The sequence below is a fragment of the Paenibacillus sp. Y660 genome (assembly GCF_057221575.1).
Window position 1 is genome coordinate 57,672 of record NZ_JBXBBJ010000012.1, and the last position, 57,671, is coordinate 115,342.

Sequence of the window (57,671 nt, forward strand, 5' to 3'; positions counted from 1 at the left end):
GGAACATCGTCCAGACGTCCCGCTCATTAAAATCAAAGGCAAGCCGATTGTTCGTTAATAGCCTTACCACATTCCGATGGGTGATCATAACGCCCTTCGGCTGTCCAGTCGTTCCGGACGTATAGATGATATAGGCTAAGTCCTGCGGCTCATTGACCGCCTCCAAATTACCTTCGTCTCCTGAGAAGGTTGAGCCGTTCTGGAGATCGAAGACCATGCAGGCTTCATCGTTAGCCCGATGGAGATAGGGAGTTTGCGTAAGCAGCGCCTTCGGCTTGCTGTCTTTCAGGATGAACTGAACCCGTTCCTCAGGATAAGCGGGATCTATCGGCACATACGCGCCTCCCGCCTTCAGAACCGCGAGCATAGCAACGATAATGTCGGCAGAGCGGTCCATAAGAATCGCTACTAGATTATCGCGCACAACACCCGCTTCGTCTCGAAGCCGCCTTGCCAGCATGTTCGCTCGAGCGTTCAGCTCACGATAGGTTAGCTGCCGCTCATCGTCCGAGACAGCAATTAGCTCGCCATGAATAGCTGCCTGTTGTTCAAATAACGAGATAATCGTAGCCTCACGCGGGTAGCTTGCCGAAGTATCGTTAAACCCGTACAGCAATTGCTCGATTTCGCAGCTGTTTAGTATATCCAGATCAGCTAATGATTTCTCTGGATGAGCGGCAATAGCATGCAGCAGCTCGATAAAATGGTTTCCAAGCCGCTCCGCTGTCTCTGGGCGGTATAAAGCTGTTGCATATTCAATGCTGAACTGCAGCGAATCGTCCTGCTCGATCACGCCAAAGGTCAGATCGAACTTGGCGATATCGTTGGATTGCGGGTAGGATGTCAGCTTCAAGCCTTCAAGCTGCAGATCAGCCGAATCCATGTTTTGCATAAGAAACATCGTATCGAACATCGGATTGCGGCTCATGCTGCGCGGAATGCCCAATTTTTGCAGCAGCTCCTCAAAGGGATAATCCTGATGCTCGAACGCTTCAAGGCAATGCCGCTTAACCTCGGCAACATAATTTTGGAAAGAAAGCTCTGGCCTCGGGCTTGTACGGAGCGCAAGCGTACCTACGAACAGCCCGGTCATTTCACGCAGCTCATCATGAGCCCGGCCGGCTGTCGGCGTTCCAACGACAAAATCCTCCTGGCCTGTATACTTGCTGAGCAGCACGTTATAGGCTGCGAACAGCACCATAAAGAGCGTTGCGCCTTGAGCTGCTGCCAATTCACGCAGCGAAGCAGCCAGCTCCTTATTGGCCATGAATTCGTATCGCTTTCCTGCAAAATCACGAACGAGCGGACGCGAGTAGTCAGTAGGGAAATCGAACGCAGGCACGCCGCCGGAGAATTGCTCCAGCCAGAAAGCCTCCTGCTTTTTCAACCGATCCGCGTTTGCATCACCCAATTGCCAGACTGCATAATCCTTATACTGAATGCTAAGCGCTGGCAGCTGTCCACCCCGATACAAAGCGGCCATATCCTGAATCAGATGTCCAACTGTAATCCCATCGGCAATAATGTGGTGCATATCGAGCAGCAGCAGATGGCGTTCTTCCTCCAAACGAACGAGACGAGCCCGCATAAGCGGGGCATGTGTCAAATCGAAGGGCCGCACGAAATCGCGCATGATTTGTTCAGCGGGCAGTGTATCGGATGCTTCGAAAACCTCAAGCTCAAGCACAGCCGTAGCATGAATGCGCTGAACGGGCTCCTCCAACTGCAGCTCGAACGTGGTCCGCAGCGGTTCATGCTGCTCGATCAGGCGCTGTAGGGCATCTGTAAGCCTTTCCTTATCTATACCCCCTTCCATAAGCAAAGCATCGGGCATATTGTAAGCCGTTCCGACGTTTTCAAACTGATTGATTACAAACATTCTTCTCTGCGCCGATGTTAACGGATAGACTTCCCTTGGCTCTGCCGGAGCAATGGCGACAAAACTGCCTTCCTCCTGATTCTCACCTTCAATGAAACGGGCAATGCCGCGTATCGTTGGACGATCAAACAGCTCTTTCAAAGGAATGTCTGTCTGCAGCTCCTTCTGAAGCCTGGCCGCTAACAGCATCGCTTTGAGCGAGTGCCCGCCAAGTTCAAAAAAATCTTCCGTTACGCCGATCTTCTCCACTTGCAAAATTTGTTCCCAAATCGGCTGAAGCTGCGCCTCAAGCAATGTATCAGGCGCTATGTATTCACGGTTCCTTGCCAAGCTTGCATCCGGAATCGGAAGCGCCTTGCGGTCGAGCTTGCCGTTCGCTGTGTATGGCAAGCGCTCAAGCCGAATGAAGGCTGCCGGATTCATGTAGGATGGCAGCTGAGTTCCAAGCACCCGTCTTAATGACGCTTCATCCCACTCGGCCCCTTCTTCGAGCGTTACATAGGCGCAAAGCTGCTTCGAACCTGATTCCTCCTGCACAGCAAGCACAGCTGCGTCTTTAATGGCCGCCTGCTTGCGAAGCGCGGCTTCGATCTCTCCCAACTCGATCCGATAGCCGCGAATTTTCACTTGATGATCGATCCGCTCTACGAATTCAATCTGGCCGTCCTCCGTCCACCTTGCTAGATCACCCGTAAGGTAAAGCAAGCCAGCGCCTTCATCGAATGGATGCGGCACAAAAAGCTCCTTCGTCAGCTCAGGCTGATTCAAATATCCACGAGCCAGCCCTTCGCCAGCAACACATAGCTCGCCGACTGCGCCGACTGGCTGTAGCTGCCTATCGCTGCCTACGATCCAAACCTGTGTATTGGCAATCGGAGTGCCAATCGTTATCCGCCTTCCGTCCTCGGCATGACGCAAGCAGGTCGTTATAACGCTGTTTTCGGTCGGTCCGTATTCATTAACCAATTCAAGCGCCGGATTTACGCTCCTTGCACGGTTAACGGTATCCTCCGTAACCTTATCTCCCCCGAGTGTCACCGCTTTGAGCGATAGAGCTTCCTCATGCGTTATAACATCAAGAATCGCCAGGAACATGGCTGGCACTGTGCTGAAATGCGTAATTTGTCCTGCCGCAATAAGCTTCTTCAACGCGAACGGGTCCTTGCTCTCCGCTGCTTTCGCCAAGTGAACGGACGAGCCTGCAATGAGCGGCGCGAAGAACGTACTAACGAAAGCGTCGAATGCAAACGACAAGAAGACTAGCGTGCGATCCTCCGTGCTGAATTGGTACTCTTCTTTCCGCCAAAGCAGCGTATTCACTATGCTGCGATGCTCGATCATAACCCCTTTAGGCATACCTGTCGTGCCGGATGTGTAAATGATATAAGCCAGATCATTCGGCTGAACCCGGACATCCAAATTGGTTGTATCCTCCGCATAGCCGCTTATATCGCTAATATCAATTACATTTGTGCCAAAGCTTTCAGCAAACTGGGCATAGTGTGGATCGGATAGGACACAGCAGGCTTCGCTGTCCTCAAGCATGTAGCGAATGCGATCTGCTGGAAGCGCGGGATCGATCGGCAAGTAAGCGGCCCCCGCTTTAAGGACAGCGAGCAGCGCAACAGCCATATCCGGCGACGGCTCAGCCATAACAGCTATGACGCGGCCTGAAGAGCCGTTATTATATAGCGTCCGGGCAAGGCGATTTGCTTCGACGTTCAATTCCCGGTAGGTCAGTTCTACACCGGCTCCGAGCACAGCGGTTTGCTCCGGCGTGCGCGCTGCCTGGTTCTCAAACAAAGCATGAACGAGCTTCGGTCCCTCATACACCCTCTTCGTATCGTTAAAATGGTCGGACAATTGCCGCTTTTCTTCAGCTGAAACCACTTCTAGGGCGCTCAGCTCGACTGACGGGTTATCCAATATTTGCGTTATGATGCTTCGCAGATGACTTTCTGCACGATGAATAACCAGGCTTTCAAACCTGTTCTGGTTGTAGCTGAATTTGATAGAAAGCTCCTCGGAAGGAGATACAACGACATTCAAATCATAATTCGTTTGTTCAAACACGCGGTCAACCTGTGTCTGGAAGCCGATCGCCTCCTCGGCCTTCCCGCCTTCAACATCCTTGCCTAGCGGATAATTCTCGAATATCAAAATATGATCGAGGAGAGCCTGCTTCAGCTCCGATTGATTTTGCACCTCGTAAAGCGGCAGGTAGCTGTGCGCTTCCATCTCAACCGCTTCTGCTTGGATATTCGCTAGCAGCTGCGCAAAAGTAAGGCCGTCAAAGCTGCGAACGCGCACCGGCACCGTATTTATAAATAATCCGACCATCTGCTCGATTCCCGGCACATCCGAAGGGCGCCCTGATACGACCGAGCCGAACACGACATCGCGCGTCCTATTATATTTGCTGAGAAGCACCGCCCAAACGGCTTGAAAAAAGCTGTTAAGCGTCGCTCCGCAGCCTCTTGCCATTCGAGTAAGGAGCATAGTAGTTTCGGCGTTAATTACAAATTCATGCTGACCCTGACGATATTCTTCCGAAGGGCCTCCAAGCTGTTTTTGAGGCAAAGACGTTTGTTCTTCAAAGCCTTCGAGCGCTTTTTTCCAATAGACTAGAGATTGCTCTTTGCTTCTATTTTCAAGCCATTTGATGTAATCACCGTATGGATAAATGATGCTTTGAGGAATCGCGCTGCCTGTTCGCATAGCAGCATAGATTTGAAACAGCCGCTGGATAACAACGCCAAAGCCCCAGCCGTCCATCAAAATATGATGATGGCTCCACATTAACCGATAGGTATGTTCTGTAGTGCGGAACAAAGCGACTCGAAGCAGCACATCCTTCGATAGCTGAAAACCGCGGCTTCGGTTTGCCTCGTTATAGCTCTCGATATACTTGCCTTGCTCCGTCTCACCTAGGTGGCGAAGATCCTCATAATGCAGCTTCGTGCTCCGTTCGTGGAAAACAACTTGCCGGGGGCGCGGCAAATTTTGATGAACAAACACTGTACGCAGGATGTCGAATTCCTTCATGATGCTGTTTAAACATTGCTCGAACAGCTCCGGGTCCACGCTGCCTATCAGTGAAGCTTCCATTAAAGTGAAATAAGCGCTTGACTTGCTGTTTATGATCGAGTGGAACAGCATCCCTTCCTGCATAGGAGTAAGGGGGTACACCTTCTGAATCGCATTTGCTTTCGTCATTATTCACCTCGTGTGAAGTTGGCTTATTCGCTTTAACCGTCTTTTCCATTCCGGAAGACAGCCGTTTTCCTCCAGCAAATCGATGTTTGCTGGAGGATTTGCGGCTTCAGATTACCATTCAATAGATTCCAAAATACTGTCAAGATCCTCAAGCGTCAGCTCATCATCGCCCAGGTCGCTAGGCGTGAGCTCCTGCGTTTCTCTGCGGACACAATGTTCAACAATTTCGAGCAAACGACTCATGAGCAGATCAATCAATTCAGCAGCTGTTCCTGGTTCGTACTCCCCAGCGCTGTAATGAAGCTCCAGCTTCAGCTTGCCTTCATATACAAGTCCCGTCACATCGAGCGAGACTGTACGCTCTGACTCCACACTGAACGGCAAGCCGGTATCATATGGGGATGTCTTCATACTGCTGCCGCCTTCGGCATTCACATCGAACTGTCCCAAATAATTGAAGGAAATGTCCGGCTTCAGCTCAACGATCTGCGATTGATCAGACATATACTTCAGAATGCCGTATCCCAGTCCTTTGTTTGGTACTTTACGAAGCGTTTCTTTCGTCAGCTTAATCAGATAGCCCATATCATCTTCATGCTTCGCATCGAGGATGACCGGATACTGCGATGTAAACCAGCCCACCGTACGGGTAATGTCCAGCTTCTCGGTAAACGCTTCGCGTCCATGCCCTTCCAAATTGACCGCAAACGTATCGCCCTTGCTCCAATCCTTCAATGCCAAAGCGAGTGCTGCCATTAAGAGATCATTGATCTCCGTCCTATATGCTTCATGCGCGCCCTTCAATAGCTTTTCGGTCGCCTCCTGTGTCAGCTCCCTGCCGACGCTGCGCATATGCTTCACGCGATTGTCGGCAGATTGCTTATCCTTAGGCAGCTCTGCAATTGCCGTTTGTCCTAGCTTGCTCCAATAAGAAACCTCGCTTCGAAGTTGTTCGCTGCCAGCGTAAATTTCAAGCTGTTCAGCCCAATAACGGTAGGAGTCTGTTTTGTCCGGGAATACGATGTCCTGTCCTTGCTCGGCTTGCCTGTAGGCTTCCTCTAAGTCCTCGAACAAAATACGCCAGGAAACGCCGTCAACGGCTAAATGATGAATAGCGATCAGCAGATGGTCACCGTCATCGGTAAGGAACAGGCCGAGCTTTACGAGCGGTCCGTCCGTCAGGCTTATGCTGCTCTGAATTCTGGTCGCAGCGTGCAATAGCGCTAATTGAATTTGCTCTTTCGTCCGGCCCCGAAGATCGAATGTCTCCAGCGTAAAATGCTCGCCTTCCATGCCTGCGTTATGCTGCTTCACTACTCCGCTGCTGCCCGCCACAAATCGCAATCGCAAAGCGTCGTGATGCTGCGTCAGCCTTAGGAACACTTGATGAAGTGTATCAGCATCGAATCCTTCAGGCCTATAAATGAGCTCTGCTTGATTCCAGTAATGCTGATCGGTAAAGCTGTTTTCGAAAAACCAATGCTGAATTGGTGTTAAAGGAACCTCGCCCTCAATTGCAGCCTGCGAGATCACTCGATCTGTCAGCATCAGACGTTGACTCAGCTCCGCAATGGTCGGATAGCGGAACAGGTCGCGCACCTCGAAACGCAAACCGTACTTATTCAATCTTGCCGCTGCCTGAATCGCTTTAATGGAATCTCCGCCTAGCTGGAAGAAGTGATCCTTCGTACCGATGCGGTGGACGCCAAGCACCTCTTGCCAAATCTCGGCCAAAATTTGCTCTCTCTCACCGTCTGGCGCCTGATAATCGTTAACTGCACTTCCTGTACGATCCGGATCAGGCAATGCACGGCGATCTACCTTGCCGTTCGGAGTAACAGGTAGACGATCTAGCTGAACGATAAAGGATGGCAGCATATAATCAGGAAGCAACTGGGACAGCTCTTCTCGTATTGCGGCTTGCCCCACTTCCGAATCTGCCGTTACATAGGCGATTAGATACTTGCTGCCGCCATGATCGTCCTTTGCTACCACTACCGCTTCCTTCAAATGGCTCAGTTGCAGCAGCGCTCCCTCGATTTCACCAAGCTCTATTCTGTAGCCTCGAACCTTAACCTGATCATCTATTCTTCCGATATAGTCAATTCTGCCGTCAGGGAGCCAGCGAGCCGCATCTCCTGTACGGTACAAGCGTGAATGAGGCTGATAGTCATCAGTCGTAAAACGTTCTTCTGTCATTTCCGGCAAACGAACGTATCCGCGTGCCAGACCCTCCCCGGCAATGCACAGCTCGCCAACCACACCAATCGGAGCTATTTGGCCATCTGCACCGAGGATGCGGATGCGTGTGCCGGAGATTGGCCGACCTATAGTAATTAGGCTGCCATGCTGCAAATCACGTTCGATGGTGGCGACGACGCTGCTTTCCGTAGGACCGTATTCATTGATCAGCTCGATCCGGTCGTTAACGGATTTGCTAAGCGAAATGACCTTGTCAGTTACTCGCTCTCCAGCCAGCGTAACCATGCGAAGTGTCGCTGCTTCCTCTGAACTTAAGCACTCCAGAACGGCTGCGTACAAGCTCGGAACGCTGATGAAATGGGTGACGCCGTGATCCACAATCTTGTTCTTGATCGCCACAGGGTCTTTCGCTTCATCCTCGTTTAGCAATACGACAGTTGAACCTGATACAATCGGCGTAAAAAAGCTCGTAATAAAACCATCAAAGGCAAAGGAAAACAGCTGAAGTACACGATCCGATTCCGTTAAGCCGTACGCCATGCTGCGCCACCAAATATTCCCGGTAATGCTTCGGTGCTCAATCATTACACCCTTCGGCCTGCCTGTCGTTCCTGATGTATAGATGATGTAAGCAAGATCGTCTGCGCGGCTGCCGGAAACCAGATTAGACCCGTCCTCCGCGTAAAGTGTCTCATCGTTTAGATCCAGCCACACGGCTGACGTATCATTAACTAATGCCGGAATGAGATCAGCTTGCGAGAGCGCGAATGCGGCATCGCTGTTCTCCAGCATGAAGGCGATACGCTCCGATGGATAAACCGGATCTATCGGCATATATGCGCCGCCCGCTTTCAACACCGCAAGTATGCCGACAATCATCTCGAATGAACGATCGACCATAATGCCGACAACCGATTCCGGCATAATTCCGCGGTCACGCAGCGTCCGGGCTAATCGGTTTGCTCGCTTGTTCAGCTCCCCGTAGGTCATCCGTTCCGATCCGAGAGACAGCGCAATTTGGCTTGGCACCGACTCTGCTTGAAGCTCGAACAGCCCATGAAGCGTATCTGCCGGAGAATGCATCGATTCGGCAGCGTTAAATTCGACAAGTATCCGCTCTTTCTCAGCGTCGCCTTGCATATCCATCTGCGCAAGCGTGCAGCTCGGATTCCGCGTTATTTCGCGAAGCGTCTGAACGAAATGGTTAGCCATCCTCGCTATCGTTTCTTTGCGGAACAACGAAGTGCTATACTCCCAGCTTAACGAAAGGCCTTCTTTTTCCTCCACGGCGGCAAGCGTCAGATCAAACTTCGAGATTTTATTCTCATACGCATACGGCTCGATCGTTATTTGCTCGATTTCCAGCACTTCACGATCCATGTTTTGCAAAATAAAGACCGTGTCGAATAGCGGATTTCGGCTAAGATCGCGATAAGGCTGCAATTTCTCGACCATCGATTCGAACGGGTAATCCTGGTTCTCGTATGCTTCATAGGCATTCTGCTTCACTTCGTTTAAGAACTGAAGGAACGTCTTCCCGATTTCCGGCCGATTGCGCATCGGGAGCGTGCTTACGAACATCCCGATCAAGCCTTCCGTATCGCCATGCGTTCTGCCCGCAACCGGAGTACCTACGACAATGTCGTTTTGATTCGTATACTTCGCCAAAAATACGTTATATGCGGCCAACAGGACCATAAACAGCGTCGTTCCCGTAGCTGACGCCAGCTCCTTCAGCCCGTTCAGCAATGTTTCATCCGTCTCAAAATCGAAATAGTCGCCTTCCAGATTGCGTACTGCCGGTCTCGTAAAATCAGTAGACAGCTCCAACACCGGAATCTCATCGCCGAAACGGTCAAGCCAATAGGCTTCCTGCTTGTTCATCACACCAGCTTCGAACAGACCGTGCTGCCAGACCGCAAAATCTTTATACTGGACCTTTAGCTCAGGTAACTCATTACCGCGATAAAGCAGAGTAAACTCATGAATAAGCACATTCATCGAAATGCCGTCGGATATAATATGATGCGTATCGAACAGCAGCAAATGCTCATCTTTTTGAAGCTTAATAAGACCCACCCGCAGAAGCGGTGCCTTGCTGAGATCAAACGGTCTGACAAAAGACTCAATGAGCTTTATCGCTTCCGCTTCCCCGGCTTCCATCCATTCCATCTGCAGCTCCGCGTTCAAATGAACGATCTGTACCGGATCGGACTCTATGGTATGGAACGTCGTACGAAGCGATTCATGACGCTTCACAAGCTGCTGGAACGAGGCTTCCAGTCTGCTGCCGTCAAGCGGCCCATGCAGACGAAGCACTCCCGGCATGTTATAGCCTGTTCCTGGTCCCTCCAATTGATCCAACACATACAACCGTTTCTGCGCAGACGATAGCGGGTAATTCGCTCTCGGCTGTACAGGTTGAAGCGTTAGTTCCTCTGACGAAGTTGACTTCCGTACAAAATCGGCTATATCTCTAATCGCAACGCTCTCGAAAATAATGCGCAGCGGCACCTCTGCCTTGAATTCCCGGTGCAGCTGGGCAACGAGCTGCATCGCTTTCAACGATTGCCCGCCAAGCATGAAGAAATGATCAGACATTCCGACCTTTTCAAGCTGCAGCAGCTCTTGAATGATCGCTGCCAGCTTCTCCTCCAGCTCATCAGCCGGAGCCACATAGTCAAGACGGCCTAACAGCTCAGGATCAGGAGCAGGCAGCGCCTTCGTATCAAGCTTGCCGTTCGGAGTAAGCGGAAGCTGCGACAGCTGAATGAAATAAGAAGGAATCATATAGCTCGGCAATTCCTGCGCCATATACGACCGGACGTCTAGAACAGCCAGCACATCGTCCGATACGATGTACGCGCATAAATATTTTTGCCCTCCGTCGTCATCTCGGGCGATGACGACTGCTTCTTTAATCATGTTCAGCTTCAGCAGATTCGCTTCTATCTCACCGAGCTCAATCCGGTAACCGCGAATTTTAACCTGATGATCCATCCTTCCGGCAAAGTCAATCGTTCCGTCCTCAAGCCAACGCGCCATGTCTCCTGTTCGGTAGATTCTTTCACCAAGGATAACGGGACTCGTCACAAACTTTGCAGCAGTCATTTCCGGCTGATTCAAGTAGCCCCTCGCAAGCCCGGTGCCGCCGATACATAGTTCGCCAAAAACGCCAATCGGCTGCAATTGCATATGAGCGTCTACGATATAGACACGGGTGTTTGCGATCGGACGGCCAATCGTGACCCGCTTGCTCGGATGAAGTCCGCTCTCAATCGTCGTGATGACACTGCTTTCCGTAGGTCCGTACTCATTAAACAGATTCAGCCGATCATTCAATGCGATGCTTTTTTCGATCAGGCTGATCGGAACATTCTCTCCTCCAAGCGTGACCGCCTTAAGGAGCGCGGCTTCCTTAACGCTGAGCAGATCGAGCAGCGCCGCGTACAAGCTTGGCACGGTACTGAAATGAGAGATTCTATGACTCGTTATGCAGCCTTTCAATGCAAGCGGGTCCTTCGCTTCCTCGTCTCTTGCAATGACGGAGGTGCCGCCAGCTGCCATAGGAGCAAAGAAGCTGGCTGCAAAAGCATCGAATGCATATGAAAGCAGCTGTAAAACACGGTCTCCCGCACTGAAACGGTATTCTTCTGTCCGCCAAACGATCGTATTCACGATGCTGCGATGCTCGATCATAACTCCTTTTGGACGTCCAGTTGTTCCGGAAGTATAAATTACATAGGCCAAATCCTGCGGTCTGTTCACTGGCTTAAGATTCGTATCATCATCACTATAGGAGTTGGAGTCAAGCAAATCGATCGTTATACCCTCGTATGGGATGCCGCTCGGAAGCTCTCCTAATGTCAGAAGTATGCTTGCGCCGCTGTCTTCCAGCATGTAGCGAATTCGGTCCAGCGGATAGTCCGGATCAATCGGTACATAGGCCGATCCTGACTTCAGCACAGCAAGTAAAGCAACAGTCATTTCAACAGATCGATTTGCTAAGATAGCAACCGTACGATCTGGCCCGGCTCCTCTAGTGCGAAGCGACCGTGCAAGTTGGTTCGCCTTCCCGTTCCATTCTTGGTAGGTCAAGCATTCATTGCCGACAATGATGGCAGGAAGCTCCGAAGACCTTATCACTTGCGCTTCCACTAGCTCATGCAAAAGCTTTGCATCTGCATCATAAGCGGTCGCCGTATCATTGAATTCATGGATCAAACGATGCTCTTCATCCTCGGAAAGCAATTTCAGCTCGCTTACCTTAACATCCGGTTGTACCATTGCCGATCGAATCAGCTCAATCAGATGATTCGACATCCGCTCTATCGTGCTCGAACTAAACAGCTTCGAGCTGTATTCAAGCACGAAAGCAACATCATCCTGCGTCTCCGTCGCCTCCAGCGTCAGATCGAACTTCGTCATCGTTTCCTTCGCTTCGAAAGGCAGAACCCTAACATCTTCCAGCTGAAAACGCTGTTCATCCGTGTTCTGCAAAATAAACATCGTATTAAAGACTGGATTTTGGCTTAAATCCCGCTTCACCTCAAGCTTCTCAACCAACTGGTCAAACGGATAATCCTGATGCTCATAAGCCTGCAGCATACGGGCTTTAACGTTCATGAGTAAATCACGGAACGTAAGCTCCGAATTAATTTCAGTCCGCAGAGCGAGAGTACCGACAAACATGCCTACCATTCCATCCAGATCCGCATGCGAGCGGCCAGCTGTCGCCGTGCCCACAATCAGGTCGGATTGTCCGCTGTATTTGGCAAGAAGCACATTATATGCCGTAAATAGCACCATATACAGCGTAGTTCCCGTTTGCGCTGCGAGGCGGCTCATCTCGTCCCGAAGCTGCATGCCTGTGCCGAAAGCGACGCGCGATCCTTCGAAGCTCTGCTTTGCAGGGCGAGGATAATCCGTTGGAAGCTCCAATACTGGCAGCTCGCCTGACAACGACTCCAGCCAATAAGATTCCTGCTGACTTAAAAATTCAGCTGTAAATTGACGATTTTGCCAAGCGGCGAAATCCTTATACTGCAGCTTCAGCTCCGGCAGTTCTTCACCGCCGTACAAAGCTGCAAACTCGCTTAAAATGATTCCCATCGACACGCCGTCAGACACAATATGATGCACATCGAAGAGGAATAGATAGCGATTCTCGGTTAGCTTCACTAGGCCAACACGCATCAGAGGTGCATGGCCGAGATCGAACGGCCGTACGAATTCAGCCGTTAACCGCTCCAGCTCATCGTCGGATGCAAGCAGCGCTTCCGAAAACTCAACGTGGAAATCGACATTTTGATGCACCTTTTGGATCGCTTTGCCGCTCTGCATATGGAAAGATGTTCGCAGCGATTCATGACGGCGAATGAGCTTCCTAAGCGCTTCTTCTACTTGGGCTGGATCGAGACTGCCTTCCATAATCATCGCATCCGGCATATTGTAGCTGGTGCCTGTTCCTTCGATTTGGTTCAGGATGAACATACGCTTCTGAACCGACGATAGCTCATACTCTTCTTGAAGCTCAATCGGCTCGATAGCGGTAAAGCCTGGGCCGGTGCTCTCTTTAGCAGCTTCGATGTATCTGCTCATCATTGCTGTCGTCGGCGCTTCAAATACGATTCGTAGCGGCACGGCAATACCGAATGTTTTATGAATATGCGAGACTAACGTCATCGCTTTAAGAGAATGTCCGCCGATTTGGAAGAAATCATCGTTCACACCGATATCAGCCGTGCCAAGAACGAGCTCCATTACCTCGATAAGCCGCTTCTCAGTAGCTGTGGATGGCGCTGCGTATTCCGTCGATTTTAGCTGGTTCCCGGCTCCACCCGGCAACGCCTTGCGATCGATTTTACCGTTTGGAGTGAGCGGCATTCTCTCAAGCAGAACAACTTGTGACGGCACCATGTATACCGGCAGCTCAGCGATTAAATGGGCTTGAAGCTCATTTAGCGTTGGCTCATTCGAACTCACGATATATGCACATAGATACTTTTGTTTATAAGTGTCCTCATGAGCGATAACGACTGCCTCGCGAATATCGGGATGCTTCAGCAAGCAAGCTTCTATTTCACCCAGCTCGATCCTGTATCCGCGCACCTTGACCTGATGGTCATCACGGCCAAGAAACATCAGATTGCCGTCAGGCATCCAGTTAGCTAAGTCACCTGTTCGATACAGCCTGTCTCCCGGTACATACGGATTATCTACAAATTTCTCCGCAGTCAGGTCGTCGCGTCCAAAATACCCGCGCGCTACACCAGCGCCGCCGATGTAAAGTTCTCCTGCCACGCCGACCGGAAGCAGCTTCAAAGCAGAATCAAGCACGTAGTAAGACATGTTCGGCAGCGGCTTGCCGATTGGCGTGTTTCCGGCTGTCGGAAGCTTGTGAAGCGGCTCCTCGTAATAGCTTGAATCAATAGCCGCTTCCGTCACGCCATAGCTGTTGATAATGCGCATCTGGCTGCCGAAACGGGTTAGCAGCTTATCGAATTCGATGATTGGGCAGCTATCCGCCCCTAGAATAAGCAGCTTGAGAAAGCTGACATCCAAGCCATGCTCATAGATATGCTGCATCAATGGAGCAATTAAGGCCGGCGTCGATTCAAAAATATTGACCTCATGCCCGCGTATCAGCTCATATAGGGAGACTGGGTCAAGCTTAATATCGTTCGGACAAATGATAAGCTGACCGCCGCTCAGCAAGGCGCGAGCCATATCTCCTGCGAACACGTCAAACGAGAAACTCGCCATTTGCAAAAGCCTTACCGGGAACTGCTCGAGCTCATACTTTTCCTTCCAGGCTAACGCGACGTTCATATATTGGCGATGCTCGATCATGACACCTTTCGGCTTGCCCGTCGTTCCGGAAGTGTAGATGATATAAGCCAAGTGCTCCGGAGCAGCTGCATGGATCAAATCCGAATCGTCCCCGCTGGCTTCCTCTATTTCCTCCATGATTAGAATATGTCCCGTCAACTGGGCAGACTCTCTTAAGCCAAGCTGAGTGATTACGATCGCAGCTTTGCTGTCCTGAAGAAGATAGTCGATACGATCCTTCGGATACTCCGGATCGATAGGAAGATAAGCTCCTCCCGCCTTCATGACGCCTAGCGCCGCAACGATCATATCAACAGAACGGTCAACCATAACGGCTACGATGCTTTCAGGTCCAACGCCTCTGTCGCGCAGCATATGCGCAACACGGTTAGCGCGCGCATTCAGCTCCAAGTACGTTAGCGAGATGCCGTCTGCCGTAACAGCCGTATGCTGCGGCGTCAGCTTCGCCTGCACCGCAAATTGCTCATGGAAAGTCAGGTTAGTCGGATAATTCCGCTGCGTATCATTAAAGTCCAGCAGCAATTGCTGTTTTTCCTCCAATGACAAGTAATCCATGTCATCTATACGGACTTGTGGATTTGCAGCTGCTGCCTGCACAAGCGCCACATAATGTCTAGCTGCGCGTTCTATTGTTTCCCTCTTAAACAGCTTGGTGCTGTATTCCCACTCCAAGTGAAGCGTATCTGACTTCTCGACCGCATCCAGCGATAAATCGAATTTGGATGTAGGGTTATCCATTTCATAAGGAACGAAGGTCAGCTCATTAACCGCGAGAGCTTCTGTATCGCTTATTTGATGGCTGAACATCGTGTCGAACAAAGGATTGCGGCTGAAATCACGCTGCAGCTGCAGCTTGTCAACAAGCTCCTCAAACGGATATTCCTGATGCTCGAACGCTTCGAGGCTAACGCCTCTTACTTGCTCAAGCAGCTCCAAAAACGTCATGCCCGGCGTATGTTTGGAGCGAATTGCCAAAGTATTGACGAACATCCCGGCTAAATTCAGCACATCGACATGAGTTCGGCCGGCAACCGGCGTGCCGATCACGATATCCGTCTGACCGGAATATTTGCTTAACAGGACGTGATATGCCGCAAGCAAAATCATATACATCGTTGCTCCGGTGTCCTTCGCTAGCTGCTGCAGCGCGCCTAGAAGCTCCCCTCCAGCATCAAAAGCGAATCGGTCACCTTCAAAGCTTTGGACAGCCGGCCTTGCATAATCAACCGGAAGCTGAACAACAGGTATTTCGCCATCGGCAAATTGGTTTAACCAATAAGCTTCTTGCCGCTCCAATATATCGGAAGCGTACCTCTCCTGCTGCCAAACTGCGAAATCCTTGTATTGCACCTTCAGCTCCGAAAGCTCAGCTCCGCTGTACAGCTTCATGAATTCATCGACTAAGAGACGAATCGTCTCCCCATCTGAGACGATATGATGCATGTCAATCAGCATAATATGCTGTGAATCGGACAGCTGCAGCAGCTCAGCCCGCAATAGCGGCGCTTGATTAAGCTCGAACGGCCGCACAAATTGTTGAACGATTCCGTCTACCTCATGCTCATTAACTTTCCTTATTGGCAGCTCCAGCTCAATGTGGTCATGAACCATTTGGAACGGTTCACCATCGATTGTATGGAATGAGGTTCGCAAAATTTCATGTCTTCGAACGATACTGCGGAACGCCTCCAGCCATTTCGTCTGATCTAGCGGCCCTTCAATCCGCAAAGCATCGGACATATGATAGCTCGTACTGCCGCCATCCTCGAATTGACTAAGAATATATAAACGCTTCTGCTCAGACGAAAGCGGATATAGTGACTGCTTGCTCGCAACAGGAATGGCAGCTTGGTTTACCATCACTGCGCCTTGCGATTCCAATGCAAGAGCCAGCCCTTCAATCGTCGGAGAAGCAAATAGCTCGCGCAGCGGAACCTCCGCTCCAAACCTGCTAGATACATGTGACAGCATGACCATCGCTTTCAGAGAATGACCGCCAAGCTCGAAGAAATGGTCCTTCACTCCAATCTGATCGACGCCAAGCACGTTCTGCCAAATCTCGGCAAGCGTCCGCTCCGTTTCATTGCGCGGAGCTGTATATTCAGCCAAGAGCTGATCGCCATCCGGCGCAGGCAAAGCTTTGCGGTCTATTTTCCCATTCGGCGTAAGCGGGAATTGCTCCATTTGGACAAAGAAGGAAGGAACCATATAGCCTGGCAAAGCCGATGCAGCATGTGCCTTTAGGTCAGCCGGCTCCAGCATCCGATCCGCGGTGAAATAAGCGCATAAATATTTCTGATTGCGATTATCGCTCCGGTCCATAACGAGAACCTGCTTGACGGCTTCGTGCATGAGCAGTTGGGCTTCAACATCACCGCACTCGATCCGGTGACCGCGAATTTTGACCTGATGGTCAATCCGCCCCATATATTCCAGACTTCCATCCGGAAGCCATCTTGCCAAGTCGCCCGTTCGATATAATCTGCTCTTCGCTTCATGGAATGGATCTTCCATAAAAGCCTTTTCTGTTCGGATTGGATCATTCAAATAGCCGCGCCCTACTCCGATACCCGCAACACATAGCTCTCCCACCACTCCAATTGGCAGCAAGTTCAAATCCGGATCCGTTACGTACACCTTCATATTGCGTACCGGCTTGCCGATCGGCATCATGTCGGTTTCAGGAGCCATGTCCAAAATATGCAGCGTAACGTCATCAGCCGCTTCGGTCGGACCATATGCGTTGACCAGCTTTATATGCGGATACCGTTCGAACCATTGTCTGGCTGTTTGCGCTTTAGCTGCTTCACCCGTTATGATCAAATGCTCCAAAGCAGGCAGCTTTTCATCGATTTCCATCTCAAGCAAAGCTGACATAAAGGAGACGACCACTTCCAGTACGGTTACGCCATCTTGCGCAACGGCCGATATAAACGCTTTGGGCGTGGAAATCAGCTCATCCGGATAAATAACCGTTGTTCCACCTATTGTAAGCGCCGTGACGAACTGCCATACCGAGATATCGAAGCAATGCGGTGCATTTTGAGCAATGATACAGGATTCCGTCATATTCAGCTCTTCGATCATCGCTTCTATATGGTTAAGCATGCCTCCATGCTCAAGCATGGCGCCTTTCGGCTTGCCTGTTGAACCGGAAGTATATAAGACATATGCCAGCTGCTCCGGTTTAACTTCGAGGTTAACATTGCCTCTCTCAAACGATTCAAGTGAGTCATCGACAGCATCCAGGCATACAAACGCCGGTCCCGGCAAAACTGCTGTAAGCTCATCGCTGCAAAATACCTTCTCTGTCAAGACAACCTTAGCTTGAGAGTCTCCAATCATATCTGTGATCCGCTGCAGCGGATATGCAGGATCTACTGGCACATACGCGCCGCCAGCCTTCCAAATCGCTAATATACACACGACCATCAATGGCTTTCGATCCATAAAGATCGCTACGCGGTCGTCGCAGCCTACACCTTTCTCCACCAACAGCCGAGCGAGCTGGTTTGCGCGCTGATTCAATTCGGAATAGGTAAGCTTTGCTTCGCCGAAGCGAACAGCAGCCCGATCTGGAACGAGCAGCGCTTGCTCTTCGAACATCGATATAGCCGTTGCCCCTTGGCGAGTCGGCATCCCTGTAAAATTAAAAACATTTATTATTTGCTTTTGTTCGGCATCGGTCAATAAGGGAACATGACCAAGCTGAATATCAGGATGAATAGCTATTGCTTTAACAATTTGAGAAAAATGACCCGCAAATCGTTTCGCCGTTTCTTTACGGAACAGCCGGGTGCAATATTCTACCGTAAACTCAATTTTTCCATTACTTTCCAAGGCTTCCATCGAAATGTCGAACTTGGAAATCTTCTCGTCGACGGTCAAGCTCTCGATAGAAATACCGTCCATCGCAAGCTTCACGGTTTCCACGTTATTTAGACTGAACATCGTATCAAAAATCGGATTGCGACTTAAATCCCTGCGAATCGCAAGCTTATCGAGCAGCTCCTCAAACGGATAATTTTGATGCTCGAAAGCCTCTAACGCACTTTCCTTCACTTGCTGCAAATAATGATTGAATGTCTGTTCCGCGCTTGGATAGCTGCGGATGGCAAGCGTATTAACGAACATGCCAATCATATTGTAGACATCGGCATGCGTCCGGTTCGCTACCGGGGTTCCGACAATGACATCTTCCGATCCGCTGTATTTGAACAAAAGCACCTTATAGGCGGCCAGCAGCAGCATATACATGGTCGTTCCGCTCTCAGCAGCCAATTGATTCAGTCTCGCAGTCAACTCAGCATCCATCTCGAAGGAGAAGCTTTCTCCTTCGAAGCTTTGCACAGGCGGCCTCATAAAATCGCAAGGCAATTCCAACACAGGCAACTCGCCCGACAGCGCATCAAGCCAGTATCGTTCCTGATTGCTGTACTCCTCAGAATCAATCCAGCCTTGCTGCCAGATGGCGTAATCTTTGTATTGCAGGCGTGGTACCTGCAGCTCTTCTCCGGCATATCCCCGAATCAGCTCATCGATGATGACCGAGACCGAAATACCGTCTGAAACGATATGATGCATATCAACGAGCAGCAAATGCTTATCCTCTGACAATGCGGTCAGACATACCCGCAAGAGCGAGGGCTGAGTCAAATCGAATGGTCGAATGAAGCTTTCTAAAGCTTGCGGAATATCCGCTTCTTCCACAGTGATATAATGGATTGCGAAATTCACGTTCTCATGGACTTGTTGTACCGGATTTCCGTTTACAAGCTGGAACGAGGTGCGCAGCGATTCATGCCTCCGGACGATTTCGGCAAAAGCATGCTCTAGACGCACATGATTTAACGCACCGGCAAGCAGCATGGCTGCAGGCAAATTATAAGCGGTTCCTGCCTGAGCCCCTTCCAGCCGATCCAAAACGAACAACCGTTTTTGTGCAGAGGAGAGCGGGTATACATCTTGCAAAGGCGCTGACTTTATTGCGCTGAAGGCAAGAAGCTCGTCTGCTTGCATCGACTCTTGATACTTTGCTTCTTCATCAATTACAGCTGAAATTTCCGCGATGGTAGGCTGCTTAAAGATCGTGCGCAGAGGTACTTTTACATTAAACTCTGCCAAAATACGTGCTGCCAGCATTGCAGCACTAAGAGAATGGCCGCCGCTATGGAAGAAATCGTCCTGAACGCCTATGGATTCAGCACCAAGCAGCTCTTTCCAAATTTCGAGAAGCTTCCCTTCCGTCGGCGTGCGCGGACCAACCCGTTCCTCCCCTGCAGCAGCAGTTCTTTGCGGCGCGGGAAGCGCCGCGCGATCCAGCTTGCCATTGCTCGTAAGAGGCATCCGATCAAGCTGTATAAAAAACGACGGAATCATATAGGAAGGCAAATGCTCGGAAAGAAGCGAACGAAGCTGAGTATCGCTCGTCTGGCTGTCTGTTATATAGTAAGCGACTAATATTTTCTGGTTGTGCGCATCGTTTGCAACCAGCACAGCCGCTTCCCTAACATCCGGCACCTGCAATAGAACAGATTCAATTTCTCCCAGCTCAATGCGATAGCCGCGAATTTTCACCTGATGATCGATCCGTCCAAGATATTCCATCTCACCGCTTGGCATCATGCGAGCCAAATCGCCTGAACGGTAGATTCTCTCGCCAGGCACATGCGGATTCATCATAAACCGCTCAGCGGTCAGCTCATCACGGTTCAAATATCCGAGCGCTACGCCATCGCCGCCAATGTACAGCTCCCCGACCACGCCGATCGGTGCTAATTGCTTGTTCTTATCAAAAATATAAGCGGTCAGCGTAGGAATCGGCTTACCAATATTGCTTATATTTGCAGCTATTTCTACATCTCCAATTTCCTTGTAAGTGACATGGACAGTCGTTTCAGTAATGCCATACATATTGATCAGTTTCGTATTCGGATATTTCTCGCGCCATGGACGCAGCATCGCGGGGCTTAACGCTTCGCCGCCAAAGATGACATACCGCACACAAAGATCTTGGTCCGCTCGCTTTATTTCATCATGGATAAGCGCATAGAAAGCAGTTGGCGTCTGATTCAAAACGGTGACCCGCTCCTCACGAAGCAGCTCGGCGAACTCCGCCGAATTTTGCGCCACATGCTTAGGCACGATTACCGTTTTGCCTCCGAATAATAGCGCGCCATACATTTCCCATACCGAGAAGTCGAAGCAGTACGAGTGGAACATCGTCCACACATCCGACGCGCCAAACTCGAATTGCAGTTGATCATGCACCAGTAGACGCACGACGTTGCGATGCGTGATCATTACACCTTTAGGCAGCCCTGTCGTACCCGACGTATAAATAATATAGAGAAGATCCTCTGGCTCGTTCACTTGCTGCAGGTTGCTCATTTCGTCCGCATAGCAGGCATCATCAAGCAAATCGATAATCATTCCGTCATATTCCGCTGCTAGGCTGATATGGGTTGCTTCCGTTAGGAGTACTCTTGCTCCGCTGTCCTGAAGCGTGAATTTTATGCGGTCAGCAGGGTAAGCAGGATCAATCGGCACATAAGCGCCTCCTGCTTTAATAATAGCTAGGATGCCTACGATCATTTTCTCCGACCGTTCTACTAAGATCGCAACCAGGCTGTTCCGTGTCACTCCGCTTTCACGCAGCGTGCGCGCAAGACGATTAGCCTGTTCGTTCAGCTCGCGGTAGGTGAGTGCCTGTCCATCGTATGCGACCGCAATATGGTCAGGCGTTCTTGCAGCCTGTTCCTCAAATAAGGCAATGACAGTAGCCGTTTGCGGATAAACCGCTTCTGTAGGATGTAGATCATAGAGCAGCAGCTGCCTCTCCTCATGACTCATCATATGGATGCTGCCGAGCGGGATTTCAGGCGCAGACGTTACGGCTTTAAGCAGGTTCAAATAATGAACGGAAAACCTGTCGATCGTTTCCTTCTTAAACAATTCAGTGCCATATTGCATCTTGAAGCGAATATGGTCGGTCTGCTCGGATGCCTCCAATAACAAATCGAATTTGGCGACATCCTCATCCAGCTCATTCACCTTTAACCGTAATCCATCAATATCCATGTCAACGATATCGTTATTCATATGAACAAACATCGTATCAAACAGAGGATTGCGGCTGCTGTCGCGCCCGAGCTCAAGCTTCTCAATAAGAGCATCAAACGGATAATCCTGATGCTCGTAAGCTTGAAACAGCGTTTCCTTCACCTCCTGCAAAAATTGCAGGAACGATTTATTTTCCTCTGTAAACGAGCGTATACTTAGCGTATTGACGAACATGCCGAATACATTATCTACCTCGGCAAGCGAGCGTCCCGCGATCGGGGTGCCTACAATAAGATCCTCTTGCCATGTGTATTTGAACAACAGCGCTTGATAGGCAGCAAGCATAACCATAAAGGTTGTCGTTCCCGTATCGGATGCAAGCTTGCGAATGGCGCCTGTCAAAGTCGTCTCGGCATAAAACCAAATTCGAGCCCCGGCGAAGCTTTGTATGGAAGGTCTTGGATAATCGGTAGGAATAGCAAGAACCGGCAATTCTCCCGATAGCTGCTGCAGCCAGTATGTCTCATGGCTCTTAATGGCATCGCTGCTCAGCATACGATTTTGCCAAGCTGAGAAATCCTTGTACTGAATTTCAAGCGCCGGCAAGCGGGCTCCGCGATAGTACGCTCCAAATTGCTGCAGAAACAGCTGAACGGATACGCCATCTGAAATAATGTGATGCATATCAACCAATAATGCATGCTCCTCTTCGCCAAGCTTTACCAGCAGGACACGCAAAAGCGGTGCCTCATTTAAATCGAAGGGACGAATAAACTCCCGCGAAATCCGAGGCAATTGTTCAATGGAAGCTTCTATCATCGGCACTTGCAATTCCAGTTGCTTATGCACCTTCTGGAAAGGAACTCCATCCTTTGCTGCAAAGGAGGTGCGCAGCGCTTCATGCCTTTGAACTAGCAATTTAAGAGATTCCTGTACTCGCTCAGCATTCAGAGGCCCTTCGATTGAGAGCATGCCCGGCAAGTTATAGGCTGTACTTCCTTCCTGCAATAAATGAAGCAAATACATACGTTTTTGCGCGGAGGAAACATCATACAGCTGTTGCTCCTGAACGGGTTCAATCGTTTGCTCGCGAATAGTGCCTGGCTGCTGCAAATAACGAGAAAGTCTGATCGCAAGTCCCTCAACAGTCGGTGCTTCAAACAATTCGCGCAGGGGCAGCTCCACATGATACTGCTTATAAAGATTAGCCATAATAACCATGGCCTTCAACGAATCTCCGCCAAGCTCAAAAAAGTTGTCTCGGGCGCCTATACGGTCAATACCAAGCACATTTTGCCAAATCGTAGAGAGCAGCAGCTCTGCATCGTTCCTTGGAGCGACATATTCGACCGCTGTCCCGACAAGCTCAGCTGCTGGCTCCGGCAGCGCTCTACGGTCAATCTTGCCATTTGCAGTAAGTGGGAAAGCATCCAACTGCACGAAATAGGAAGGAACCATATAACTCGGCAGCTCCGCCGAAATGAATTCCCTTAGCTCAGCAGAGGTAATCGGCCACATTCCGGTAAAATACGCACATAAATATTTATTGCCATTCGAGTCGCTGCGATCCAGAACAAGCACTTCTTTAATCGCTTCATGCTGCATGAGACGGACCTCGATGTCGCCGCATTCGATCCGATGACCGCGAATTTTGACTTGATGGTCAATTCTCCCCATGTACTCCAAATTTCCGTCTGGAAGCCACTTCGCCAAATCACCTGTCCGATACAGTCTTACGCCAGAAGCTGTTCGAAAAGGATCCTCCAAAAACACCTTTGCTGTTCTCTCCGCATCGTTCAAATAGCCTCGTCCAACGCCTATGCCTGAAACACAAAGCTCACCGATAACACCGATGGGAAGCAAATTCATATATCCATCAACGACATACACTTTCAGATTGCGGACAGGCTTTCCGATCGGCATAACATCTCCTGTTGGCGCACTATCCATGATGTGTAAGGTAATATCATCACATGCCTCTGTTGGTCCATAGGCATTTATCAGCTTCACATGCGAATACCGTTCAAACCATCGTCTGGCAAGGTCTGACTTCGCCGCTTCACCCGTAACGAGCAGATTTTCCAGTGCTGCCAGCCGAACCTCAAGCTCCATCTCTAAAAGCGCTGACAGGAACGAAACAACAACTTCAAGTACAGTTACGCCATCCTGCTCTACCTGCGCAATGAAAGCTCTTAGATTCAAAATCAGCTCGTTCGGATAAATGACCGTCGTTCCGCCGAGCGTAAGTGCCGTTACAAACTGCCATACCGATATATCGAAGCAATGCGGAGCATTCTGAGCCATGATGCATTTTTCATCCATGCCAAGCTCTTCTACCATCGCTTCAATGTGGTTAAGCATGCCGGCATGCTCCAGCATAGCTCCTTTGGGTTTTCCAGTAGATCCTGACGTATAAATGACATAAGCCAGCTGTTCTGGTATGATTTCAACCTCTGGATTTGAAATACCGAATGTTGCAAGCTCCGAAGAAGCTTTATCCAGCAATAAAAATGCATGTTCTGAAAGCAGCTTTTGCAGTTCATCACTCGCAAATGCAGACTCCGTCAAAACGCAGCTCGCACCCGAATCCGCGATCATGTCTATAATTCGTTGATTCGGATATGCAGGATCGACGGGTACATAAGCGCCGCCAGCTTTCCAGATTGCCAAAATACTTTCCACCATAAGCGGCTTGCGATCCATCAGGATGGCTACTCGATCATCACGTGTGATGCCTTTTTCAATTAGCATCCAGGCCAACCGATTAGCTCGTTCGTTCAATTCACGGTAAGTCAGCTCGAATTCTCCGAACTTGACTGCCACTTGATTTGGAAGGCGTTCAGCTTGCTTCTCAAATAAAGCGATCGCTGTTAATCCTGGAGTCGATATTGCATCGGTGTTGTTAAACTGCTCTAATATAAGCCGCTCATCTTCTGGCGGACAAATTTCTAATTTTCCGAGCGGTTTACTTGGATTTGATACGGCATCTTTAAGTAAACAAAGCATGTGCTGGCTTATATTCTGAATTTCTTCAGGAGTGAACATTTCTGTGCGATAATCGAATACCATCTGCAGCTCGCCTGTATCCCATCGGTCCTTTACAGATACGAACAAATCATTTAGCTCATGTCCGCAAAATAGCTGTTCGGCCACATAGCTGATGCCGTCCTTTTCCTGCCAGCCCATTACGATGTATTCCAGCGTTAGGCCAAACAATGAGCTTACATCGGGCTTACGGGATTTAATATCGCTCAAGATCATGTTATAAGGATATTTCTGATGCCGGAGCACTCCCGTCTGTTCCTTCAGAACGCTGCGCGCGAAGGTTAGAAAGTCGATCTCTGGCGAGAGCTGAACACGCACCGGAGTCGTACTGACAAACATGCCGGGAAGCGCCTTTTCCTTTGCACTCGTACGGTTTGCGAAGAAGGTTCCTAGAACCAAATCCTCATGCCCCGTAATGCGATAGCAATATGTATAGAGTACGGATAAAAATAACGTTAATATACTTAAGTTGTTTGACTGGCAAAATGCTCGAACTTGACTCTCCAGCGAAGGAGGTATAACTAAGATTTCCCGCTCTGCCTCTGTCCGAATGCTATAGCTGTCCGTAGGCTTCAAGGAAACAAATTCTGGCAAGGTGGAGAACTTGTCATTCCAAAATTGTTTGTCTTTATTCCAGCGATCCGATTGCTTATACTCAAGCTCGTTTGGAATATACGACAGATAGGAAGGACGTGACTCTTCACTTATTGCCCTTCCGTTAACGAGATCGAGATAAATGTCGATAATTTCGCTTATTGTAATGACCATGCCGTTTCCATCTGACAAAATATGATTCATCTTTATGACGAAGCTTCCCTCATACTCGCCCGTTATCGCTATTGCAAAAAAATAAAGCTCTGATTCAAAAAAAGGCATTGGCAATCGCATGAGATTACTGGCCCATTGCTCCACTTCAGCTTTAGCTTTTTGCGAAAAATCAACGATCTCCACTTCAAAGGGTGCATAGTCTGCTACGTACTGCGTCGGTTCACTGCCGGGATCATTAATCATTCGAAGTCTCATCGTGTCATGAAGACGGACATAATGATTGATTGCCCGTTCCATGAGCTCAGCATCATAAGGAAGCTTTGTTTTGAAGCTAATATTTCCTCCGATGTTTGAGATGCTCGTTCCTGGATAAAACCTTTCCGTGTACCAAATTCTTTTCTGAGCCTCGGTTAACGGATATGCATTTTCTGTATACATCTTATACCCCTCCATATCATACCTATCTCACTGGTACGCTAATAAAGCTGCTCTCTAAGGATTTGGCAGTCTGAAGAATGCTGCTGTTCAGGCTTTGCGCCAAATTGTCTTGCTCATTATGTAAAAAGAAATGATCGCCTTCGAACATTTTCAAATCAGCATGGTGACTGGTATGCTCGCTCCAAGCAGCCAGCGATTCTAAACTGACAGCTAGATCATCCTTTCCGCCATATGCAGTAATCGGGCAATTGATTGGCTTATCTGCCGTGTACATATACGTTTCACAAACCTCAAAGTCTGCCCTCAAACGAGGCAGTATGAGGTCCATCAACTCTTTATTTTGCAGCACGGCATCCGGGGTGCCATTTAGAAGTTTTAATTCATTTTTGAGTTCATCATCTGGTAGTAGGTGAATCTTCCTATATCGGTGTGTGAGATGAGGAGCAGATCGGCCTGAAACGAATAGGTGGTCGGGGGTTCTTTTATTTTTTCTGCTTAAATGGCGTGCTGTTTCGAAAGCGATCAGCGCTCCCATGCTATGACCGAAAAAAACATACGGCATATTAAGCAAAGGCTGGATTTCATCAGTTATCGAATGTACAAGCTGGTCTAGTGAATGGATAGGCGCTTCTAAGCCTCTGCTTTCTCTTCCTGGGAGCTGAACAGCACAAACCTCGATTTCCTTAGGAAAAAGCTTATGCCACTCGCGGTAAACACTTGCTCCGCCTCCTGCATAAGGAAAGCAAAATAATCGCAATTTCGCATGTGTATGGATATTCGCGGGAACAAACCAAGAATAAAGCTTGCTTGTCATTATTCCACCTCATTATTTTTTTAAATTAGGACAATAATTAATCAAACACATCTATGTAAGTCATTATTTTAGAGGTTGAAATTATAAAAATTTAATAAATTATTACATCACCATCCTGATTCAAATCTTTAATAATTAACTTCATACTTATAAATTACTCCAAATTTGTCATCTGAATATTAGCGTCAAGATAACTTTTCGATAAGAAACTTAATAATTAAAAGAAAAAAATATTTTTTTACACATAAAGTTAAAATACGGAAATCAAAACGAAGAAAGCCCCATGATAGTAATGCTCTCAGGGAATTCATCTCTCATCCTGCAAACGGCCAGCTTATAAGCAGGATCGATATCGTACTGCTTGAGATAATAGCCGCTTACTTCCTCTTCGGTAATGAGCGCAGAGGCAGTGCCTTCCTTTTGTATAGTAAAAGAATTTAAGGCGATCGAAAGCCCTCTGCCATCTGCTTTAATATAGCTTTCCTTCATCGTCCATAATTCAAAAAAATAGGATAGACGCTGCTCTGATGGCAGCGACATAAGCTGTACGCACTCCTGCTCTGAAAAAAACTGGTGGGCGATTTGCAAATCGATTGGTTTAATCTGTTCCACATCAATGCCTACCGGCCAAACGTCAATGGCGCAAACGATCCATTCCTCGGAATGTGAAACATTAAAATAAATGGCTTCTCTCATATCCCTAACATGAGGTTTGCCATATTTATTGTCCTCAAATCGAATGTCAAAGATGGACATACCGGTATGCTTTGCAATAACCTCTCTAGCCAGCCTATCTCCGATTAAGCTTCGAGCTGCATCTTCGTATTTTACGAAACGCCGCACTTTTGCTTGCCTTTCTAGGGATGATTCATTCAACAAGCGATTAAACATTGCTTTGCCCATCCTCTCCTTCATTGGGACAGCAAAGATTTGAAGCATGCATTCAAGCCTCCATCTGTACATTTTTAACCGGCTCGTCATTCATGATGGCTTGCGTCCAGCAGTCAATGTGATAGTCTGACATCAGCTTTCGATTGAATCGATCATCGTACGGTTTTCGAGTAATCCGCAGCGATGCTTTGGAACGATGCAGCGACATTCTGACAGAACCAACTGAACACTGCAGCTCCTCAGCAATATTTTGATACGAATAATTAAAAACTTCCGAAAGCAGAAGCATGACAACCTCACGTTCGGCCAAATGTTCAGATATCCATTCCACAAGCCCTCTAACCGCAGCATAATTGAGATCGGTATACGGCAGCTTGGCTGCTGCTTCTATAGATACAATTGTTTTGCGGCGTCTACGGAGCTGATCAATCCATAGGTTGCGGGCAATCTTGTTGAGAAGCGTCAACGGGTGCTGAAAGGCACCGACCTTCCGATAATATTGATAAGCTTTAATCAGCACATCCTGCACCAGATCATCGGCATCCCATTTGCAGCAGGCCAAATAAAGACAATGATTATGAACCTTCTTCATATGCGGCTCAATAAATCGGGCAAATTCCTCCGAATGATCCATCCGGCATTCCTCCCACGGCCTTTCTACATTCGATTGTTCAAATAGGTTATTCGTATCTTAGCGCTTCAATCGGCTGCAGCTTGGCAGCCTTATTCGCCGGATAATAGCCAAAGAAAATGCCGACGGTTGCAGAAAAGCCAAATGCGATCACGATGGCCCATATGGAAATTACGCTAGGCAAAGCCATAAAGAAAGAAACACCCGCTCCTACTAGTAACCCTAGCAGTGCGCCTGTCATTCCGCCTAGAAAGGAAAGGATGACCGACTCGATTAAAAACTGCAGCTTAATTGCGCTTGGAGTAGCCCCGATTGCTTTGCGTATTCCGATCTCGCGGGTTCGCTCCGTTACGGATACGAGCATAATGTTCATAATTCCGATTCCGCCCACTAGAAGCGATATTGCGGCGATTGAGCCGATTACAACCTGAAGGATGCCAAAAATGCTGGAGACCATATCCTGTGCATCTTTGCCCGATTGGGAGGTGAAATTCTCCGGCTCAGCATTATGTCTAAGAGCGAGCCATTCCTTCATCTCCTTCATCAGATCATCCATTTGTTCTGGATTTTCCGAAACGATGTCTAGCGAGCTAAGATAACGTCCTCCACTTGAGTTCGGCATCGACTCTAACGGTGCATAAGCATTATACTGCGTTCCGCCCATATCGCCTAAAATACTTTTTTGCGGCTTATATACACCTACGATTTGGAAGGTTCCTCCCGAAAGCTTCACTTTGCGATTCAATGCACGTCCAGAGGACCCGTAAACTTTCTCGGCATATTTGTTTTCTACGACTAGCACTTTCTGCTTCGTGCGCTGCTCTTGAGCAGTAAAGAAACGTCCGGTCAGCAGATCAACTTTTTGCATTTTTGTCATGTCAGATGTCGTACCCAGCAGGTTAAATAGCAGCTTCTCCGTTTCGCGCATCTCCGACATTTGAAAGCTGCTGCTGGTAGAAACGAATTTGACGCCATCGAGCTTACGAGCCTCGTTCAAATCTCTTAATGTAATGCTAGCATTGGAATTTCCTTCTCCTGCCGTTTTGAAAACAACGAAATAACCGTCACTATAATTGGATAGTTCATTTAGGACAGAGGCTTGCCCCGCCTGGCCGATCGATACAACCGTTACTACCGCCATAACGCCAAAGACAATCCCGATCATCGTAAGCAGCGAACGCATTTTGTTGACTCTCAAATTGTCCAGCGCCACCAGGATGCTTTCCCACATACTCATGTAGAGGCACTCCCTTTACGCGTTTCTCTCAGCAGCTTGCCATCTCCGAACCAAAGGACACGCTCCGCATGCTCAGCAATTTCCGGCTCATGCGTGACAAGTATGATCGTCGTTCCTTCTTGATGGATATTTTTGAAAAGCTCCATGACTTCCTCTGACGATTTGGAATCTAGATTTCCGGTAGGCTCATCGGCTAGCAGAATCGGCGCGTTCATGGTCAATGCGCGGGCAATAGCAACCCGCTGCCGCTGACCGCCAGACAGCTCAGTAGGCTTATGCTTTACTCGTCCGCCGAGTCCTACCTTTTCGAGCAGTTCAAGTGCCCTGTCGCTGCGTTTGGCCCGACTTAATCCTCCGTACATCATCGGAAGCTCAACGTTATGTAGAACGGTTTGTCTGCCCAGCAAATTAAAACTTTGAAATACGAAGCCAATTTTGCGATTGCGAACGGAGGAGAGACGAACCTCATCAAGTGCTTGCACTTCCTCGCCGTCCAGTATGTATTTGCCTGATGTGGGTACATCCAGGCAGCCGATAATATTCATTAAGGTTGATTTGCCTGATCCAGACGATCCCATAATAGCGACGAATTCACCGCGTTCGATCGTCAAATTAACAGAAGCTAGAGCCTCAACCTCAAGCGGCCCGTTACGATATACTTTTCGAATGTCTTGGAGAGTAATCATTGGACAACCACCTTGCTGCCGTCAGCAAGCAACTCCACATCTTTGATGACGATCTTATCTCCCAATGCAACGCCAGAAACAACCTCGTAGTACTCATCATTCTCTTTCCCTGTTTGGATCTCGACTTTCACTGCTTTTTCCTGTTCAACCTTGTATATGTATGATTTCCCTTCGCTTTGTACGACAGCTTCCAAAGGAACGACTACCCTTTCCTTATCGGGAATTTTCAATTCCACGTTGACATTGTACCCTGGGCGAAGCTCGTCACTAACTTTCTGCAGTGCTATGGTTGTCGCGACATAAGCATCCTTATAAGCAGGGTCCGTAACAACAGCTGTAGATGCCATCTTGGACACCTTGCCCTCGTAAACATCTGCGAATGACTCGCCGCTAATGGATACTGGCATGCCGAGCTTTACTTTTCCAGCCTCAATTTCGTTGATATCAGCAACTACATGGTATGCTGAGAAATCTGAAACTTTCAAAATAAGCAAGCCCTCGCTAATCAGCTGCCCGCTGTTCACAGATAATTCCGTGACGGTTCCATCCGCATTTGCCTTGATCTCATCCTTCACTAGCTTTTTCTCCATAGCGTTGATTTTAATATTGTGGGTTTTGATTCGAAGGTCGAATTGCTCTAAATTCAAGGGGTCGTTGATCGCATCTTGATTTTCAATCTGCTGCTGTTGGAATTTCTTGAAGTGGTCTTGTTTCGCTGACAATCTCTCCGCTTGCGTGATTTCCAAACTTACACGCTCTTCTGCCAAAGCCTGCGTAACGCTGTCCATATTCAGCGTAATTAAAACCTGTCCCTTCTTGATTTTGTCTCCTTCCTTCACCTTCAGCTCTTTGATTAGCCCATTCGTATCCGAATACAGTGAAGTGGTTTCTTTTGTTTCCAGTTTTCCGCTAACATATATCGCTTCCGCCATTGATTGTTGAGTGACTTCCCCTAACACAACCGTAAGAGGCTGATTCATTGCGATGATAGAAAAGCTGCTAATAACACCAATAATTAGAACGATAACAATGATCCAAATCCACTTCTTCATGGCATCCACCTTTTCTTTGTGTAAGTAAACCTGTCTTAAAATAGGTGTCCTTTCTCCCTTCCACAAACCATCCGATTCCAGTTATGTATGCATTTACTCAAAATAATAACACAGAAAATGCATTGGTCAACTGGTTTTATTGTAAATATTTCTATTTATGGAGCATGAGTCCTAAGTCCTATTTCCAAAGTCCTTATCCAGGTTTGTGCAATACAATGTAACAGAGGAGTAAAGACCTTATATGCGTTTCAGGACTTTTAGGACTTTATTTTTAACACTTTTTATTATTTGTCAAATGCAGCAGAGGAATTGAACGAAGTGCCGCCTCACTTGATTAGAACCTTAATAAGACGGCAATTTTTATCGAATACCCGCCTAAAAAGGAATCGTTGCTGCGCACATCTGTTAGCACATTAAAACCGAAACACGGTATTTTTACTAGCTTTTGAAATACTCAAGCTCTGTTCCACCACACCCAGCTTTTTGTTCTTTTTAAATGACGAAACGACAAATAGAGCTAAATGGATTCCCGAAAACCGATGCTCTTTGTAACCCTTTACATTTTAAGATTTCATCTGAATATCTAAAGATAAATGAAAATAATAATATAATCCAAAAGAACTATATATATATGTGTATTCGAATCTAAATTTTTACAAAAAATAAAACAAAAGCCGAGGTAGGTCCAAAACCAACTTCAGCTTTCCATTATGTTAGCACTTCGGCCTATGTCAGCCTATGTCAGCCTTTGACGGAGCCGATCATGATTCTATTGAAAATCAAATCGAAGGAAAAAATGATGGAAGAGGGAGCCTGTTGGAAGGTTGGCGAGAATCATAGGGGATCATCTTTCAAGGGTCTGACTTAAAAGGCTACTAATAAGACTGCTGTAAGAACACATTTGCTCTTACAGCCAACATATGATGTGTTTTGGTGAGCTTTAAGCGCATATATGCCCTTAATGCATCGATTAGGCATATCAGAAGCGTCGAAAGGCTGCTGTAAGAACATATTTGCTCTTACAGCCAACATATGATGTGTTTTGGTGAGCTTTAAGCGCATATATGCGCTTAATGCATCGATTAGGCGTATCAGAAGCGTCGAAAGGCTGCTGTAAGAACATATTTGCTCTTACAGCCAACATATGATGTGTTTTGGGGAGCTGTAAGCGCATATATGCGCTTAATGTATCGATTAGGCGTATCAGAAGCGTCAAAAGGCTGCAGTAAGAACACATTTGTTCTTACAGCCAACATATAATGTGTTTTGGTGAGCTTTAAGCGCATATATGCGCTTAATGCATCGATTAGGCGTATCAGAAGCGTCGAAAGGCTGCAGTAAGAACACATTTGCTCTTACAGCCAACATATGATGTGTTTTGGTGAGCTTTAAGCGCATATATGCGCTTAAAGCATCGATTAGGCATATCAGAAGCGTCGAAAGGCTGCTGTAAGAACATATTTGCTCTTACAGCCAACATATGATGTGTTTTGGTGAGCTTTAAGCGCATATATGCGCTTAAAGCATCGATTAGGCGTATCAGAAGCGTCGAAATTTCCTTTGAATCTTATTCAATGTTGTAAATGTAGAAATGGTTTTGAAACAGTAAAATATTAGAGTCAGCGTTCAAAAATCACTTAACCCCGGATAGTACGGCTAAATCTGCCCATACATCAAGCTGAAAGCGGATCGGAACGTTTTGTTTAAACTCAATAAAGACCTTGTCCGGATTACGTGCCAATATGTCCGTTTGTTGCGTTGCTGAGCAAAACCTGTTCCTCGTATCGGACCATATAGATGGAATCGATAAGTGGGTAATACGAAATCATATCGTTCATTTTTTTGACGGCGCTGATGTTGATATAAGGATCGCGGCCCTCTTTGCTGTTGAAAAAATCGATAAGCGATTTATTATTAATGTATTCCTTCATCATCATCATCCAAAGACCAAAGGATAGCGCAGCTCTGATCGATCAACTGCATTAAATCATTGAATTGTTTAGTGAAACAACTTACTTCCATCTTAGTCGGACGCGTTACGCTAGGTCAATAAACCGTTTTCACCCGCCTTGATCATTTTCACCTGTCCAAAATAATCATGATTTCCAAACAGATACCGCTATGTACTCAGGTCTATCTAACTAGCTGCCTAGCAAGGAAACCTCTCCTCTCAGAGGCTTCCTCTGCCTATCATTCATTAAATCATATAGAAAAACTTTTTGGCTTCACTAGCCTCTACTCCAAACTCGAATGTATCCTGGCGAAGCCCGCGTCTCATCGTCTCCAGAGAAAGAACCTCTCCTGGCGGAATATTGCCCAAATGCACATTGGGACCAAACTCGCGCAGCAGATGCACCTGTTGCTGCTTAAGCGGAGTCTCCCACATCAATCGCTGCGTATCCGGAATAAATTGAAGGATCATATTTATAACATGATCCCGGCATTCTCCCTTCTCATCGAATAGGCCGACACCGATACCCGACTCACGGGCTTCAACCGTCACAAGCTTTGCGCCTGCTTCCAAATCAGTCTCCAGCGTTTGGGCAAGATGTTTCGCATCTATAAGCGATCCTGACAGTTTTTTACCATATTCCGTAAAAACTTGAAGGCCTCTTTTTCCACCTTCCTTTATCAATTCTGTACGTTTGCGGCGTGCAAGCTCGATCGTGCCGTCGGACACTTCAATTCCATTGAACCCAAGCTTGCAAACGGCATCAAAAAAGGCCGGGACAACCTCTTGCTGCACCGCCGTCTCTAAAAGAGTACCGCCTGGCATAACCGTAATACCGTGCTGTTTAGCAAGATTGATCTTAAAAATCAACAGCTCTTTATCATAAAGAGGGGCTGTGCCAAAGCCAAATTTGATGCAATCCAAATAATCGGAGGCCGTTTCGATTAAATCTATAAATGCGTTTCTGCCGAGGCCTTTATCGATGACCATCGTTTGACCGCGGCCAACAACCTGACGCGCATGGGGATCATCGGATTTAAGCTCGCACTCTTTACGACGTCCGCTCGGGTCGCATAACTCTTGGGGCCAAACTGTGCATAGAGAACCTTTCATCGGGTATCTCCTCAATTCCTTATGAATTTGGGCATCGATTGATAAGGTATCCTATGCGTTTTTCCTTTGGCTGGTGCCTATTGACTATTGCGATCAAACATAGCCCTTCCGTTATTCAGTCAATTTGGCGGGGGGTTTAATCAGAAAGAACACTAATCCGAGCGTAATAAATGATAATGCAGAAACCGAAATAAAAATAATGCGATCCGATTTATCCATCATCCATCCGAATAGAGGTGGACCAGCTGCTACACCTAAAAAACGCAAACTATTATACAAAGAGGTGATCATGCCTCGCTCGCTTTTCTCAACGGCACCAGTGATAATCGTATTTAAACAGGGCAGGAGCAGGCCTGTACCGATGCTGCTGACCGTTAATAGGCCAATAAATACATAAATGTTTTTAAAAAAGAAGATCGTCGCGGCAAGCGAAACGGTCATGGCAATTAATCCGATATTCATGAGCCAGCGCATCAAAACGCCATTTTTCTTGATCAAGCTCCCTGTCGTATAAGACGTGATGGCCATGCCGAGCAGCGGTATGGCTAAAATCAACCCTTTTCTGACACCTTCGATGCTGTAGGGTACTTCTTCAAGCGTGTTGGACAAATAAAATAGAACGCCGAACAAAATGAAAAGCCCTAATGAGCCTGCAAAAAATGAAGTAATTAGCCATCGACCCTTTTCGCTGAATATTTGTCCGATTTTATGAATATACGCCTTTAATTTTTGCTTTTGGTTATGCTTCGGCTCTTTAATTAAAAAAATGACAGCCAGCAGCGACAGCGCGCAAAACACGGGAAAAGCGAAAAAGGAAGCATACCAGACGATTAAAACCAGCAAGGAGCCGATAATCGGACTGAGCACCTTTCCTACCCCATTGGAAGCCTCGATCAAGCCCAGCGCCTTGCTCTCTGTACCGCCGTTATATAAATCGCCCACAAGTGCCATCGCTATAGGCGCCGTTCCTGCAGCCGCAAAGCCTTGAATCGCCCTGGCGACAATAATTACCGAATAGGAGTCCCAAATAGCGCCAAAGCCTGCCAAGACTCCGCTTCCCCCGTAAACGATCAATGCTGGGATTATAATCATTTTCCGGCCAAATCGATCGGATAAATAGCCAATGACCGGAATGAAAATACCGGCTGCCAGGGAGAAAATGGATATAATTAAGCTGCTTTGAAATTTGCTGATATCAAGCTCTCTCTGCATGACAGGCAGCACCGGCACCAGCATGGAGTTCCCAAATACGAGCACGATTGGGATCGTGGCTAGTGCAATAAACTCCCAAATGCGGCCTTTTGAACCGCTGTCTGATTTCGAATCCTTCCCTCTAGACTCCTTTTCATCTGTCAGGCTTATGTCGCTCTGGAATGTAATGTTCAGCTTCAGCGATTTAGTCTTATTCATAGGTAGAAGCTCCTCTTTTATGGAGATGTTCTGTTTATCTGCACGCTCGCCGGCTAATGGCAATATGCAACGCGCAGAACTAAAAAAGACATTCCAGATCATGGAACGTCTCTACTTCCTCGTTAAACAAGAGCGCCTTCGGCTTGAACGATAGCCATCGCTTTGTCAAAATCCTCTTCCTCAACGACAATGGTCAGCAGGATATCGCGTCCTGTTACTTCATTTTCCTTGCCGCCTGAGCTCATCCCACTCGCGCTTACACTTGCGGCAGCAAGGATGCCAGCTTCCGGACCAGATAAACCGCCGCCAAGTGTTACGCTTCCAAGACTGGGAAAGTCGCTAGTCAGCGGATTTTCGATACGCTCAATGCCACTGCCGGGATAGGCGTCAAATCTATCGATCGCACTATCCACGATTTTTAAAGGCTTCATTTGCTGTAGCGCTTTTTCCGCATGCTCCGGACTTTTGAAATAAGCCAGAATATTTCTCTCAGCCATTCATTTCTCCTCATTTCTCCGCTGCAATATACTGTATTTATTCAATTAACATAAATTATGATTTACGATTAAATTGAAAAATATGCATGAAAGCCCGCCCTGCGGCACTTCGCAAGGCAGGAGACCAATAATATCAAAATGAAGGGGACTGCACTCAACTTTTTTTGCGCCAGGCAATCGTGTATACGTGTTTTTTGGGGTAGGAAGCGTTATGGGACCAACTTACTATTCTCGTTGATATCCATTGACAAATAATGGCTTGTATGATGATTACCCAATCAATAACATAAGAGGTTATAAGGATAATAATACCGTTCATCCAAAACAAAATGATTGCTGGATCAATATTTTTATATTTCGAGATGGCTAAAGCGGCAAACCCGATTCCGCCATTTGAAACCCTTTGACTGAGAAGAATGGAAACACCGCAGCCAAGAATTATGGAGCCAACCAGGAGATCGATCCATACATTCGAAAAAGGAGAAGCCCCATATACTTGGAAAATATTCACTGAAATCGACGTAGCTGTAATGGTGAATATCGTGCCGAAAGCACTGACTTTTCCGAGGTAGTGAACCGAAGAGATTAAGAAAAAAAAGTTCGAGAGCCACAAACCGATACTTATTGGCGTATGAAGCCAGTAATTTAGCAATACCGCTATTCCAGCGCCACCGCCTGATGGGATGGAATGCGGGAATAGAAATACGCCCATGGCAAATCCTTGAATGACAGCACCTGTAAGGATAAGGGTACTCCTCTTGAACAAACGGCGTAAGAATAGTTCGTTAAATAATTTCGTTCTGCTTTTTCTCACAGGTTATCATCCTTAGTTGAAATGGTGTAGAGCCCGTCCTAATTACTTTTTAAATGTATGCTCTCCGGCACCGGGGAATGCCACCACTGAAGAAAACGGTGCCGCTCACGAACATTCGTCGGAATTGAAGGAGATCATAGAAAAATAAGATTTATCTGGTTTGTATAGCAAATAAGCCCGCTGAAAGATCAGCGGGCTTATTTGTCATTTTATTATTGGAATTGCTGCTGCATACCATTCATATTTGCTATATTCGATTGATTCGTTGCAGTCTTATAGGTGTTCAGAACCGTGTTCGTAGTCTCTTCTTTCATCGTCGGGACCTGGTAGTAACCCATATGGTTCATATATTGCCATACTTCATAGGCCTGCTCCGCGCAATTAATCGCTCCTTGCTGCATCATTCTGCGAAGCTGAGGATCCGCGCATTCCAAGGCAGCTAATATTTTCTTGGATGCCGAAGCCTTATGACAGGAGAGCATGCTGCTCGCTACATCCCGGTCATCAAATTGGCTCATAGCCAGATTCGGGCTTTGCATTTCCGGGTTGTCCAGCCCATAGATCGGTGCTCCAAGGTTTTTGGCTTGGTATGGCACTGCATTGTTATTCCCTTGATTATTCAAGGTTTGAACCATTTGATTGTACTCATTTGTCATAAATTGCAATTGACTGTTAAGAATCTGAAGGAGCCGTTGGTCTTTCGCTAAGGAACCATAAAGCATAAAGTGATTGATCCCATTGATTGCCCCTGTCAAGATTTCATGTACTTCCATCGTTTCATGTGCTCCCAAATGAGCTGCCATTGTAGTTCCTCCTTAGTTTTCAATTCGTTTTATATTAACCAAGCATAGGAAAATTATGCACACCATTATTTGAACACTCCTTTGTTTCAGCTGTTCTCAGTATTAAAAATTACCGACGCGTTAGAATCCAAGCCTGCGGCAGAGCCAGCCAGAAGCCCGAAACGGGCATGGCGATTGCGCCGATTAGACTCAGAATAAGCAGCAGCCATCCGAAAGCAGCGGGCGGGGATATGTCCTTCTTTATCATCAGCCAATTAACCAAATAACCGAGCAATAATAGCAGAAATCCGAACATCATAAACCAAAATGCGGTTTCACGTTCCCATTGCCCCTCCTTAACGGTGTTCCATAGTCCCTCAGCAGCGATGGGAAGAAGCTGCTTCGTGAATACAAGCAGGCCGACTACTGTATGAAGCAATCCGGTCAACATAAGCAGCAGCCCGACCTGACGTTTGATCCCGCTCACCATATCGTCTATCTCCTCTCTTTTCCTTTGACCGAATCCTCGCACGTATCTGAGATTTTTATTTTCCGTGCAAGCGGCGTCTCCGGTTCGTCTTCCAAAGCATCGATGATGCTGTCGACTATAGACCGGGAAGCGAGCAGCCATTCCTTGATGCCGTTTCGCATATGCCGCTTTGCTTGGTGTTGTTCCAGATGTCCAAACAATCGTTCTACTTTCAAAAGATGTTCAAGTACTTGCTCCATTCCAAGCCCGCTGCTTCTCATTGCTCCTCAACCCATTTCTTGTATATTCTTTCCGCCGAAACGGATGACAAGCCGATCATCTGCATACTTCGCACCAGTGACTTGCCGGCCCATCAACGGCCTTGGCAAAATGACTTTGCGTTTGTAGTCACCTGCATCTACTGTCAATTCGTCGCCCGTCTGCGTTAAATCCAGATCCATCTTATCGACAAATGGAATCGTTAGCTCCAAAAGCATTTCGCCTTCCTCTTCCCGAATCGTTTCTGTTCTTCCGGAATAAAGCATCGCTGATGGGTCCGTATTTCCATATACGATTTCCGCCAGCTCCTCGAGAATTTCCAGTCCGATCACTTCTTTTTGCATCATGGGCGCTTTCATTATCGGCAGAGGCTGGAAGTTTACCTTGATTTCTTCCTCATACTTCTTTTGAAGGCTTCTCCAATGTGCAAAATATCCCTCTCCCGCCTCATCCGGCAGCACCCGATTTACGATAACGGCATCCGTATTGAATCCAAACAAATTCAAATACGTAAAAGAGCGCTTCGCTTCAGCAAGGACCATCTTCTCGGGGTTCAGCACGATCCTAACCGATGTCATTTCCTGATCCAGCACGATCCGCTGCATATCCTCCAAGCTGCGTGCTAATCGCTCGATGCTGTCTAACACGCCATCCGAAGGAAGCTCGATGTTGTTTACGAGCTTCGCCACAGGCCTTACGAACTTAATCAACCTGCGTTCATGCGGGAATATTTTCTCCAGCCACCAATTCAATACGTTCGGATAGCTGAGCAGCCGCAGCGTCTCTCCAGTTGGAGCACAATCCACCACCAGTACGTCGAACTGTCCGCTTTGCGCGTGTTTCTTAATCTGCAGCAAGCTGAACAGCTCCTCCATGCCCGGAAACACCAACATTTCTTCGGTCGTAATATCTTTAAGCTGTGCTTTGTCGAGCATGGTTGTCAGCCAGTCTTGGACTGCCCCCCAGTTGTTCTCCGTCTCCCGCAGACTGTTCACTTCCTGCCCCCACAAGTTTTCAGTTACCGGGACAGGATCCGGACCAATCGGCATAGCTAGCGAATCCGCCAAGCTATGTGCAGCGTCCGTGCTGAGAATTAACGTCCGTTTCCCCTCTTTTGCGAGCTTTACTGCAGTTGCTGCCGCTATGCTCGTCTTGCCAACGCCGCCCTTGCCCGTGAAAATGATGATTCTCATGTCAACCACTCCTTTTAGTACGATTTCGTAGTAATTATCGAAAAAAGAGACCGGTTCAAACCGGTCATTCCTCGATTTTGATTTTTACAGCTGTGATCTTAGTCTCAGCAAGCCTTACTGGTCCCTCACTTTGGAATACCTTAGCCGCCTTGAGCATAAGTGTCGTGAATTGCTCTAATTCTTCCTGCGTGAAAGCCGCTTCCAGCCTTCCTAGCATGATCAGCATAATATGCTCTGATTCTTTTGCTAGCTGCAATCCTTCCTGCGTCAGTGTGACCAGCTTAACTCTTTGGTCTTGCGCTGATGCAGCTCGGGCGATAAAGCCTTTGCGTTCAAGCCGTTTAGCAATGCTCGTCATGGAACTTAAAGGTGCCCCCATCTCGGCAGCCAGCTCCGACATCGTCAGATCTCCGCGGATGAGCAGAATAAGCAGCGCAGATAGATCAGAACGCGTCACTTTTTGTTCCAAATGCAGCGTATCGGTCATGAAAGCGAATGGACGCAGACCGGTCTTGAGGAAGAGATCGTAAAGTTGCTGCATGCCGGCGACTCCTTTTAGTACGATTTCGTAGCTTATATGGTATTAATTTAATACGATTTCGTAGTAATGTCAATTGTATTTACAAAATATTCAAGGAAAATGTTAAATCACTCGAATCGTCCTTTCAGAAAGATCGGATTTGCGTTTCCTAGCATTACCCTTTAATCGCCCCGATTAGAGCGCCCTTCACAAAATACTTTTGCAAAAATGGGTAAACGCACAAAATAGGAATGGTCGCTACAATGATCGTCGCATACTTCAAGGTGGCGGACAGAGCGGCCGCATCCATATCAGAGGCGCCAGTAGCCATGCCGCTGGCCTCGCCCTGCAGCAAAATTTCACGAAGGATCAATTGAAGCGGAAACAGCGCTCTTTCCTGCAAAAAGATCAGCGCATAGAACCAAGAATTCCAGTGGCTTACGCCGTAATAGAGCAGCATAACCGCAACAATGGTAGGCAGAATTCCCGGAACAGTCACATGGATGAGCTGCTTCCACCTCCCGGCTCCATCCATTCGCGCCGCTTCATATTGCTCGTTATCGATGCCTGTCAGCGCTGCCAAATAGATAATCGTCCCCCAGCCTATATTTTGCCAAATGCCGGATGACACATAGATTGAACGGAACATGTCCGGCACAAGCAGAAAGGTAACGCGCTCTCCTCCTATCCACGCGATGAAGTCGTTAATGACCCCTTCGCTTCAAATTCATTCTATGGTACTAGCTTTCAAAGCACTTATTCTCTTGGACAAACACATGCACAAATCGCAGTACTCAAGCAAAACCTGAAAAACTGGCGGGCCTTCGGCTCCAATGAAAGCTTCTTTACCGGTGTTGCGAACATTACTAGCACCGATGGCTTTTTCGATCAAGCGACCAAAGATAATTTGAAGGTCTTCCAAACGGTAAAAGGCTTGACGTCTGACGGCATTTATGGCGCTGCCAGCCGTAATGCGCTTCATGGCGCATTTGGCGGCATTTCACCTAAAGGATATGTTCGAATTGCCAATACGGCTACTTATATTAACTACAACGATACGGTTAACGGTCTTGCAGGTGATTCCACTTATAAATTGGATCATAGCTGGGTCACTTCGGGTGCCAAAGCCACGTTGGATCAACTAGCTGCAAGCTTCTATGCTGCTTACAGCAAAAAACTTGAAATCAACGACGGCAGCTTAATAGACGGTGTGGACACGCCGGAACACGATACCCATATAGATGGCAAGGACCTTAATGTTCGAAATAATTTTGGAACGACCGCTATGACGGCTGTGGAAGAAAAGAAATTTCTTGAAATTTGTATTGCAAATAGTAATGTAGAGCAAGTATTGTTCTACAAAAATCACGGTTTAACAAGCTCAAAAATCGTTGTAAGAGCCGATCATAGCGATCATTTCCATGTTGACTTTAAATAAGTAAACAAAACAAAGAGAACAGATAGGTGCTTACCTATACTGTTCTCTTTGTTTATTATAGCCGTATGTTACGGCGCAATCACCGCAAATTCATAAAGTGAATAACCGTATGCCGTTCCTCTTGCTGTGCCGTACATTCTAACATATTTGGCATTCGTTGTGGAGAACGTAATCTCATCGAGGCCGCCATTCCCGCTTGTCGTCGAATAAACGTCAGTCCAATTAACAGGTGAGCCGCTGTCCGTGGATACCTGGATCTTATAGCTTTTCCCGTAGGCAGCTTCCCAGTTTAATTTAACCTTATTAATGCTTTGAATGGAGCCAAGGTTGACATAGATCCACTGAGGATCTACGCCTTCTATGCTGGACCATCTTGTAGTGGCATTTCCGTCAAAAGCCTTAGCGGCTTCAAATCCAGCGCCTTCGAATGAACTGGCCGTGCCAGTCTTGCCTTGAGCAAGATTGGTTCCAGTTGGAGGCGTTGTACCGTACGTATCTCCACCCTCTCCGGTCCAAGTCATCTCGACAAAACTTGATGGACTTGTTAAAGTCGCTGTATTGGAGCCGGATGCGTATAATCCTCCTGCAACACTCGTCATCGTATAATCCGTAAATAATTTATTTGACGAATAGTTTGTATGGATCATCGAGCCTGCAATATTGCTCGCCGATACATTTTTCAACTCCAAATTGCTTCCGTAAGAGACGCCGTTATCAGCCGTAATTTTGCTTGTACGGTAAGCTTGACCGGTGCCTGCGTTATTTTTAACGATCGTATTAATGATTTGTACGTTATTGGCGCGCATAAACACGCCGTGATTCCCTACTGTTGACTCAGGAACCGTGTTCTGGAAGTCTATATTCCCGCCAATAACCTTGATATGGTGCGTGCCTTCTTTAAAATCGAAACCGTCATTTTTTGTTTGAACGGTGCTGCAGTTGAGGAACGTAATATAGCCGCTTTGATCGGGATTAGGGGCTGTCGTCCAGTTTTGATCCGCATCGCCTACATAGAAGCCTTCTCCGAATGCGCCGCTTTGACCCGCATATTGTGCAGAACAATTCGTCAGCAGCCAGTACTGGCTGTTCTTTCTTATTTTGAATGCTTCAGACAGCGAATTTTTAACGGTTACATTCGTCAAATAGCCGTGAGACGCTTCGATCAGTATACCTTTGTTCGATTTGGAGTTGGCGTTGATCGTTATATTTTCCAGCTTATAATAATTGTTCTTGATATAGAAGACAGAATTACCTCCAGAAGCCGTAAAATTAAATGTAGCGCCGCTTCCTGTCCCCCGAATGGTAATGTAATTTCCTGCAGTTCCGCTTTTCGAGGTGACAATGGTGCTGTCAGATACGGTGTACGTTCCCGATACTTCAATAATATCTCCGGGCAGAGCGCTGGATAAGTAGCTGCGCAGTGTCGCCACATCGCCGGCAGGAACCGTTTTGGTAGCCGCAAAAGCTGTTGAGCCGGGATAAACCGCAGGGAAAATTGAAAAACAAAGCAGAAATGCAAAAGTTAATTTCATGAGATTCATTGTTTTTTTAAGCATCATATTACCTCCTATTGTTATGAAAATCGCTAAACATAGATAAATCTGAAATACGTCCTGCAGTATTGCGGCTTTTCTCAATATGAAGCCTTCCGAATAATTCCCTCCCAATTTGTTGAAAATATAGTTAAGCACGTCTTTTGCCTAAGGTGTATTAGAACGACTGCCCTATATGCAGAGGCTCCACATGTTGTCCGTGCAAAATCTTCCCTCATTCGTCACAGGCTTTCGCGGTATTTGCCGGGCGTGATGCCTTCGTTTTTTTTTAAGAAAACGATTTGAATCCCTTTCACTTTCCCCTAATTGTTTAACCGCTTTAATTTATGAATTCAAGTGGAGTATACATTAAATTAATTGAAATGAACAGAATTTTTCTGCAATTCATTTTTTTGTAATATAATACTTTTATGTATATTGATAGATGAATATCCAATAATATTTTACGTAATATTGCGAATTTTCCTTGAACTTGTTTCCTTATATCAGCCAAGTACACAAATGAGGGTGGATTCACCGAGCTTTCTTCAAAATAGCAGGCTGGTTTGGATAATATAAGCGCAGAATAAGCTGTATCGTAAACGAAATCGGGTAGGAGGCTACCCACTAGTTGAGTAGCCGATCTCCAGAACACCGTACGTACCGTTTCGGTATACGGCGGTTCCTTAGCGTAATGGCATGAACCTCAAGCGACTCCTGCAACGGCATATTCCCATCAAGCTGCCCCTTCAACAGCCCTTGAAGAAAATGGGAGCGAATCGAATTTCGATGCCGCTCAAAACGTTCCCCAATCTTTTCTTTCTCTGCAAAAGTATCATCGAGCAGCGTTTTTAAATAACCGAACTCATTCGAGCGTGCCTCGAAGGAAATGCCCGAACGCGTGACTAGACTTCGAATCAGCGTATTGATCGGGTTGTAATTCCGCTTTAAAAATAAATAAGTAAAAACTCCACCTATGAAGAGGCTGAGAATGAGGCTGATATAGATTAAATTTTTTACGAGCTTCATTTTCTCGTAAATAGGTTGGCCTGAATGATCGATATATATTTCCAACCCGTTTCCCCAGAAACCGTATAGGAAACGGCTATTTTTTGTTTTCCTGTGCCTTGATAGAACATCCCGCTTGCGCTTTTTAATCTCTCATGCGTAAAATCATCTAAGCCGTATGCATTGCCGGTAGAAGCGATCAACCGGTTTTCCTTATCGAGTATAACGATCAAAGCTTTGTTGCTGGATGAAATATTCGTAAGTAAACTGGAATCCTTAATAATAAACAATAAGACGGCGCCATCCTGCTCCGAATTATCGAGAGTAAGCGAGCGGGCGTACATGACGGCCTTCGATGCTTGTCCATCTTCCCTGTAAGTGATCGGCACATATTCATTCGTATACCGTTTGCCGAAAATCGCTGTCCATCTATTTTTGTCCATCCCATCCGTATACGTCATTTCAAACAGCCTTTGACTGTCCAGATGCTTCCGCGAGGAAATGACCGTATCGCTGTTTTTATAATAAACATGGATCTCTTCGATGTAGTCGTTAGCCATTTTATAAATGCGCAAGTCCTTTGCAATTCCGGTCAGTGTGTAATAATCAGGATCTTTGATAGGGGCATCAACATCAAGAAAACCGGCAAGCCGATTGCTTAACGTCATTTCCGTGCTTAGCCGTTCAATATCCAGAAGATTGCTGTCAATCGCTTGCTCCATCTGATTAAGAAGAGATTCATTGGCCCGGTTAACCTCCGACGCCACTACATGCCAGGTCGCCGTATATATAATTCCGCTAATAATAATCGGGACTAACAGGACAGATATGTATGAAATCAGCCAGGTAATGATGATGCTGCGCGTACGGAACTTGATCATACCCATAACGATCCTTGAACCCCCCGACTAATACTGAAGCTTAAGTAACATTTTTTAGTATTCGACGCAATTCCTGTTTTTACCTGCCGTTTGCAGCACCTTGTCTTGGACCATAAAAACCACAGCGCTCTAGCGTGACGGCATAAAGAAAACCTGCTCGCAGGAGCAGGTTCGTATAAGCAGGTTCGTATAAGTCAGTACATGTCGTTACAACTTCTTGTTATGCATTAACCAGAGCAGAGGTTGTCGGAGCGCCATGTTCCGACGGATTTCCAGAACTGGGGAATCAGGGGCCAAGGTTAGCCATAAATCCAAATAACGCTCATCTTGAAATGCAAGTCCCGCATAGAGCATAAAGGACATCCGTACCGGCCAACTGTCGAAATGCTCGATGTCTGGCGGGAACGCCCAACTCGGCTTATTCGCAAGATAAGGATACAAATAATCGAGCCCGAGCCGAATTCCCCTCCCATCCGGAAGATGGAAACGCCATAAATCATCATGCGGCGTGGACAGCAATTGACAAAGCGTTGCCATATTGTCGAGTACAAAGATCGAATAGCCGTAGGGCTTCGTGCGTGCAAGCTCGAGCGGGAAGCTGCCGTCTGCTGCCATTTGCGAGGGCAGCAAAATATGTTTGTAACGCTCCCTGCACATGGCCATCACGGCAGCATTGCCCGTATACGATGCGAATGCGGCCGCTTGCACGGTCCAGCATACCGCATGGTTGTTCGATGAATCTCGTTCTTCCAGACCGTAGGGATGCGTCAGCATCCATTCGAGATAATCCGCAAACCAGCTTCTCAGCAATGAGCCTTCACGTTCTGAGAGCGCCCCTGCCGCTTCAATCACTTCCGCCGCAGCAGGGATATCGATTAAATGAAGCGTATCAATGATGCCGAAGCCACGCCCGGAGCAAACGCCTGGAATCGCCTGGGCATATCGGAGATGCGGATTCATGCGGGTCGATGCATTCAGGAAAAAATGGCGAAGAAGCGCAGCAGCCTTGTCCGCGTAAATACGACGGCCAGAAACCGCGTAACCCGCCGCTAGATTGGCCGTATGCGTCCGCATTTCGCGGAGCGCTTTCCGATGCGCGGTGAATGCCTCTGGATACGATTCGCCATCCCTTCGGACGTATGGCAATCTGCTTGACGTATCCGGATTTGGCCACCAATAATCGCCATTGGAATAATAATCGTGCTTGCCGCCTGGGCTTAGCACTGATCGGCATTCCGCAATGCCGATCAATGGCGCTTCCAGAGAGCGGTCAGCCTTCGCCATTACTTCTTGCGGATCCGTTCGCCAATCACAAAGCATATCCATCGTCAGCACCTTGTTCAAGCTCCTTTCGCTAGTAATCGGCAGTCCAGATTGGGATTCCGTACAGCCTCCACGGCTTGAAGCCTCCGAAGTACCCGCATAAATGCGGCTCTGCCGCTACAGGGCGAATCTTCGGCAAACTGCCTCCGTTTTCCAAACTCGGATTGCCCACGCCGTCCTCTCCAGACATTAGAATCTCTTCTCCTTCGGCCAGCACCAGTTCAAATCGCCCGTCTCCTAGCGGAATCGCCTTCGCTCCACCGCTTGCCGTTACAGTTACACTGTCAGCCATATCAGTCACTAGACGACAAGGCATTCCGGCCAAGCTTTTAACGCGAATCCACGACGTCTCTCCGCGCGAACGTACTGCGCTGACAAGGAAAGCCCCCTCCGCACGCAGGTCATGGAAGGCTGCTTCCTTCCAAGCGCCAGGCAGCGCGGGAAAAACACGAATCCATTCCCCCCAGCTCTGCAGCAGCATATCATGTACAGCCTCCGCTCCCGCAAGCGGCGACTCGATAACCGGACCTGCCTCCTTGTACATCGTGTTTGGTTTCAATATATGGAGCAGCGACTTCAGGTAAGCGTGCGCTTCGTCGCCAAGACCGATTGTTGCCGCAATGGAAGACGCTCCCGTGAACGTAAAGCCGCGCAAGTCTCCTTCCCTCGAAAACCAGTGGCGAAGCGAACGCTGAATTAGCTCCCTCTCTTCCTCCGACTCCATATTCGCAGTATGCAATGGAAAAGCGGCCATCAAATGGCTGAAATGCCGATGCCCGAAATCTAGAGGCTGTCCCCGGCCGATCATGTAACCGGTCTCGTCCACGGGAAGAGGAGCAAGACGCTCAAGCGTTTCCGTCCATTCCCGCCGCTCAGCGTCGAGCTCCGCTGTTGCTTCAATCCCGTCATGCTCCGTCGGTTCGCTGACGCGCAGCAGCGTGCGGATTCCCCATTCGAGCAGTGCAAGATCATAATGAGCGTCCGGCACCGTCAACTGCAGGAATGATCCGTATTCCGGCGAAATAGTCGGCGGCAAATGCAACAGTCCGTCTTCTCCTTCCGCCAGCAATTGCATATGGAAGCGTGCAGCCCGCCGCAGCAGCGGATACAACAATTCCTTCAGCAACTCCGAATCCATGGAATATCGGTATTGGCGCCACAGATTATGGCATACCCACAGCAGATTCCCCTTCTCGTCATCGACGGGGCTAACCAGATCGTAGCTGCAGCTCCGTCCGAGACCCGCCGAATCCTGTCGGTACTCCTCAGGTACATTCGAGATCAATTGATCGAATTGCGCTCGGAGCGCATTCACCAGCGACAAGCCAAGCTCCAGCCGATTAGAAGCATACACGGGAGAGTAAGACATCTGCACGTTCATGTTGAACCAAACGCCAGGCCAAGGCGATGAAGTAAGCCAAGGCCCCTGATTGTCGATAATCATGCCGTCTGACCTTGTCGCCGATGCGAGCTTATACATTTGAATCCAATAGAAGCCTTCCAGCTGCGTGTCGGGAATCGAGAGGAAGCTTTGCGGATAATACGCATGCCACCAGCTGCGATGCAGCTCAGTCCATGCATCCCATGGCTGCCGACTTGCCCCAATTACCGCTTCCGCTGCTTGCTCCGCCGAGGCTTCATCCGAGCCGTTCATGACCGACAAATAAAGGATGCGCCGTCTATCAAATCCCGTGGAAGCTCCCTCCAACTCATTCTCGGCCCAGGCTGTCGCGCAGCCTCCTGTTTCGCCAGGCTTGAACGCGGTAAGGGCTATTTCGATTCCATTCCTGACTGACCTTGTAACTTCCTCTTCGGGAATATATTGATTCAGATTGCGGCCGTCCGCATTGTGCAGAATCGGATCAACCTCCGAATAGGGATACCACCGGAAAGCTGCGCTGTCTTCACCTGCCGAAGTCTCCAACTCCACCGCCATGACCATTTCGCAGCTATGCGCGAATGCTCTTAGCTTGACCGTTCCAGCAGTCGTCGTTATTTCCGCCTTGAGCTCCGCATCCCATAAATGGAGCCGCATACTGGTCGGCTGATAGATCCAGCCTGCCAGCTCCAAATGCAATTCGCCAATCGGCACACGGGGAGAAAATCCTCCATCGGGACGTCTTGCCGTCACATCGGTTCGCCCTAGCACAAATCGCAGAACATTACGCTTCAAACGATGTTCCTCGCCGTAAACCATAGCGCCAAGCCAGCCGTTGCCGATAAAGGCGCCTTGATCCCAGGAAACGGGCTTAACCGACCAAGTCAGGTCGTGCCTGCCTAAGAAGGATGACCAATCCAGCCTCGTATCGATCATATATTCCACTCCTTTTCTACGTTCGGGCGACGCTTGCCAGGGCAACTTACATTACTAGGCCCGCGCCTATTAATCCTTCCGATACGGCGCATACAGACGTAATGCCGCCTTCCGGATATTCCACCTGAATGGAAGCCCTTCCATTTGCCAGCTGGACGAACCGGCTGCCGCGGGCCGTTCCGAGATTATCGATCAGCCTGCCTTCACCGGCCAGCGAGAACCGGATAAAGTTAGCAGCGTCGGGACAAAACCGACCTTCACTGTCGATTGCTTCGACCTCTAGGAGTACTGTTCCTTGCGGCAGCTTCTTTGCTGTCAACCGCAAGCAAGATGGCTCCGACCAAGACTCCGTCACGTAATCGAATTGCAATTGATCCGAGACCGTAACGCCGTCCTTTTCGGCTATGACATGCAGTGTATTGACGCCTTTTTGGAACGCAATGTCCCAGCTTAAACCCGCGCAAGGAAAGCTTTGAGAATGTCGATTTTTCCTGCCGCAGCTCTCGCCATTTACAAAAAGCTCTGCTGCTTGGCAATTAGAGTAGATACGAACCTTCTTATTCTCACCCACTCCTCCCCATCTGGTTGACCACGAATGACCGTAAATACGTACCATCGGCTTTTCGCTCCAGTAGGATTGGAACACATAGTACGCCTCTTTCTTCGTCAAATCACGCTCGACGACGCCTTTTTGGTTGACATATGGAACAGGATTATCCGGCCTGAGCGGCGTTGAAAAATCTTTGAATACCCATTGCGCCGTGCCTGTCAGCCATTCCATCTTCTCCTGCGTTTTCAAATGCCAATCGATCAAGTCGCAAAAGTAAGTCTCAGACCAGTCACCGTCTGCCGACACGCGCGGATCTCCTCCGGACATCAGGAAGTCGCCATCGCGCTCCTCTGCGGTCGCCTCCGCCGTAATATTTTGGAATCCGGTATAGGGGTGCTCAGTATGCCTGCCCGCCATTGCGTCAGCTCCCCATTCCATGTGGATGAACCTGCTTGTATGCTCGAAGCCGTGACGGCTGTAATCCTCGTACTTGGGATAAATGCCCCTATACCAGCCAGCCCAAATCGACGGCGAATAAACATCAATGATATCCTTGCAAAACTCGCAGCGCCTAATGCCCGTTACCCGGTAAGGGTCTTGCTCGTGGGCAAGGTCATGCTGCTCCTTCATGAATGCTCGGATTTGCTCCTGATCGAAATAGTCGAAGTCGCCTTCCCAATCGTTCTCGTTGCCGAGTCCCCAAATGATAACCGACGGATGATTGTAATGCTGCTCGATCATCGCCCCCAGCATATCGCGGCACTGACGCTTGTAGCCGTCATTTCCTAATCCGCCTCTGCACCAAGGAATTTCTTCCCACACGAGAATGCCTAACTCGTCACACAAATCCAGCACCAGCTTCGACTGCTGATAGTGGCCGAGCCGGAGGAAGTTGACGCCCATATCCTTGATCAGCGCAAGCTCGGATCGGATCATCTCATCTGTCATAGCAGCGGCAACGCCGGCATGATCGTCATGTCGATGCGTTCCTCGAATGAGCAGCCTCGTTCCATTCAGCAGGAAAGGTCCTTTCTCTACAAATTCGTAGAACCGGACGCCAAACCTTTCAACAGCTTCATCAATGCCATGAACACTCTCAAGCCTAACCTCGCAAGTATAGAGGGATGGATGCTCGGGACTCCATAAGGAAGGGAAGCGAAGCTCAAACGAGGCCATTTCCTGCATGCCCTCCCATGGCGAAACTTCAATCGCGAACCGTCCCGCCTCTTTTCCCGAAGGATCGCGAACCACTCCTGTCAGATTAACCGGCGACTGCTTTCGCAGCGGGTTGTAGAGCCTTGTCTTTATCCGCACCGAGGCCCTATCGCCGGAATCCGTCACTACCGATACATGAACGCGGTCCAGCGATAAGGACGGCACATATTCGAGATGTACATGGCGGTACAAGCCCCCGTACAGATTGAAATCGCTAATGTCTGACGGGATCGTCTGAAGATCCCGACTGTTGTCGGTCATCACCGCGATCGGCACTCGCCCGTTGTAATAAGGTTTGCTGTTTGCCCGTTCTGCTGCCTCAGTAATATCGATCCTAAATTCATCATATCCGCCGGTATGCTTGACGACTTCCTCCGTGCCGACATAGACGGCCGAGTTTTGTCCAGCGCCTTCGAACCGCAGCAGCGTCCTCCCTTCCGGGTAAGGGTTGCTCACATCAAGTCTTGTACGGTACCAGCCCTGCCCCTGATAATATTTAACATCGGGATCTACTGCGTCAGCTTCGTTAAAGCAATGCGGAAGACTAACGGTTTCCCAAGGAAGATGATACAGCGTCTGCTTCAGCTTATCTTCCCTCCAAGCCTCCCAGACACCGCCCAGGCATCCGCGATAATGCTCCCAGCCTTTAGAAAGCTTCATTGTTTTCATGATTCACCTCTATGTTTATCTTGATTGCTTAACTCAACACTTTGCGATCCAAATGTTAAAAAATACGGCGCTTCCAGCCCATCAGCTTGGCAACAGCCTCAATATAGTAATAGTCTCCGTAGATAAGAGAGACGTTGATGTTGGAATTTGCTGGTTTGTTCCCCGTTCCGCACAGCAGAATGGCCTCATGTTCAGGACGATCCCAAGTGCCATAGCTCTGAGTTAGCGAATGCAAAATACGCTCAGCCGCTTCGCGATATGGACGGCCTTGAATTTCGGGAAGCGCCTCCGCCAGCTCGATTAACCCCGAGGCTGCGCATGCAGCAGCCGAAGTATCGCGCGGTTCCTCGTCCAGCGAATTTGCTGCGCGGAAATCCCAATGCGGGATGCTGTCGGCTGGAAGCATCGCCATAAAATAATGCGCGACCCGCTGCGACGCGTATAGATAAGTTTTATCGCCCGTATAGCGATATACATTCGCCAAGCCGTGCAGCGCCCAAGCCGCTCCCCGGCTCCAAGCGGAGTTCGGTCCTGCGCCTTGTCCGCCTAGCGACTCGATGACTTCGCCCGAGGTTGGATCAAAACTTACGATATGATTAACAGACCCGTCCTCGCGGATAAAATGCTTTATAATCGTATCGGCATGAGCTTTGGCAATATGGGCAAAACGCGGATCGCCAATCTCCTCAGCCGCCCAGAATAGGATAGACAGGTTCATTGCCGAATCGATGATCGACCAGCCCGTCTTGTCTTGGTTCCATGCGCGCAAGAAGCCCCCTGCCATATTAAAGCGGCCAGCCAGGAAATTCGCCGCGGCCAAGCCTCGGCGTCTGCCGTCCTGATCACCGGTAACCTTGTATTTCATGATCGCCGAAGGAAGAAACTGAAATCCGACGTCGTGGTGGAAGTTGTTGTCCTCCATCATTTTACGTTCAAATCTGCTATCCCACTCCCAAGCCGCTTCCTTGTAATGTTCCTTTCCGGTCATGTCATGCATGATCCAAAGCATGCCCGGCCAAAATCCTGCCGTCCACCAATCGAGTCGCATATCGTCATAGATGCCGGTCTCGTGAGGCGCAACATGCGGCGACTTGTCCCCAAGCTGCCCGATCATCCGATCAACTTTTTGCTGCAGCAATTCCCAAAGCGATTGAAGCTCCTCCTGCTGTATACGGCCGTTCTGCGCTAACATAGTTACCATTCCTTCATCTCCTCGCTATATTCTATGATCATTTTTTTCCATCATTTTAGTGCACTCTTCACTCCGGCAATATGGGGATCACCATGTTCCATGTATGGCTGGCGTTTTGGAAACCGCCCGAGCCGTCTGCTGCAGCCGCAAACAAATGCGTTGGCTTGCCCTCCTGAAATAGCAAGAAGGGTCTCTCCAAATTGCCCATTACGATGCGGGAGCCGTCATCGAAGTCTACCGTCCGCGAGTAGGCTTTGGGCGCGCTGTCGAGATCCCAATGAAGGCCATCGCTTGAGAGGGCATGGATGCCCGCATGACGCTCGCCGCATACATGCCCGTCCATATCCTTGGCAATGAGCTCATACCCAGCCTCCGTTTTCCAAATAAAGGGGTCCTCTAGATGAAACTGAGAAGGCGGAAATACCGGGTCCTCGCTCAGTATGCGGAACGGAGCTTCGTAGTGATCAGCCCATGCCGCTCCGATCGTCATCATGCCATGAACGTTGCCGTTGTACCGCCTTGCTTTATAGATCAACAGAACGGAGCCGTCCTCGTGAATACAGGGCGCTGGGTTGGATGTCAGGAAGCTGTCGAACTTTCCGGGCCTTGTATCCAGAATCGGTTCATCCCTCCGTACCCATGGTCCGAAGATGCTCTTGGAAACCGCAATCCCTACTCGTTTGCCTGCCCGTGCGGCGATTACTTGAGGATCGTTAAGCCCAAGCACCTGCCCAGGCTCAGCATCGGGGATAGGGTTGGTAGACCCCGTATAGAACAAAATATAAGTGTCGCCATGTTTGACAATATGCGGATTATGCGTCATACGGCCGTCCCAATACTCGGCCCCTCTGGCCGGCAGTACGATCTCCTGGAATTCATAAGGTCCCTCAGGTTGATCCGCAACAGCTCTTACAACCTCGGATGCGACCAGCCATCCCGGATGCATTGGAAGCGTTTTCGGCCAGCGGGATGCAAACATATGGAATCGGCCGTCCTCGCCTTTAGTGACCGTACCGCACCATACCCAATAGCCTTCCATGCGGAAACCCCCATTTTTCGGAGCAGGCATTAATCTCTCGAAAATACCTTTTGTCATTGCCGCAGCCTCCCTTCTATTCGTTTTCCGGAGTTTTCCGGAGTTTTCCGGAGTTTTCCGGAGTTTTCTCTCGCCAAAGCTCAATTGCTTTCTTCCATAGTAGCAAAAAATGATCAACCCTAGTTTTGCGCTCTTATGATAAAATGTTGCTATATTACGATTTAATACGGGAGCGTTTGAGATGAGAATTTTAAATTATATGAATTTGTACAGCCACCCTGTCCAGCTCTCTTTTCTCAAGGATCGAACCGATGAATTCGTTGAAGTCTACCATGCCCATCAAGGGATGGAGCTGTTATATGTACATGAGGGGAACAGCCAAGTTATCGTCAATCAGCAGATCGTCAAGCTGGCACCAGGCTGCCTCTTCTTCTTCCGTCCCTTCCAGCTGCATCGCATACAATTGAAGCTCGGGCCGGGATCCCGCTATATCCGATCGTTATTCGTCTTCGAGCCGTCCAAGCTTGACGAGTATCTTACTCCTTTCGCTTCACTGCGCTCGTTTTTCCACCGGCTATGGAAGGAGCCTCTGGAGCAAGCGCAAGTATTTGAAGGCTTGCCGCAAGAAGCTTTCCTTAGCATGTTCGAGCGCTATCGCGACCGCATTGCGAATACGCAGCCGGAGCTTCAACTGGAGGAGGAAATGCTCTTTCTCATTTCGCTGCTGCATCAGCTAAAGCCATTCGAAGCCCCGCAGCAGCGCAAAGACCCGCTGCAGCTGCGGAGTTCCTCCATAGCTGAGCGGGTGATGAGCTGGGTTGAGCAGCATTATATGGATGAGTTTGATCTGAAACAGCTCGCCGATGACATCCATTTGACTCCCAATCATGTATCAGCAGCCTTCCGGCAAAAAGCGGGCACGAGCATTACCGAATATTTGACCGCCCGCCGCATCCGCCAAGCCTGCTGGCTGCTCAAGATGAGCGACCTATCCATTCAAGAAGTGGGACAAGCGATCGGACTGACGAACAGCTCCTACTTCTGCAATTTGTTCAAAAAGCATGTTGGCTTAAGTCCGAATCGCTACAGGCATTCAGTAAACTGAAGATAGCTGTAAATCTTTAACAACACTATGTCCGGCGCATATAGGCGCGCACCGTAATAGGTGCAAAGACCGCCACAATGACAGCAGATCCGATGAGCGAGATGCCAAGATCCCAGCCTACGGTTCCTGTGTTGGCAAGTTCTCGGACGGCAGTGACGAGATGCGAGATCGGATTGACGTTCACGAACCATTGAAGCCAGTTCGGCATCGTATCAACCGGCACGAAGGCGTTGGACAGAAACGTAAGTGGAAACAGCACAAGCATCGATATACCCTGCACGCTTGAAGCCGTACGCGCAATCACGCCGAAAAAGCTTATAATGAAGTAATTGAGGTACCCGTTGATTAGTAAATTGAGGTCTAAAATATTTTCCTTGCATCTGTTCAGACTGAACACCAGGGGCTCGCCTCCAAAAAAAAAGTCCACGAGCTTAATCGTGGACTTTCTTAGTTGGTGGAACCTTTTGGCTTTAATTAATGAATTTAAGAGTTTGCATCATGCGATAAACAATGGTGGCGGATTGCGCTCGATCTGCTGATTTCAAAGGGGCAAACGCATTGCCCTCAAGCCCGTTGACGATTTTCTCCTGAATCGCAATGGCTGTAGCATCCTTTGCCCAAGCGGCAATAGATGCGCGGTCCTTAAACGAATTCAACAGCTGATCCTTGTCACTTGCCGCCATGCTGTTCACATATCCTGCATGCTTCATAGCGTTGTACATCATAACAACCATTTCCTGCCGCGTGATCTGTTGATCCGGACGGAATGTATTATCCTTGTACCCGCTGACAAGCCCCGCTTTGACAGCTGTAGAGACAACGCCGGCATACCAGCTGCTCTTCGGCACATCTTTAAACGTTTGATTGCCCGCCGTTTCAGGCAGAGCACCCAAAGCACGAGAAATCATAGCCGTAAACTCTGCGCGAGTAACTTTTTGATTCGGACGGAATTTTCCGTCTGGAAAACCGGAGATAAAGAACTTGGAAGCTAGCGTCTCCACTGGTTTCTGTGCATAAGTGCCGACCACATCGCTGAATGTTTTCACATTTTTCACAACGGAATAGAGCGAGTTTCCTTTACGAAGAATACTCGACAATACTTCACCATTCGAATTCGTTGTGAACAGCGTTGGCAGCGGATAGAATTGATTCGTCACAGGATCGAAATAAACACCCGAATAATGACTGAAGTCATCCCCTGACGCTTGAGGTATCGTCAATATATGCTCCGTATACGAGCTGAATTGGTTCAGCTCCACTTCCTTGCCTTCCGAATCCGCCACAATTATAAAATCAACTGGAGCAGCTAACGATTGTGCGCCCGATTTGGCAAAAATGTCATTGATGCCTTGCGTCGTTTTTTCATCTGGCGTAGAAATAATGATTTTAATCGTATAATCACTCTTTAAATTGAGTTCGGCAGCCTTTTCTGTCAATGATTGAACTGGAAAAGATATTTGGCCAACCTGCGTATTGAATTGAATGGAAGCGTTGCTTGCCTTATCCTTCAATGACTGAAACATTCCCAGCGTCAAACTTACTTCCACTTGCTGCCCGTTACCAGCAACGTCCACTACGACTGTTTGCTTCTCAGCAGGAGACGCTGCTACATCTTTGTTGATAAAATCGGTCAGCTTCTTTTCGTCCAGCTGCGCTTTAACAACCGTTTTACCATCTACAGTCACCTGCTCGATTTTGGCAACATCCGCTGGAGCATTGATTTGGTTTGGTGAAGACGTCGTAGGCGTTGGCACGACTACAACAGGACCCGGAACTGGGCCAGGATTAGGACCAGGACCGCCGGGCGCCGTCGAAACGATTGTAACATCGAAATTCTGATTGACAACGTTTGAACCGATACCTACAACTACATGGTGTTTACCGGCGGATGCATCGGACGAAATTTTGAATTTGACGGAGTAGGTACCATTCGTCACCTGTACCGTATCGATAAATTCAACTACGTTCTTCGTAACGTCAATTACTTTTACGACGACTTCAGGATAAAGAGCAGTACCGCTAATCGTGATTTCTTGACCCGGGTTAACTGAAGCAATGCTGCTAACCGTCACTTGGGCAGCAGCGGCTTGTACGGAGTTCACCACGGCAAAGTTGCCCATCAATATTGCGGCAATGATAATCAGGGCAAGCCATTTCTTATTCACTTTATTTCACTCCTATGTTATGCAGCCAAACTTGGTTATCCCAAAGCTTGGCTGCATCTCAAAATGATTGACTTTTACTTGCTTAAAACGATTTTGGCGGCCAGCGGTGTACCGACATTATCTGTGGCAGTGTTAATTTGATCCATAATCAGTACATTAACCTTATGATCTTTTGTAAATGCGGTATTGAATTGTGCGGTCAAGGTTGAAGCTGATTTGCCATCATATTCTAACGCTATGATGCTTACAGGAGATTCTCCATTCATAAGTTCGAAAATGACGTATTTGGTACCGGAATACGTTAGTCCTTCGGTTGGTGTTACAGTCACCTTGGCTTCAATACCATTTTTCGTATCCAGTCCAGTACCGGAAATAACGTACGGCTTGGCATTTTCTGCTGCAAATGCTGCAGTGACCTTGGTGCTTTCCTCAAAGCCGGCGCGGGTTACTGTAATTTTCACGGTTCCAGCCGTTGCGCCAAGCTGCTCTATCTGCAGGCTGGCCGATGTAGCGCCACTTGCTACCGTATCCGTTTTGAGCAATTCACCCGTAGAGCTGTACACTTTCACAATATCCCCAGCTTGGAGATTGGTCACGAGTATCGAATCTTGTCCAGTTACGTTGTTTGTGACCGTGATGTCCGAAAGGACTGGAGCCGACGTTAGAACGTTCTTCAGTACGATCAAATTAAATGTTCTCTGTTCCGTCGTACCGTTCTTCGTAATGGTAGCCGTTAAAGTAACGGAAGCGTCACCGACAGCATTAGCCGGACGATTCACGGTTCCGTTTGCTGTAATAACGGCTGTGTTGCTGGATGACCATGTGATCGTTGTACCGTTCGTTCCCGTTAATGGGAGCGTTAGATTGTGCGTCACGGTAGTTGCCTTATCGACGCCTGAATAGACAATGCCAAGCGCCGCTTTGTCAGCCGCTACGGATTCCGCTTCGTTAAACGATGTTTCTTTAATAACCGTCACGTCAAACACTTTCGTATCTTGTACACCGTTCTTCGTAATTGTAGCTGTCAGCGTCACGATGGTATCGCTGGATGTCTTCGCCGGACGCGTCACTTTTCCGTTCGTGGCTACGACGAGCGGGCTGCTGGACGACCATGTAATAATCGCTCCATTTGCTCCCGATGTCGGCAATGTCAAGTCCTGCGTTACGTTGACGGCTTTATCGCTGCCGCCATAAACGATACCGAGTCCCGCTTTGTCAGCTGCTACGGATTCCGCGTCGTTGAACGACGTTAGCTTAAGCACATTAATATTGAATGTTTTCGTATCCTGCACACCGTTCTTCGTAATCGTAGCTGTCAGCGTCACGATGGCATCGCTGGATGTCTTCGCCGGACGCGTCACTTTTCCGTTCGTGGTTACGACGAGCGGGCTGCTGGACGACCATGTAATAATCGCTCCATTTGCTCCCGATGTCGACAATGT

The 57,671-nt window shown here is 48.3% G+C and carries 31 protein-coding genes and 1 pseudogene (2 of these 32 cut by a window edge); 2 read left to right on the plus strand and 30 right to left on the minus strand.

Translation table 11 applies throughout. The features are described from left to right. The 19 genes from AC2TDN_RS15285 to AC2TDN_RS15375 form a co-directional block, all read right to left on the minus strand. Positions 1 to 5,095, minus strand: partial view of an amino acid adenylation domain-containing protein gene (locus tag AC2TDN_RS15285; protein ID WP_484688612.1) — the 5' portion only. Its footprint begins 2,618 nt before the window's first position; the window shows 5,095 of its 7,713 coding nt (coding positions 1–5,095); its start codon is at positions 5,093 to 5,095; its stop codon lies off the left edge, out of view. Between the two features lie 111 nt (positions 5,096 to 5,206). Then, the gene (locus tag AC2TDN_RS15290) at positions 5,207 to 25,462 is read right to left on the minus strand and encodes a non-ribosomal peptide synthetase (protein WP_484688615.1); all 20,256 of its coding nucleotides are present in this window, start codon (positions 25,460 to 25,462) and stop codon (positions 5,207 to 5,209) included. Positions 25,463 to 25,484: 22 nt separating this feature from the next. Beyond that, entirely contained in the window at positions 25,485 to 26,276 is a 792-nt protein-coding gene (locus AC2TDN_RS15295; protein ID WP_484688617.1) for a thioesterase II family protein, read from the minus strand. Between the two features lie 264 nt (positions 26,277 to 26,540). Next, positions 26,541 to 27,215, minus strand: coding sequence for a 4'-phosphopantetheinyl transferase family protein (locus AC2TDN_RS15300; RefSeq protein WP_484688619.1), 675 nt, complete (start codon positions 27,213 to 27,215; stop codon positions 26,541 to 26,543). Between the two features lie 4 nt (positions 27,216 to 27,219). After that, positions 27,220 to 27,801: an RNA polymerase sigma factor gene (locus AC2TDN_RS15305; protein WP_482067479.1), complete on the minus strand. Its 582-nt coding sequence runs from the start codon at positions 27,799 to 27,801 to the stop codon at positions 27,220 to 27,222. A gap of 46 nt (positions 27,802 to 27,847) precedes the next feature. Further along, positions 27,848 to 29,035 carry an ABC transporter permease gene (locus tag AC2TDN_RS15310; protein ID WP_484688622.1) on the minus strand — a complete coding sequence of 396 codons (1,188 nt, stop codon included), beginning with the start codon at positions 29,033 to 29,035 and terminating at the stop codon, positions 27,848 to 27,850. After that, positions 29,032 to 29,721 (minus strand): ABC transporter ATP-binding protein, encoded by a 690-nt coding sequence (locus AC2TDN_RS15315; RefSeq protein WP_482067481.1) that lies wholly within the window; start codon positions 29,719 to 29,721, stop codon positions 29,032 to 29,034. The genes AC2TDN_RS15310 and AC2TDN_RS15315 overlap by 4 nt, the downstream gene beginning before the upstream one ends. Beyond that, on the minus strand, positions 29,718 to 30,773 hold the full coding sequence (locus tag AC2TDN_RS15320) for an efflux RND transporter periplasmic adaptor subunit (protein ID WP_484688626.1): 1,056 nt from the start codon (positions 30,771 to 30,773) through the stop codon (positions 29,718 to 29,720). The genes AC2TDN_RS15315 and AC2TDN_RS15320 overlap by 4 nt, the downstream gene beginning before the upstream one ends. A gap of 1,730 nt (positions 30,774 to 32,503) precedes the next feature. Then, positions 32,504 to 32,704 carry a hypothetical protein gene (locus AC2TDN_RS15325; protein ID WP_484688628.1) on the minus strand — a complete coding sequence of 67 codons (201 nt, stop codon included), beginning with the start codon at positions 32,702 to 32,704 and terminating at the stop codon, positions 32,504 to 32,506. Positions 32,705 to 32,970: 266 nt separating this feature from the next. Then, positions 32,971 to 33,837 (minus strand): phosphosulfolactate synthase, encoded by an 867-nt coding sequence (comA, locus tag AC2TDN_RS15330; RefSeq protein WP_482067484.1) that lies wholly within the window; start codon positions 33,835 to 33,837, stop codon positions 32,971 to 32,973. A 111-nt stretch (positions 33,838 to 33,948) separates the two neighbouring features. Then, on the minus strand, positions 33,949 to 35,247 hold the full coding sequence (locus AC2TDN_RS15335; RefSeq protein ID WP_484688631.1) for an MFS transporter: 1,299 nt from the start codon (positions 35,245 to 35,247) through the stop codon (positions 33,949 to 33,951). 122 nt (positions 35,248 to 35,369) lie between these two features. Then, entirely contained in the window at positions 35,370 to 35,744 is a 375-nt protein-coding gene (locus tag AC2TDN_RS15340; RefSeq protein WP_484688633.1) for a hypothetical protein, read from the minus strand. A 154-nt stretch (positions 35,745 to 35,898) separates the two neighbouring features. Then, positions 35,899 to 36,558 (minus strand): YitT family protein, encoded by a 660-nt coding sequence (locus AC2TDN_RS15345; protein WP_484688636.1) that lies wholly within the window; start codon positions 36,556 to 36,558, stop codon positions 35,899 to 35,901. Positions 36,559 to 36,770: 212 nt separating this feature from the next. Then, positions 36,771 to 37,361 carry a spore coat protein gene (locus AC2TDN_RS15350; protein WP_484688639.1) on the minus strand — a complete coding sequence of 197 codons (591 nt, stop codon included), beginning with the start codon at positions 37,359 to 37,361 and terminating at the stop codon, positions 36,771 to 36,773. Positions 37,362 to 37,470: 109 nt separating this feature from the next. Further along, entirely contained in the window at positions 37,471 to 37,830 is a 360-nt protein-coding gene (locus AC2TDN_RS15355) for a DUF6463 family protein (protein ID WP_484688643.1), read from the minus strand. Positions 37,831 to 37,835: 5 nt separating this feature from the next. Continuing rightward, positions 37,836 to 38,090, minus strand: coding sequence for a hypothetical protein (locus tag AC2TDN_RS15360; protein ID WP_482067491.1), 255 nt, complete (start codon positions 38,088 to 38,090; stop codon positions 37,836 to 37,838). 6 nt (positions 38,091 to 38,096) lie between these two features. Next, positions 38,097 to 39,281, minus strand: a complete 1,185-nt coding sequence (locus AC2TDN_RS15365; protein WP_484688647.1) for an ArsA family ATPase — start codon at positions 39,279 to 39,281, stop codon at positions 38,097 to 38,099. Between the two features lie 64 nt (positions 39,282 to 39,345). Continuing rightward, positions 39,346 to 39,822 carry a MarR family winged helix-turn-helix transcriptional regulator gene (locus AC2TDN_RS15370; RefSeq protein ID WP_484688651.1) on the minus strand — a complete coding sequence of 159 codons (477 nt, stop codon included), beginning with the start codon at positions 39,820 to 39,822 and terminating at the stop codon, positions 39,346 to 39,348. A gap of 154 nt (positions 39,823 to 39,976) precedes the next feature. Beyond that, positions 39,977 to 40,450, minus strand: a complete 474-nt coding sequence (locus tag AC2TDN_RS15375; RefSeq protein ID WP_484688654.1) for an ABC transporter permease subunit — start codon at positions 40,448 to 40,450, stop codon at positions 39,977 to 39,979. 213 nt (positions 40,451 to 40,663) lie between these two features. Here AC2TDN_RS15375 and AC2TDN_RS15380 point away from each other — a divergent pair, with 213 nt between their 5' ends. Then, entirely contained in the window at positions 40,664 to 41,239 is a 576-nt protein-coding gene (locus AC2TDN_RS15380) for a peptidoglycan-binding domain-containing protein (protein WP_484688723.1), read from the plus strand. A gap of 68 nt (positions 41,240 to 41,307) precedes the next feature. On the opposite strand, the gene AC2TDN_RS15385 is transcribed toward AC2TDN_RS15380, so the two are convergent. The 8 genes from AC2TDN_RS15385 to AC2TDN_RS15420 all read right to left on the minus strand — a co-directional run bounded on the left by AC2TDN_RS15385 (position 41,308) and on the right by AC2TDN_RS15420 (position 53,019). After that, positions 41,308 to 42,795: a discoidin domain-containing protein gene (locus tag AC2TDN_RS15385; protein ID WP_484688658.1), complete on the minus strand. Its 1,488-nt coding sequence runs from the start codon at positions 42,793 to 42,795 to the stop codon at positions 41,308 to 41,310. Positions 42,796 to 43,398: 603 nt separating this feature from the next. After that, positions 43,399 to 43,800 carry a hypothetical protein gene (locus tag AC2TDN_RS15390; protein WP_484688661.1) on the minus strand — a complete coding sequence of 134 codons (402 nt, stop codon included), beginning with the start codon at positions 43,798 to 43,800 and terminating at the stop codon, positions 43,399 to 43,401. Then, the gene (locus tag AC2TDN_RS15395) at positions 43,797 to 44,666 is read right to left on the minus strand and encodes a hypothetical protein (RefSeq protein ID WP_484688664.1); all 870 of its coding nucleotides are present in this window, start codon (positions 44,664 to 44,666) and stop codon (positions 43,797 to 43,799) included. The genes AC2TDN_RS15390 and AC2TDN_RS15395 overlap by 4 nt, the downstream gene beginning before the upstream one ends. A 201-nt stretch (positions 44,667 to 44,867) precedes the next feature. Then, positions 44,868 to 45,986, minus strand: a complete 1,119-nt coding sequence (locus AC2TDN_RS15400) for an alginate lyase family protein (RefSeq protein WP_484688725.1) — start codon at positions 45,984 to 45,986, stop codon at positions 44,868 to 44,870. 28 nt (positions 45,987 to 46,014) lie between these two features. Then, complete coding sequence (locus AC2TDN_RS15405; RefSeq protein ID WP_484688667.1) at positions 46,015 to 48,297, minus strand: glycosyl hydrolase family 95 catalytic domain-containing protein; 2,283 nt, start codon at positions 48,295 to 48,297, stop codon at positions 46,015 to 46,017. A gap of 46 nt (positions 48,298 to 48,343) precedes the next feature. Next, positions 48,344 to 50,731 carry a glycoside hydrolase family 2 TIM barrel-domain containing protein gene (locus AC2TDN_RS15410; protein ID WP_484688670.1) on the minus strand — a complete coding sequence of 796 codons (2,388 nt, stop codon included), beginning with the start codon at positions 50,729 to 50,731 and terminating at the stop codon, positions 48,344 to 48,346. Between the two features lie 55 nt (positions 50,732 to 50,786). After that, the gene (locus AC2TDN_RS15415) at positions 50,787 to 51,923 is read right to left on the minus strand and encodes a glycoside hydrolase family 88 protein (RefSeq protein ID WP_484688727.1); all 1,137 of its coding nucleotides are present in this window, start codon (positions 51,921 to 51,923) and stop codon (positions 50,787 to 50,789) included. A 67-nt stretch (positions 51,924 to 51,990) separates the two neighbouring features. Further along, complete coding sequence (locus AC2TDN_RS15420; RefSeq protein ID WP_484688672.1) at positions 51,991 to 53,019, minus strand: glycoside hydrolase family protein; 1,029 nt, start codon at positions 53,017 to 53,019, stop codon at positions 51,991 to 51,993. 181 nt (positions 53,020 to 53,200) lie between these two features. Between AC2TDN_RS15420 and AC2TDN_RS15425 the strand changes: the two genes are divergently transcribed. Then, complete coding sequence (locus AC2TDN_RS15425) at positions 53,201 to 54,064, plus strand: helix-turn-helix domain-containing protein (RefSeq protein WP_482067500.1); 864 nt, start codon at positions 53,201 to 53,203, stop codon at positions 54,062 to 54,064. Between the two features lie 25 nt (positions 54,065 to 54,089). On the opposite strand, the pseudogene AC2TDN_RS15430 reads toward AC2TDN_RS15425, so the two are convergent. From AC2TDN_RS15430 to AC2TDN_RS15440, 3 genes and pseudogenes are all read right to left on the minus strand, one after another. Then, positions 54,090 to 54,389: pseudogene (locus tag AC2TDN_RS15430) on the minus strand (ABC transporter permease); the annotation flags it as partial. Between the two features lie 145 nt (positions 54,390 to 54,534). Then, complete coding sequence (locus AC2TDN_RS15435) at positions 54,535 to 56,229, minus strand: S-layer homology domain-containing protein (RefSeq protein WP_484688676.1); 1,695 nt, start codon at positions 56,227 to 56,229, stop codon at positions 54,535 to 54,537. 74 nt (positions 56,230 to 56,303) lie between these two features. Continuing rightward, positions 56,304 to 57,671: the 3' portion of an immunoglobulin-like domain-containing protein gene (locus tag AC2TDN_RS15440; protein ID WP_484688678.1), read on the minus strand. It continues 10,509 nt past the right edge of the window; only the last 1,368 of its 11,877 coding nucleotides appear in the window; the start codon falls outside the window, past its right edge; the stop codon is at positions 56,304 to 56,306.

What these genes read in the sequence shown, in the direction of transcription:
- AC2TDN_RS15290 (WP_484688615.1), bottom strand. Translation starts at nt 25,462, where the DNA reads ATGTATACAGAAAATGCATATCCGTTAACCGAGGCTCAGAAAAGAATT.
- AC2TDN_RS15295 (WP_484688617.1), bottom strand. Translation starts at nt 26,276, where the DNA reads ATGACAAGCAAGCTTTATTCTTGGTTTGTTCCCGCGAATATCCATACA.
- AC2TDN_RS15300 (WP_484688619.1), bottom strand. Translation starts at nt 27,215, where the DNA reads ATGCTTCAAATCTTTGCTGTCCCAATGAAGGAGAGGATGGGCAAAGCA.
- AC2TDN_RS15305 (WP_482067479.1), bottom strand. Translation starts at nt 27,801, where the DNA reads ATGGATCATTCGGAGGAATTTGCCCGATTTATTGAGCCGCATATGAAG.
- AC2TDN_RS15310 (WP_484688622.1), bottom strand. Translation starts at nt 29,035, where the DNA reads ATGAGTATGTGGGAAAGCATCCTGGTGGCGCTGGACAATTTGAGAGTC.
- AC2TDN_RS15315 (WP_482067481.1), bottom strand. Translation starts at nt 29,721, where the DNA reads ATGATTACTCTCCAAGACATTCGAAAAGTATATCGTAACGGGCCGCTT.
- AC2TDN_RS15320 (WP_484688626.1), bottom strand. Translation starts at nt 30,773, where the DNA reads ATGAAGAAGTGGATTTGGATCATTGTTATCGTTCTAATTATTGGTGTT.
- AC2TDN_RS15325 (WP_484688628.1), bottom strand. Translation starts at nt 32,704, where the DNA reads ATGAAGGAATACATTAATAATAAATCGCTTATCGATTTTTTCAACAGC.
- comA (WP_482067484.1), bottom strand. Translation starts at nt 33,837, where the DNA reads ATGAAAGGTTCTCTATGCACAGTTTGGCCCCAAGAGTTATGCGACCCG.
- AC2TDN_RS15335 (WP_484688631.1), bottom strand. Translation starts at nt 35,247, where the DNA reads ATGAATAAGACTAAATCGCTGAAGCTGAACATTACATTCCAGAGCGAC.
- AC2TDN_RS15340 (WP_484688633.1), bottom strand. Translation starts at nt 35,744, where the DNA reads ATGGCTGAGAGAAATATTCTGGCTTATTTCAAAAGTCCGGAGCATGCG.
- AC2TDN_RS15350 (WP_484688639.1), bottom strand. Translation starts at nt 37,361, where the DNA reads ATGGCAGCTCATTTGGGAGCACATGAAACGATGGAAGTACATGAAATC.
- AC2TDN_RS15355 (WP_484688643.1), bottom strand. Translation starts at nt 37,830, where the DNA reads ATGGTGAGCGGGATCAAACGTCAGGTCGGGCTGCTGCTTATGTTGACC.
- AC2TDN_RS15360 (WP_482067491.1), bottom strand. Translation starts at nt 38,090, where the DNA reads ATGAGAAGCAGCGGGCTTGGAATGGAGCAAGTACTTGAACATCTTTTG.
- AC2TDN_RS15365 (WP_484688647.1), bottom strand. Translation starts at nt 39,281, where the DNA reads ATGAGAATCATCATTTTCACGGGCAAGGGCGGCGTTGGCAAGACGAGC.
- AC2TDN_RS15370 (WP_484688651.1), bottom strand. Translation starts at nt 39,822, where the DNA reads ATGCAGCAACTTTACGATCTCTTCCTCAAGACCGGTCTGCGTCCATTC.
- AC2TDN_RS15375 (WP_484688654.1), bottom strand. Translation starts at nt 40,450, where the DNA reads ATGTTCCGTTCAATCTATGTGTCATCCGGCATTTGGCAAAATATAGGC.
- AC2TDN_RS15385 (WP_484688658.1), bottom strand. Translation starts at nt 42,795, where the DNA reads ATGCTTAAAAAAACAATGAATCTCATGAAATTAACTTTTGCATTTCTG.
- AC2TDN_RS15390 (WP_484688661.1), bottom strand. Translation starts at nt 43,800, where the DNA reads ATGAAGCTCGTAAAAAATTTAATCTATATCAGCCTCATTCTCAGCCTC.
- AC2TDN_RS15395 (WP_484688664.1), bottom strand. Translation starts at nt 44,666, where the DNA reads ATGGGTATGATCAAGTTCCGTACGCGCAGCATCATCATTACCTGGCTG.
- AC2TDN_RS15400 (WP_484688725.1), bottom strand. Translation starts at nt 45,986, where the DNA reads ATGGATATGCTTTGTGATTGGCGAACGGATCCGCAAGAAGTAATGGCG.
- AC2TDN_RS15405 (WP_484688667.1), bottom strand. Translation starts at nt 48,297, where the DNA reads ATGATCGATACGAGGCTGGATTGGTCATCCTTCTTAGGCAGGCACGAC.
- AC2TDN_RS15410 (WP_484688670.1), bottom strand. Translation starts at nt 50,731, where the DNA reads ATGAAAACAATGAAGCTTTCTAAAGGCTGGGAGCATTATCGCGGATGC.
- AC2TDN_RS15415 (WP_484688727.1), bottom strand. Translation starts at nt 51,923, where the DNA reads ATGTTAGCGCAGAACGGCCGTATACAGCAGGAGGAGCTTCAATCGCTT.
- AC2TDN_RS15420 (WP_484688672.1), bottom strand. Translation starts at nt 53,019, where the DNA reads ATGACAAAAGGTATTTTCGAGAGATTAATGCCTGCTCCGAAAAATGGG.
- AC2TDN_RS15425 (WP_482067500.1), top strand. Translation starts at nt 53,201, where the DNA reads ATGAGAATTTTAAATTATATGAATTTGTACAGCCACCCTGTCCAGCTC.